Annotated in this window: 50 protein-coding genes, 2 tRNA genes and 1 pseudogene (2 of these 53 running past the window's edge); 32 read left to right on the plus strand and 21 right to left on the minus strand. The window is 48.0% G+C overall.

Annotation, left to right across the window (positions count from 1 at the left end; all coding sequences use genetic code 11):
* The 3 genes from WJT86_RS05420 to WJT86_RS05430 form a co-directional block, all read right to left on the minus strand.
* A protein-coding gene (locus WJT86_RS05420; RefSeq protein WP_346336510.1) for a hypothetical protein crosses the window boundary here: on the minus strand, positions 1-265 show its 5' end (the start). 317 nt of this gene lie to the left of the window's left edge; 265 of the gene's 582 nt are visible here — the first part of the coding sequence; the start codon lies at positions 263-265; its stop codon lies off the left edge, out of view.
* A 391-nt stretch (positions 266-656) separates the two neighbouring features.
* Positions 657-890 carry a hypothetical protein gene (locus tag WJT86_RS05425; protein WP_346336511.1) on the minus strand — a complete coding sequence of 78 codons (234 nt, stop codon included), beginning with the start codon at positions 888-890 and terminating at the stop codon, positions 657-659.
* 414 nt (positions 891-1304) lie between these two features.
* Positions 1305-1380 (minus strand) — tRNA-Phe (locus WJT86_RS05430).
* Between the two features lie 225 nt (positions 1381-1605).
* Between WJT86_RS05430 and WJT86_RS05435 the strand changes: the two genes are divergently transcribed.
* Positions 1606-2577 carry a glucokinase gene (locus WJT86_RS05435; protein ID WP_346336512.1) on the plus strand — a complete coding sequence of 324 codons (972 nt, stop codon included), beginning with the start codon at positions 1606-1608 and terminating at the stop codon, positions 2575-2577.
* A gap of 51 nt (positions 2578-2628) precedes the next feature.
* Here WJT86_RS05435 and WJT86_RS05440 read toward each other — a convergent pair whose 3' ends face one another.
* On the minus strand, positions 2629-3867 hold the full coding sequence (locus tag WJT86_RS05440) for a sugar MFS transporter (protein WP_346336513.1): 1239 nt from the start codon (positions 3865-3867) through the stop codon (positions 2629-2631).
* A 332-nt stretch (positions 3868-4199) separates the two neighbouring features.
* Here WJT86_RS05440 and WJT86_RS05445 point away from each other — a divergent pair, with 332 nt between their 5' ends.
* The 4 genes from WJT86_RS05445 to WJT86_RS05460 all read left to right on the plus strand — a co-directional run bounded on the left by WJT86_RS05445 (position 4200) and on the right by WJT86_RS05460 (position 8279).
* Positions 4200-5465, plus strand: coding sequence for a Glu/Leu/Phe/Val family dehydrogenase (locus WJT86_RS05445; RefSeq protein ID WP_346337051.1), 1266 nt, complete (start codon positions 4200-4202; stop codon positions 5463-5465).
* Between the two features lie 168 nt (positions 5466-5633).
* Positions 5634-6416 carry an LOG family protein gene (locus WJT86_RS05450; protein WP_346336514.1) on the plus strand — a complete coding sequence of 261 codons (783 nt, stop codon included), beginning with the start codon at positions 5634-5636 and terminating at the stop codon, positions 6414-6416.
* Positions 6417-6611: 195 nt separating this feature from the next.
* Positions 6612-7376 (plus strand): endonuclease/exonuclease/phosphatase family protein, encoded by a 765-nt coding sequence (locus WJT86_RS05455; RefSeq protein ID WP_346336515.1) that lies wholly within the window; start codon positions 6612-6614, stop codon positions 7374-7376.
* Positions 7377-7478: 102 nt separating this feature from the next.
* Positions 7479-8279: a glycosyltransferase family 2 protein gene (locus tag WJT86_RS05460; RefSeq protein ID WP_346336516.1), complete on the plus strand. Its 801-nt coding sequence runs from the start codon at positions 7479-7481 to the stop codon at positions 8277-8279.
* Here WJT86_RS05460 and WJT86_RS05465 read toward each other — a convergent pair whose 3' ends face one another.
* From WJT86_RS05465 to WJT86_RS05480, 4 genes are all read right to left on the minus strand, one after another.
* A complete protein-coding gene (locus WJT86_RS05465; protein ID WP_346336517.1) occupies positions 8280-9590 on the minus strand; it encodes an MFS transporter in 1311 nt (436 codons plus the stop codon).
* A 597-nt stretch (positions 9591-10187) separates the two neighbouring features.
* Complete coding sequence (locus WJT86_RS05470; protein ID WP_346336518.1) at positions 10188-10640, minus strand: MaoC family dehydratase; 453 nt, start codon at positions 10638-10640, stop codon at positions 10188-10190.
* A 256-nt stretch (positions 10641-10896) separates the two neighbouring features.
* Positions 10897-10989, minus strand: a tRNA-Ser gene (locus WJT86_RS05475).
* A gap of 227 nt (positions 10990-11216) precedes the next feature.
* On the minus strand, positions 11217-11912 hold the full coding sequence (locus WJT86_RS05480; RefSeq protein ID WP_346336519.1) for a Crp/Fnr family transcriptional regulator: 696 nt from the start codon (positions 11910-11912) through the stop codon (positions 11217-11219).
* A 208-nt stretch (positions 11913-12120) separates the two neighbouring features.
* On the opposite strand from WJT86_RS05480, the gene WJT86_RS05485 reads away from it, so the two are divergent.
* From WJT86_RS05485 to WJT86_RS05495, 3 genes are all read left to right on the plus strand, one after another.
* On the plus strand, positions 12121-13935 hold the full coding sequence (locus tag WJT86_RS05485) for an ATP-binding cassette domain-containing protein (protein WP_346336520.1): 1815 nt from the start codon (positions 12121-12123) through the stop codon (positions 13933-13935).
* Positions 13936-14143: 208 nt separating this feature from the next.
* Entirely contained in the window at positions 14144-15463 is a 1320-nt protein-coding gene (locus WJT86_RS05490) for a porin (RefSeq protein WP_346336521.1), read from the plus strand.
* A 487-nt stretch (positions 15464-15950) separates the two neighbouring features.
* Complete coding sequence (locus WJT86_RS05495) at positions 15951-17330, plus strand: porin (RefSeq protein WP_346336522.1); 1380 nt, start codon at positions 15951-15953, stop codon at positions 17328-17330.
* Positions 17331-17428: 98 nt separating this feature from the next.
* Here WJT86_RS05495 and WJT86_RS05500 read toward each other — a convergent pair whose 3' ends face one another.
* Entirely contained in the window at positions 17429-19567 is a 2139-nt protein-coding gene (locus WJT86_RS05500; RefSeq protein WP_346336523.1) for a transglycosylase SLT domain-containing protein, read from the minus strand.
* A 206-nt stretch (positions 19568-19773) separates the two neighbouring features.
* On the opposite strand from WJT86_RS05500, the gene dapA reads away from it, so the two are divergent.
* A complete protein-coding gene (dapA, locus tag WJT86_RS05505; RefSeq protein ID WP_346336524.1) occupies positions 19774-20655 on the plus strand; it encodes a 4-hydroxy-tetrahydrodipicolinate synthase in 882 nt (293 codons plus the stop codon).
* A 7-nt stretch (positions 20656-20662) separates the two neighbouring features.
* Positions 20663-21136, plus strand: a complete 474-nt coding sequence (smpB, locus tag WJT86_RS05510; RefSeq protein ID WP_346336525.1) for an SsrA-binding protein SmpB — start codon at positions 20663-20665, stop codon at positions 21134-21136.
* 56 nt (positions 21137-21192) lie between these two features.
* Here the strand turns inward: smpB and WJT86_RS05515 are convergent, their stop codons facing one another.
* From WJT86_RS05515 to rpoZ, 3 genes are all read right to left on the minus strand, one after another.
* On the minus strand, positions 21193-21876 hold the full coding sequence (locus WJT86_RS05515) for a LabA-like NYN domain-containing protein (protein ID WP_346336526.1): 684 nt from the start codon (positions 21874-21876) through the stop codon (positions 21193-21195).
* 283 nt (positions 21877-22159) lie between these two features.
* Complete coding sequence (locus WJT86_RS05520; protein WP_346336527.1) at positions 22160-24373, minus strand: RelA/SpoT family protein; 2214 nt, start codon at positions 24371-24373, stop codon at positions 22160-22162.
* A 144-nt stretch (positions 24374-24517) separates the two neighbouring features.
* On the minus strand, positions 24518-24910 hold the full coding sequence (gene rpoZ / locus WJT86_RS05525) for a DNA-directed RNA polymerase subunit omega (protein ID WP_346336528.1): 393 nt from the start codon (positions 24908-24910) through the stop codon (positions 24518-24520).
* Between the two features lie 297 nt (positions 24911-25207).
* Between rpoZ and fabD the strand changes: the two genes are divergently transcribed.
* The 7 genes from fabD (at position 25208) to gmk (ending at position 31860) form a co-directional block, all read left to right on the plus strand.
* Positions 25208-26155, plus strand: a complete 948-nt coding sequence (gene fabD, locus WJT86_RS05530) for an ACP S-malonyltransferase (RefSeq protein WP_346336529.1) — start codon at positions 25208-25210, stop codon at positions 26153-26155.
* A 10-nt stretch (positions 26156-26165) separates the two neighbouring features.
* Positions 26166-26903, plus strand: a complete 738-nt coding sequence (fabG, locus tag WJT86_RS05535) for a 3-oxoacyl-[acyl-carrier-protein] reductase (protein ID WP_346336530.1) — start codon at positions 26166-26168, stop codon at positions 26901-26903.
* A 244-nt stretch (positions 26904-27147) separates the two neighbouring features.
* The gene (locus WJT86_RS05540; protein ID WP_346336531.1) at positions 27148-27384 is read left to right on the plus strand and encodes an acyl carrier protein; all 237 of its coding nucleotides are present in this window, start codon (positions 27148-27150) and stop codon (positions 27382-27384) included.
* An 85-nt stretch (positions 27385-27469) separates the two neighbouring features.
* On the plus strand, positions 27470-28732 hold the full coding sequence (gene fabF / locus WJT86_RS05545) for a beta-ketoacyl-ACP synthase II (RefSeq protein WP_346336532.1): 1263 nt from the start codon (positions 27470-27472) through the stop codon (positions 28730-28732).
* Between the two features lie 162 nt (positions 28733-28894).
* On the plus strand, positions 28895-30241 hold the full coding sequence (gene mltG, locus WJT86_RS05550; RefSeq protein ID WP_346336533.1) for an endolytic transglycosylase MltG: 1347 nt from the start codon (positions 28895-28897) through the stop codon (positions 30239-30241).
* Between the two features lie 98 nt (positions 30242-30339).
* Positions 30340-31224, plus strand: a complete 885-nt coding sequence (locus WJT86_RS05555; protein ID WP_346336534.1) for a YicC/YloC family endoribonuclease — start codon at positions 30340-30342, stop codon at positions 31222-31224.
* 3 nt (positions 31225-31227) lie between these two features.
* Complete coding sequence (gene gmk, locus WJT86_RS05560) at positions 31228-31860, plus strand: guanylate kinase (protein WP_346336535.1); 633 nt, start codon at positions 31228-31230, stop codon at positions 31858-31860.
* Positions 31861-31875: 15 nt separating this feature from the next.
* Here the strand turns inward: gmk and rsmA are convergent, their stop codons facing one another.
* The 5 genes from rsmA to lptF are packed head-to-tail and all read right to left on the minus strand — an operon-like array spanning position 31876 to position 38592.
* Positions 31876-32727: a 16S rRNA (adenine(1518)-N(6)/adenine(1519)-N(6))-dimethyltransferase RsmA gene (rsmA, locus tag WJT86_RS05565; RefSeq protein WP_346336536.1), complete on the minus strand. Its 852-nt coding sequence runs from the start codon at positions 32725-32727 to the stop codon at positions 31876-31878.
* A gap of 10 nt (positions 32728-32737) precedes the next feature.
* Positions 32738-33760, minus strand: a complete 1023-nt coding sequence (gene pdxA, locus WJT86_RS05570; protein ID WP_346336537.1) for a 4-hydroxythreonine-4-phosphate dehydrogenase PdxA — start codon at positions 33758-33760, stop codon at positions 32738-32740.
* A 14-nt stretch (positions 33761-33774) separates the two neighbouring features.
* On the minus strand, positions 33775-36312 hold the full coding sequence (locus WJT86_RS05575) for an LPS-assembly protein LptD (RefSeq protein ID WP_346336538.1): 2538 nt from the start codon (positions 36310-36312) through the stop codon (positions 33775-33777).
* Between the two features lie 31 nt (positions 36313-36343).
* Complete coding sequence (lptG, locus tag WJT86_RS05580) at positions 36344-37429, minus strand: LPS export ABC transporter permease LptG (RefSeq protein ID WP_346336539.1); 1086 nt, start codon at positions 37427-37429, stop codon at positions 36344-36346.
* Positions 37429-38592: an LPS export ABC transporter permease LptF gene (gene lptF / locus WJT86_RS05585; RefSeq protein WP_346336540.1), complete on the minus strand. Its 1164-nt coding sequence runs from the start codon at positions 38590-38592 to the stop codon at positions 37429-37431. Before lptF ends, lptG begins: the two co-directional genes overlap by 1 nt.
* A gap of 251 nt (positions 38593-38843) precedes the next feature.
* On the opposite strand from lptF, the gene WJT86_RS05590 reads away from it, so the two are divergent.
* From WJT86_RS05590 to WJT86_RS05610, 5 genes and pseudogenes are all read left to right on the plus strand, one after another.
* Positions 38844-40340, plus strand: coding sequence for a leucyl aminopeptidase (locus WJT86_RS05590; protein ID WP_346336541.1), 1497 nt, complete (start codon positions 38844-38846; stop codon positions 40338-40340).
* 8 nt (positions 40341-40348) lie between these two features.
* Positions 40349-40801 carry a DNA polymerase III subunit chi gene (locus WJT86_RS05595; protein ID WP_346336542.1) on the plus strand — a complete coding sequence of 151 codons (453 nt, stop codon included), beginning with the start codon at positions 40349-40351 and terminating at the stop codon, positions 40799-40801.
* A 113-nt stretch (positions 40802-40914) separates the two neighbouring features.
* The gene (locus tag WJT86_RS05600) at positions 40915-41295 is read left to right on the plus strand and encodes a hypothetical protein (protein WP_346336543.1); all 381 of its coding nucleotides are present in this window, start codon (positions 40915-40917) and stop codon (positions 41293-41295) included.
* Positions 41296-41692: 397 nt separating this feature from the next.
* Positions 41693-42196, plus strand: a pseudogene (locus WJT86_RS05605) (MFS transporter); the annotation flags it as partial.
* Between the two features lie 35 nt (positions 42197-42231).
* A complete protein-coding gene (locus WJT86_RS05610; RefSeq protein ID WP_346336544.1) occupies positions 42232-42726 on the plus strand; it encodes an MFS transporter in 495 nt (164 codons plus the stop codon).
* Between the two features lie 57 nt (positions 42727-42783).
* On the opposite strand, the gene WJT86_RS05615 is transcribed toward WJT86_RS05610, so the two are convergent.
* On the minus strand, positions 42784-43239 hold the full coding sequence (locus tag WJT86_RS05615; protein ID WP_346336545.1) for a MarR family winged helix-turn-helix transcriptional regulator: 456 nt from the start codon (positions 43237-43239) through the stop codon (positions 42784-42786).
* Between the two features lie 83 nt (positions 43240-43322).
* Between WJT86_RS05615 and WJT86_RS05620 the strand changes: the two genes are divergently transcribed.
* Positions 43323-43928, plus strand: a complete 606-nt coding sequence (locus tag WJT86_RS05620) for a class I SAM-dependent methyltransferase (RefSeq protein ID WP_346336546.1) — start codon at positions 43323-43325, stop codon at positions 43926-43928.
* On the opposite strand, the gene cobB is transcribed toward WJT86_RS05620, so the two are convergent.
* Together cobB and WJT86_RS05630 are read right to left on the minus strand one after the other, a co-directional pair.
* Positions 43895-44749 (minus strand): Sir2 family NAD+-dependent deacetylase, encoded by an 855-nt coding sequence (gene cobB, locus WJT86_RS05625; RefSeq protein WP_346336547.1) that lies wholly within the window; start codon positions 44747-44749, stop codon positions 43895-43897. The two genes, WJT86_RS05620 and cobB, sit on opposite strands and share 34 nt — an antisense overlap.
* Complete coding sequence (locus WJT86_RS05630; protein ID WP_346336548.1) at positions 44634-46508, minus strand: ABC-F family ATP-binding cassette domain-containing protein; 1875 nt, start codon at positions 46506-46508, stop codon at positions 44634-44636. The genes cobB and WJT86_RS05630 overlap by 116 nt, the downstream gene beginning before the upstream one ends.
* A 388-nt stretch (positions 46509-46896) precedes the next feature.
* On the opposite strand from WJT86_RS05630, the gene WJT86_RS05635 reads away from it, so the two are divergent.
* From WJT86_RS05635 to WJT86_RS05655, 5 genes are all read left to right on the plus strand, one after another.
* Positions 46897-48261 (plus strand): nucleotide sugar dehydrogenase, encoded by a 1365-nt coding sequence (locus WJT86_RS05635; RefSeq protein ID WP_346336549.1) that lies wholly within the window; start codon positions 46897-46899, stop codon positions 48259-48261.
* Between the two features lie 154 nt (positions 48262-48415).
* Positions 48416-49102, plus strand: a complete 687-nt coding sequence (locus tag WJT86_RS05640) for a Crp/Fnr family transcriptional regulator (RefSeq protein WP_346336550.1) — start codon at positions 48416-48418, stop codon at positions 49100-49102.
* A 261-nt stretch (positions 49103-49363) separates the two neighbouring features.
* Positions 49364-50530, plus strand: coding sequence for an ABC transporter ATP-binding protein (locus tag WJT86_RS05645; RefSeq protein ID WP_346336551.1), 1167 nt, complete (start codon positions 49364-49366; stop codon positions 50528-50530).
* Positions 50531-50535: 5 nt separating this feature from the next.
* Entirely contained in the window at positions 50536-51444 is a 909-nt protein-coding gene (locus WJT86_RS05650; RefSeq protein WP_346336552.1) for an ABC transporter permease, read from the plus strand.
* Positions 51441-52310 carry an ABC transporter permease gene (locus tag WJT86_RS05655; protein ID WP_346336553.1) on the plus strand — a complete coding sequence of 290 codons (870 nt, stop codon included), beginning with the start codon at positions 51441-51443 and terminating at the stop codon, positions 52308-52310. The genes WJT86_RS05650 and WJT86_RS05655 overlap by 4 nt, the downstream gene beginning before the upstream one ends.
* Positions 52311-52345: 35 nt before the next feature.
* Here the strand turns inward: WJT86_RS05655 and WJT86_RS05660 are convergent, their stop codons facing one another.
* Positions 52346-54094, minus strand: coding sequence for an AsmA family protein (locus WJT86_RS05660; RefSeq protein ID WP_346336554.1), 1749 nt, complete (start codon positions 54092-54094; stop codon positions 52346-52348).
* A 248-nt stretch (positions 54095-54342) separates the two neighbouring features.
* Between WJT86_RS05660 and WJT86_RS05665 the strand changes: the two genes are divergently transcribed.
* The 4 genes from WJT86_RS05665 to WJT86_RS05680 all read left to right on the plus strand — a co-directional run.
* Complete coding sequence (locus tag WJT86_RS05665; protein WP_346336555.1) at positions 54343-55113, plus strand: IclR family transcriptional regulator; 771 nt, start codon at positions 54343-54345, stop codon at positions 55111-55113.
* Between the two features lie 41 nt (positions 55114-55154).
* On the plus strand, positions 55155-55817 hold the full coding sequence (tenA, locus tag WJT86_RS05670; protein ID WP_346336556.1) for a thiaminase II: 663 nt from the start codon (positions 55155-55157) through the stop codon (positions 55815-55817).
* Between the two features lie 353 nt (positions 55818-56170).
* The gene (locus WJT86_RS05675; RefSeq protein WP_346336557.1) at positions 56171-57502 is read left to right on the plus strand and encodes a CitMHS family transporter; all 1332 of its coding nucleotides are present in this window, start codon (positions 56171-56173) and stop codon (positions 57500-57502) included.
* 17 nt (positions 57503-57519) lie between these two features.
* Positions 57520-57671, plus strand: partial view of an acyclic terpene utilization AtuA family protein gene (locus tag WJT86_RS05680; protein ID WP_346336558.1) — the 5' portion only. The gene runs 1186 nt beyond the window's last position; 152 of the gene's 1338 nt are visible here — the first part of the coding sequence; its start codon is at positions 57520-57522; the stop codon falls past the right edge of the window.

Here is a 57671-nt window from a genome sequence, read left to right on the forward strand (position 1 = left end):
ATTTTGTGTGACTTACTAAAATTGAAGCCCTTTCCCCGAACTCTATCTCTAATAATTTATGAACAACATCGTATTCTGTTTTACAGGCAGTGAAGGCTAGCTCAGCTGATAAGTCACGATCATCAGATTTAGAGACATTTATAGCAAACGACCTGCCTACACATTGACCATATTCTTTCATTGCTTTCTTGAGTGGTTCAGGTTCCTGAGCAGATACCGATGAACTCAGTATGAGTATCAAAAACGTTATGGCCCAGCATTTCATTTTTATCTCCAATGAGCATCGGTTCTTAGGAATATGGTTATATTTGAAGCTATTAAATCCTTCTTATTTTTTAATATACATCCACCAGAAATGCTTGATGGTATATATCAGGATTAAAATACCCACGATTATCATCACGGTGTTCGAAAGAGGCTTACGCCAGAAATATGCTGATACATCCCTTAGGATTTGATCTATCTGTCCTGAAGTCATTCTGATTGCCCCTCTTTAATATTTCTAAAAATAATTTTCTATATAGGATATTTTTCCTCTATTGAGCAATGATGTTTTGCGTTCATGAGGCTGCTATAGAGCTCAGATTTAGCAACCTGAAAAAAGAAATCTTATATAAAATACTAGTAAGCTTAAGCTTCGTTTATGTGGGGCCTTTTTATTTCAAATCCCAGCCAACAACTTTATCATCTTCAATTTTTACGCGCGTTTTATATCGATTTTTACCAGTACTATGATACTTAAGAACAAAGGTTTCCTTTGTCTTGTAAACCTTATGATCAAAGTCTTCTGGCTTTCCGATGCTATCTATAAGCATGTCATACGACATTCCTTGCCATATCTGGCGAGCCATTATTAGATCAACAATTTCTGTACTGCCGTATTTTTCCATCAGTTCCCTGCGACGTTTTTTTCGGCCATATAACCAACAATCACAAACCCAATGATCACAAGGAAAATCAAACCAATAATTTGGAGACCGGTCACTCGCATATCCTCCCTAGTTTAGAAGGAATATGATGGAATAAATTTCTGTATGCAAGGTTGGAGTATATGAAGATAATAGAGCTTATTTGTTTACAAAAAACTTCCTGGAAGTAGCAAGGTGAGTGCTCAGTCTCTTCCGACTTCGCGAAATTTCTTCAATGATTGTAGCAAATATCAATCAGAGATTGGCTGCTTAATCATTGCAAAGGAGGCGAAACAATCGGCTACTTGATTGAGGCGGGAGAACAATGTGAAAACAGCCTGCCTAACAACAGGCTAACACATTTTGATTGGAAATCGCTGAAAGTCTTGAGGGGAATGGTGCCCAGAGGCGGGATCGAACCACCGACACTGCGATTTTCAGTCGCATGCTCTACCAACTGAGCTATCTGGGCATCTCTGTTCGGCAGTGCCAAACGTTATAGACCCGCCGTGTATAGTCAGGTTGGTTTGATCTGTCCAGAGCTATTGCTGATTTTTTCCCATGGGTTTTCAAAAAAATATCATAACACTGGAAAAAGTATTTGTTTTCAATGGAAGCAATCTATGAAAAAGTGGCTATACTGCTTCAGATAATAGAGATTGATAAAATAAAAATCTCTTTGGAACGGGAGGAATAGATGTTGTCAGCCGCTCACCGTTTTCCGGCGCTTATTGCCGATATTGGTGGAACAAATGCGCGTTTTGCCTTGCTGACCAGAGCAGGGGGGCAACCCCAGCAATTGAAAACACTGGCGTGCAATGATTATCCGGATATTGTTTCGGCCATAGAGGCCTATCTTTCTACGGTTGAGGCGCAGCGCCCATGGGAAGCTGTTGTGGCAATCGCCAACCCGGTTACGGGTGACCATATAAAAATGACGAACCACGTCTGGAGTTTTTCAATTGAGGAAAGCCGCAAGGCCCTTAATTTGATTAATCTCCATGTCATCAATGATTTTACGGCGCTGGCGTTATCATTACCGTTGCTGCGTCCGAATGAGCAGGTTCAGGTTGGAAGTGGGCGTGCCAGACCTCGTTCTGTCATCGGGTTGATTGGCCCAGGTACAGGGCTTGGTGTGTCTGGCCTTGTGCCCGTCGCGCCTCGTGGCTGGCAGGCACTGGCCGGTGAAGGTGGGCATGCAAGCTTCAGCCCGGTCAATGATGAAGAAGACAGGATTTTGAATTTTGTCAGGCAGAAGCATCAGAATATTTCCACTGAGCGGCTGGTGTCTGGTCCGGGTCTTGTCAGGCTGTATGGTGCGATTGCAGAGCTGGCTGGTGATAAGCCTCAGGAATTTACACCGGCTGATGTCAGTAAACATGCGCTTGCGAAAACAGATGCACATTGTGAGCGGGCGCTGGATCTGTTCTGTGCCATGCTGGGCTCTGCAGCCGGTAATCTGGCTCTGACGCTTGGTGCAGAAGGCGGGGTTTATATTGGGGGCGGTATTGTGCCTGGAATTCTCAGCTACTTCAAAAAATCCCGTTTTCGCCAGCAGTTTGAGGCAAAGGGACGTTTAAGCGATTATCTGGCAAATATTCCAACTTTTGTGATCACTGCATCCAACCCGGCTCTTTTAGGCGCCGCTGCTTTGTTGCAGCAGGAGTGATACGTAAACTTGTATGAAAAAGCCGCCGTTTCCGGCGGCTTTTTTGTGACGTCAATCTCTCGGTTTATGTCCTTTGATACCGTAGAAGAAGATGTAGAAATAGCAGATAACTGGCAAGATAAAGGAAGGAAGCAGGCCAATCTGGTCAGCCAAGGCCCCCTGTATAACCGGAACAATCGCGCCACCCACAATTGCCATACAAAGAATGCCGGAACCCTTACTGGTGAAATGGCCAAGGCCCTTGAGTGCAAGGCTGAAGATTGTCGGGAACATGATGGAGTTGAACAGGCCAATTGCCAGAACCGCATACATGGCCGTTGTGCCCCCAACCATCATCGCAATAACCAGAAGCAGCATATTGATGCAGGCATTGAAAGCCAGCAGTGTTCCGGGGCGGATGTAGGTCATCAAAACAACGCCGACAAAACGACCGACCATAGCTCCGCCCCAATAGAGTGAGAGCAGGCGGCCAGCATCATGTTCAGACAGGCCAGCAACATATGGCTGGGATGCAAAGTTCACGAAGAAGCTGCCGATTGAAACCTCAGCGCCTACATAGGTAAAGATACCGACTGCACCCAGAATAAGATGGCGGTACTGCCAGACAGAAGAATGCTTCTGGTCATTGGTAATGGCAGTTTCCTGTTCTGCAATCTGTGGCAGTGGTATTCTGGAAAAAACAAGTGCAAGCAGGAATAGAGCAATGGCAAGGCCAATATATGGACCCTGAACGCTTTGCGCCTCTGCAACCGCATCCACAGGCTGCCCTGTGACTGCCTGCAAAATGAGCACAGACCCAAAATATGGCCCAATCGTCGTACCGAGCGAGTTAAAAGCCTGTGTCAAATTCAGACGGCGGGATGCTGTTTCCGGGCTACCCAGCTCTGTGACATACGGGTTTGCTGCCACCTGAAGCAGGGTAATGCCGCTTGCCAGAACAAATAAAGCAAACAGGAAGATGCCGTAAACCCGTGCCGCTGCTGCCGGGTAGAAGAGCAGACAGCCAATACCGGCAACGGACAGACCGATAATAATGCCAAGTTTGTATCCCAGCTTCTCAACCAGCCAGCCGGAAGGGTAGGACATGACGAAATAGGCCGTAAAGAAGCAAAACTGGATCAGCATGGCTTCAACGTAGTTCAGTGTGAAGACACCCTTGAGATGTGGAATGAGAATATCATTCAGGGAGGTAATCAGCCCCCACATGAAAAAGAGAGAGGTCAGCACGATCAATGCTGAGGTATAAGAACTTGTACGTGTCGTCTGAGAAGCATTGGAACTGGTTGCCATCGCGTTCTTCCCTGTTGCTGTAACCAAAGAGAGACCTTCGATATTATAGGGCAGTTTTGAAAATACCCTCGTACTGCTATCTAAGGCTTTCGATTATATTTTAGAAAAAAATGCTACATTTTTAATGATCTGTACAGAGAAATATCTGATCTGGTATCTTCATTCTAACGAATGCTTATCAGCGGTTTTATGTACCATATGATTAAATATTGTGCTGAATGCTGAAAATTACTGCAATTAGGCGTCAGAAGTATACCATCGACATATAGAAACTTGTTCTGCTTCTGGTACCCTTAGATCACTAGTTTTGCTTAAGCCAAATGCAGGGGGATATCATGGAAGAGACGATGTTGGACAAGGCCTTGGTTCGTTTGGAAGAGGCCGCCCGCCATCTCAATATTGATAGCGATGTTCTTGAAAAGCTGAAATATCCTCGTGAAACAATCAAAGCCCGTCTGATGATCAGAATGGATGATGGCTCCCGCAAGTCATTCATGGCCTGGCGTTGCCGCTATGATGATACACGTGGCCCAACAAAGGGTGGTATCCGTTTCCATCCTGATGTTACGGCTGAGGAAGTTGAGACGCTTGCCTTCTGGATGACAATCAAATGTGCTGTTACCAATCTGCCGTATGGTGGTGGCAAGGGGGGCGTACGTGTTGATCCTCGGTCTTTGTCACGTAGTGAGATTGAACGTCTTTCCCGCGCCTATGTGCAGGCTTTTGCCCGGGTCATTGGACCGGATCGTGATATCCCGGCTCCAGATGTCTATACCAATGCCATGATCATGGGCTGGATGGCTGATGAATATTCAACCCTGATGGGTGAATCTATGCCAGCCGTTGTTACTGGTAAGCCAATTGCACTTGGTGGGTCGCTAGGTCGTAATGATGCGACGGCTCGTGGTGGCTATTATCTGCTCAATCATCTGCGTGATGAGCTGAAGCTCGAAAAGGGCGGCCGTGTCGTTGTTCAGGGCTTTGGGAATGCCGGCCAATATATTGCTGAGCTGATGGCACAGGACGGCTATCGTGTTGTTGCTGTCTCGGATACAGGTGGAGCAATTCTCAACGATGATGGCTTGAATGTTGCTGAGCTGATCGCCCTCAAGAAGAACGGTAAATCCGTTGTTGATCTCGCAGGTCAGAATGGCACTATTAAAATCTCAACCGATGAACTCCTTGCTGTGCCGAGCGACGTTCTGGTACCTGCAGCAATGGAAGACCTGATCCATAAAGGCAACGCTGCCAGCATCAGGACACGGGTTATCCTTGAGCTTGCCAATGGTCCGATTACGGCGGAAGCAGATACAATCCTGAATGCTGCGGGCGTGATTATTCTGCCGGATATTCTCGCCAATGCCGGTGGTGTGACGGTGTCATATTTTGAATGGGTCCAGAACAAGCAGGGCTTCTACTGGACAGTCGAAGAAATCCATGAGCGTCTGCGCCGGATTATGGAAGCTGAAGGAAAGCTGATATGGGATCTGGCAAAAGAGCAGAACATCCCTGTCCGTACAGCGGCTTATGTGCATGCGCTTGGACGTCTGGCTGAAGCGATTGAAGCGCATGGAACGCAGGCTTTCTTTACGGCCTGATTTCTGAGCTCATTGAAATTAATGATCGCGCCTTCGGGCGCGATTTTTATTTGGAATGAGTAAAGTATTCTCTGTTCGCATTTGATTAAGCTATCTCGACTTATAATTTCCGCAATTGTGGACGTAATACCGGAAACTGAACCGTTATTTGACTGAGAAAGTGACGAGATGACCGATAAGACCAAAGATACTGGCATCACAAACAGTGCACAGATGTTGTCGCATTCTTATGAATTGCCGTCCCTTGATCCGGAGTTCATTCTGAGTGACGAAATGCGTGGCGTTCGTTTTTTGCTTGAGTACTCTAAGGCCGAGTTGACATTACGTCGTTGGGGCATTCGCTCAACCGTTGTAGTATTCGGTAGTGCCCGCACTCACGAAGATGGCCACCAGAAAGCCCGACACTGGTATAATGAGGCCCGTAGTTTCGGCCGGATTGTCTCTGAGCGTGGTGGTGCCTTGCAGTCAAATGGCGGTGTCCGTGACAATGTTATTGCAACGGGTGGTGGTCCGGGTGTTATGGAAGCGGCAAATCGCGGGGCTTCAGAAGCCGGGGCACCAACAATCGGCTTCAATATTACACTCCCGCACGAGCAGGAACCTAACCGTTATTCAACACCAGATCTGACATTCCGTTTCCATTATTTTGGAATGCGTAAAATGCATCTTGCTATGCGTGCGAATGCTCTGGTGGTCTTCCCCGGTGGATTTGGTACTTTTGATGAGCTCTTTGAAATCCTGACACTCTGTCAGACAGGGAAAATGCCAAAGGTACCGATTATTCTGTTTGATCGTGAGTATTGGACCAAGCTGATCAATATGGAATATCTCGTGGAAATGGGAATGATCCATGCGGAAGATCTGACATTGTTCGACTATGCGGAGAGTGCGGAAGAGGCTTGGGAGAAACTCGTGGCTAAAGGAATCCCAAATCCTGGAAAAACAAGCTAAGTCTCCTGTATTTATGGGATACGGCCAAATTGCTTATTTTGTAATTGCCATTTTTCCTGTACAGCCTTTCCTACATAAGCATTAATCAAAGCATCCAGTATAATGACTGGGTGCTTTTTGGTTTGTGGAAGTTGTTTTGGAAGATACGTTAGGGGAAATTGCTAGGCCGGATATCAGCTTTCTAGCAGTGTAAATATGATAAAAGTTCTCACCTATAATGTTCATCGCTGGGTAGGGCTGGACCGCAGGACCAGCCCGGAGCGCGCGGCAGCTGTTATTGCTGCAAGCGGGGCGAGAATTGTTGCTTTGCAGGAAGTTAAAGCTGGAAAAGCCCGCATGGGCTGGCAAAACCGGGCAGAAGCGGTTGCGCGTTCTCTTGGTATGACACTTCATTTCCAGCCAACCGCGCGTATTTTTGGTGAACAGCTTGGCCTTGCTATCATGACCGATCTGCCATCCCGGCGGATCAAAGGTGAGCGACTGCCGAGTGTCTCAGTCGATGGCGGCATTTCAAAACGCAGCGCATTGTGGATTGAGGTCGATTATGAGGGGCTCAAGATACAGGTAATCAATACCCATCTTTCACTGCGCCCCAATGAACGGCTGATGCAGGCCCAGACCTTGCTGGGAGAAGAATGGCTTGGTCATGAAAAATGCGCCAATCCCGTTATCTTCATGGGAGATTTCAATGCTTCCCCGAACTCACGCTCCTATCGGCTGATTACCGAAAGTTTTGGTGATGCGCAGCTGATGTCGCGCAGTGCGCTTGCAAGGCCTACGTTTCATGCCAGAATGCCTTTGGTCAGGCTTGATCATATCTTCCTGCGTGGCGAGATGATGCGGGTCACCAAAGCGCGCCCCGTACATTCTGTCTTAACGCGTTCAGCATCTGATCATCTGCCATTACTGGCTCATATTGCGTTCAATCGCTCCATAAAAGCAGGTAAAAGGGAAGCATGATCCGTTTTTGATGCATACCAAATGGTTTTACATAGCTTATTGGCTTAAAAAACTTGCATCTTTCAAGATGGAACGGTAGCCAGATGTCCAACGAGGCCAGAGATGTTACCAGTTTCAATTTTCTTCATAACCAAAAATGAAGTTGACCGCCTTGGAGATGCTATTCGGGCCGTCAGAGAGCTTTCTGACGACATTATTGTTGTCGATTCAGGCTCAACAGATGGCACTCAGGCTCTGGCAGAAGAACTTGGCGCGCGTGTAATCTATAATCCATGGCCGGGTTTTGGCCCTCAGAAACGTTTTGCTGAGGAGCAGTGCCGTTATGACTGGCTGTTAAATCTTGACGCCGATGAGGTTGTCTCTCCTGCACTTTTAGCAGAAATACGTAAGCTGTTTGCCAATGGTGAACCACCATTGAAAGCTTATGGCCTGCCAATTGTTGAAATATTTCCCGGTGAGATTGAGCCTCATCCCTGGGCGTATTCACTTGCTCCTGTTCGCCTTTATCGGAAGGATGCGGGCCGTTATTCCACGTCAATCGTACATGACCGGGTTGATCTGGCTGAGGGTGTCAAAGCGGGGAAGTTAAAGGGGCGAGTTCATCACCGTTCTGTTCGCTCGCTCGGAGCCCAGTTGGACAAGCTGAACAAATACACTGAACAGCAGGCTGATGATCTGGAAATGCGTGGTGTCTCTATTCCGACGTGGCGTGTGTATTTCGAATTACCAGCTAACTTTTTCAAAGCCTATTTTGGGCGCCGTCATTTTGCGCGCGGTACTTATGGCTTCCTGACTGCAATCAACTATGCCATTGCACGGCATCTGCGTATGGCTAAGCATTACGAGCGTCGTCGTTTTGGTAAGCTGGATAGTGACCAGACCAAAGAAAAAACAAAAGACTGATCAGCTCAGAGATGTATCTTTGGTCTCAATATCAATGAATGCGCCAAGCAGAGCACCAATAACCAACAGGCCTGCAAATAGAGCGAGTGCGCCTGTAAAACTCTGAATAAACAGAAGTGCCATCGCAGACGGGGCTAGTAAACCACCAAAGCGTGCAACGGCCCCCGCTGTACCCATGCCTGTGGCCCGGTATTCAGTTGGGTAGAGCTCTGGCGTAAAGGCGTAAAGCGCCCCCCAGGTCCCTAGAAGCGCAAAGCTCATGATCATAATGGAAATTGCAACCAGAATGGGATTGTTGACAATAACAAACAGGAAGCAGCCAAGGGCACTGAACAGAAGAAATGCAATCAAGGTTGGTCTTCTGCCCCAGGCATCAACGCCGTATGCTGCAAGAGCATATCCCGGTAGTTGGGCTAATGCGACAGCAACCAGAAAACCGTACCCTTTCACAAAGCCAAAACCTTCACCAGCAAGGCGGGCCGGAAGCCACACAAAGACGCCGTAATAGGATAGGGAGGTCAAAAACCAGATACCCATAATCAGCAAAGTCCGTTTTCTGAGCTCTGGAGATAAAAGCCCATACGAGGCAGTCCTCGAAGGGAGGGAAATGGTATCAGTTTCGCCAAGCTGTTGTTGACCATTACGCAGGAGCATCTGATTGAAGACGTTTTTTGCCTCCAGCATTTTACCTGATTTCATCAGGAATAATGGAGATTCTGGTACGCCAAACCGTAAATAAAAACCAATGATTGCCGGAAAGGCTGTCACGGCAAATACCCAGCGCCAGGCATCTTCAGCCCCTGCCGCACTTGCCGCCCATGCGGCAAGGCTGACGATAATTGTGCCAACAGCCCAGAAGCTCTCAAGCCCGACAAGCCATTTGCCCCTTTTCTTCGGCGGCAGAAACTCGGCCATCATGGCATAATCGACAGGGAGGGTTCCACCGACCGCTGCACCGGTCAGAAAACGTAAAGCCAGTAAAGCTCCAAAGCTTGGAGCAAAGACAGACAGAAGCCCAAAGACAGCATCACAGGCAACAGTGATCAGTAATATGTTTCTTCGACCGAATTTATCAGCCAGTTTTCCGAAGCCGTAAGCACCAATCAGCATGCCGAGAAAGAACAGGGTTCCTGTTTGCAATGCTTCTGGGATTGAGAGGCCAAAGGTTGCTGCGATTGAGGTTGCCGTAAAACCAACAGCTAAAACCTGCATGGCATCTGCAGCCCAGACAAGTCCAAAAATACCAAGAAGGTGTTTCTGGAATGGCCCCGTTCCGGCACGGGTCAGTATTGTATCGATTGATAATTCCATATCGGTTTTATAGGTGAGAGCTTAGCATTATGCTTTTCTCATATAGTATGATTGTGGAACAGCATTTCCAGACTATTTTGAAGATATTTCATATATTTCGGATTTGAAGTGCGTATGGTGATGGAGAGTGCTTATCAGGAGGTGAGGGATTTCATCCTTCGCTCAGCAAGCGTAAGCCGCGCCCTGCAGGATATATGTCAAAACGATATCCATGCTCACGTAAATGAAAATAATATCTGTTCTTTTTTTCCTGATATTCGCTCTAGGCTCAAACTGAGAACCGATGAGCAGATATCATATCGCTCTGTATGTCTGTATAGCCATGAAACCGAGCTCGTATGCGCTGAAATCTGGTACAGAGGTGAGCTCTTGTCTGCTCCGATGCTGGATGAACTGGCGAAAACGGATAGACCATTCGGTATTGTGGTCAGTCCATTGGGTGTAACCCGGCGTATATTATCCGTTGCGGAAGAAGATGGGTCATGCATCTTCAGCTGTCAGGCCGTACTTCTGACAGATAATGAAAAACCCCTCGCATTTGTTTGCGAGAGGTTTCTGGATAAAATTTTGTCTGTTGCTGCTAGAGGAAATAACTTCTTATTTCGCAACAATAAGTAGCAGCCACTCAGCAATAAGAGCAGGCTTTTCCTGCCCCTCAATCTCAACTGTTGTCTGATAAGTTAGAAGTTCACCGCCGCTTTTGTTCTCGACTTTTGACAGGGTGAAATGTCCGCGGATTTTTGAACCGGTGCGTACCGGATTTACAAAGCGCACTTTATCAAAGCCATAATTAATCATGACTTCATTCGCTTCGAGTGCTGGCATAACTTCATTGCCAAGCTTGGTCAGCCAGGAGAGTGTCAGAAAACCATGTGCGATGGTTCCGCCAAAAGGCGTCTCGCTGGCAGCACGTGCCGGGTCAATATGGATGAACTGGTGGTCATCAATCACATCAGCAAACTGGTTCACTGTTGTCTGGGACAACTCATTCCAGCCCGATACAAGTTCCTGACCAATAAGAGAGTGATAATCTGCCACGATAAGCTCCATCAATATTTATGATGACTGAATAGCATGACGGCTTAGAGCTATGCAAAAGATTGTTGTAGTAAGATACTGCCCGATCAAGGGTTTAAGGTCGCATGGGTAAAACCTGTTTATCCTGCCAAACAAAACAGTTCTTTGACCAGATATGCTCTGTCATCTTGTTTGATGTTTTTTTGATGCTGTATCAAAGATGCCATGCGCCGTGATAGGCGAGCAAATAAGTTTGATATTTTGGAAGAACTTTCAGACAGCCACAAAGTGGCGGAGACGGGGGGATTCGAACCCCCGATACGGGTTTAAGCCGTATAACGGTTTAGCAAACCGGCGCCTTCAGCCACTCGGCCACGTCTCCACGCGTGCATCCATAGGATTTCTATTTTGTGCGGTCAATGCCATTCCGCATTAGAACCCCATAAATTTAAGCATTCTTCAGAGTTTGAAGATTGTAATTTTGTAGCTAAGTTTTTGATATATATGTATTTTATTTTATTTTTGGAAATCAAGAAATTTTCTGGATTATGGCTATATAAAACAAAAAGTGTAATAAGCTTTTGAAACTTAAAATATTATGGCGACCTTTCAGGTATTTTTCTGCGCAAGGGCTTTTAAGGCTTCCAGATTCGTTATGCTGATTCTTTTACGCCCGCTTTTTACAATGGAGCGGCTTTCCCAATTACTGAGAATACGGCTGACTGTATGAAGCGTATTTCCGGTCATTTCTGCAATATCCTGACGGCTGATCGGAAAAGTAATCTCTGTATTTTCGCCGACCTGCCGACCGGAGTTCTGGCTTAAATCGAGTAAGACGTTTGCAATCCGTTGCTCGGATGATTGTGTTGTCAGTTCAATGATACGGGTATGTGTCTGCTGCAGTTTTCTGCCAAGTATTTTCAGCATCTTGTCTGCGAGTTTTGGAACATCTTTCATTAAAGGATGCCAATTGGAAGAAGGCCAGCATAGAATAATACTATCGATCGCAGCTGTTGCGGTTGCCGGGTATCTATCAATTCCTATGGCTTCTGTAATACCGAAAAACTCTCCCGGGTTAATATAGCGGACACCAATCTGCTTTCCCTCTGGGGTGATTTTTGTGACGCGGATATGACCATGGAGCAAAAAGAAATAGGAGTGAGCCGGGGCGCTCTGCTCAAAAATAATCTCGCCTATAGGGTATCTAAGCGATTTGGCATTATTAAGGACGAGGTTGAGTTCTTGTGTTGAAAAGCTTTCGAAGACCGGAAAATCTGCAATAAGAGTATGATTGATATTACTCATAAGAATCTTTAGGGCCCTTGCTATAGATTTTAGTCGCTTATAGCTCTGGTTTGAAGAGAATAAGAAATCAATATGTAATTTCTGCTACCCTGCGGTTCATATCTGACTTTTGTTAGGATATGTCTTACAAAGAGAAGTTAGATTAAATTCACGCAAATAGATATCCATTGTTTTGGATATTCACTTGGTTTGGGAAATAACGGTAAATATGGCTGTTCCACCACTTTTAACTCTGCAGGGTGTTGCTTTGACCTTCGGCGGAACGCCGCTGATTGAGAATGCTGAACTGTCTGTTTCTCCGGGGGAGCGCGCCTGTCTGGTTGGACGCAATGGTTCAGGTAAATCAACGCTCCTTAAAATTGCAGCGGGCTTGGTACAGCCAGATCAGGGTGAGCGCTTCCTGCAACCGGCAACAACAATCCGCTATCTGGCACAAGAGCCTGATCTGTCGGCTTATGAAACAACATTAGCATTTGTTGAAGCAGGTCTTGGACCGGGTGATGATTTATACCGGGCGCAATACTGTCTTGAGCAGTTGGGAATGACAGGTCAGGAAAATCCTGCCCAGCTTTCAGGAGGGGAGGCGCGTCGTGCAGCCTTGGCACAGGTTCTGGCGCCGATGCCAGATATTCTCCTGCTGGATGAGCCGACCAATCACCTTGATTTGCCAGCCATTGAATGGCTTGAGCAGGAACTGAAATCAAGCAGGTCTGCACTGATCTTAATCAGCCATGACCGTAGGTTTCTCGAAAACCTTTCTCAGTCAACGATGTGGCTGGATCGTGGTAAAACCCATTATATGAGCCGCGGTTTCTCTGCCTTTGAAGAATGGCGGGACGATATTCTCGCCCAGGAAGAGCGGGAACGTCATAAACTGGATCGCAAACTTGTCGCGGAGGCAGACTGGCTTCGTTATGGTGTTACGGCACGGCGTAAACGTAACGTTCGCAGATTAGCCAACCTACATGCCCTTCGTCAGGAGCGGCGTGATCAGCGTCAGGTTGTTGGTAATGTAGCAATGACAATTACTGAGGCTGAAGGTTCAGGCTCAATGGTTGTTGAGGCCGATGCAATTTCCAAAAGCTATGATAGCCGCCCAATTGTTTCAAAGCTCTCACTTCGTGTCATGCGTGGAGACAGGCTTGGTATTGTTGGTGCAAACGGGGCCGGAAAAACAACATTATTAAAACTGCTCACAGGCGAGTTGGAGCCGGACGAGGGCAATATCCGTCTTGGCACTAATCTGGAGATGGTTACACTGGACCAGCAGCGTTCAAGCCTGAAACCAGATTGGACTGTTTCTGAAACCTTGACGGGTGGGCGTGGTGATACCGTTATGGTTGGCGGTCAGCCCAAGCATGTCATCGGTTATATGAAAGACTTTCTCTTTTCTCCGGAACAGGCGCGTACGCCAGTATCGGTTCTGTCGGGTGGTGAGAGAAATCGTCTGATGCTGGCCAGAGCCTTGAGCCGTCCATCAAATCTTCTGATTTTAGACGAACCGACCAATGATCTTGATCTTGAAACTCTTGATCTCCTTGAGGAGATGATTGACGAGTATAAGGGCACAGTTCTTGTCGTCAGCCATGATCGTGATTTTCTTGATCGTACTGTCAGTTCCGTTCTTGTTGCTGAAGGTGAAGGAAAATGGATTGAATACGCAGGTGGCTATACTGATATGCTTTCCCAGCGAGGGCATGGTGTAGAAGCCCGCAGTATTGAAAAGGTCAAGAAGCCAAAACCTGCAAATCCTCAGAATCAACCTAAGCCGGAAAGCAATCGTAGAAAGCTTAATTTCCGTGAGCAGCATGATTTAAAGATTCTGCCAGAAAAGATCGCTGAACTTGAAGAGCTTGCCGCTAAACTCCAGCTGAAACTGGATGATCCAGATTTGTATGCACGGGACTCAAAACTCTTCTCGCAGATCACAGATAAGCTGGGACAGGTGCAAAGTGAGCTGGCTTCCTGTGAAGACCGGTGGCTGGAACTTGAAATGCTCCGGCAGGAAATTGAAGAGACTTAAAAACATATTGGTTTGATTATAGTTTTTCTAAAATGTTGTATTCTGGCGACATCCTCATGAAAAGAAAAATACACCACGATAATTATCTATCTGGATAATTGTCATACGCTTTTTTCCCGTTAATGCTGAGCAACAGATTGAGCAATGAGTCAGGCTTTGACATGCAGTTTGCTCATTCATTGCTCAAGCGACATTGCGGAGAATTTAAATGAAGGTCCTGAATAGAGTTCTGTTGGGTTCTGCTGTTGGTTTCTGTGTTGTGACCTCAGCCAATGCAGCTGATCTACCTTCTGTTAAATCTGCGCCAGTTGAATATGTTCGTGTCTGTTCAGAGGCCGGGCAGGGTTTCTTCTATCTGCCAGGGTCAGATACATGTGTGCAGATTGGCGGACGTGTTCGCGCAGATACGGCATATATTCAGACAAACAGCCGTAACAATGATGCTGTCAATTTTTCAGCTTCCGCACGTATTAATCTCGATGTTCGTACGAATACACCATATGGTCTTGCGCGTGCTTACCTTCGTTATAATCTTGGTCGTGCAGACGGTAACTACGGCGACGGTTTTAATAATGGGACAACGGGCACATCCAATTATGGTGGGCTGGATCTGGCCTATATCCAGTTTGCAGGCCTAACGGCTGGTCGTATTCAGTCATTCTTTGATTTTTATGCGAATAATTACAATTTTGCGACAATCCGTAACTCTGACGTGAATACACAGGTTTTGGCTTATACTGCAAACTTTGGTGGCGGCTGGTCGCTGACGCTTGGTATCGAAGATGGCAGCGAGCGTCGCGTCTATAGTGATAATAGCTATCTTCGCTCCTATGGTATCGCAAGTGCGGGGCAGTCTGTTCCTGATGTTGTAGGAGCATTGCTGGTTGAGCAGGATTGGGGTTCGGCACAATTATCCGCGGCTCTGCACCAGATTAGACCTGTGTATGTTACGGGCGTTGATGGTTATTACCATGATACCAAGTACGGTTTTGCCGTGCATGGTGGTGTTAAATTCAACCTTTCATCACTGGCGCCCGGAAGCGAACTCTGGATTGAAGGAGCTTATGCTGATGGCGCTATCGGCTATCTAGGAGCAGGAAGCTATGGCTTCACGCAAGGTGGTGTCGCTCTTCCCATGACCGATGCATTTATTGATGCGAATGGTCGTATGAAGAAAGCTAAAGGCTGGTCGGCAATGGTTGATCTGCTACACTATTGGACGCCATCAGTTCGTCAGAATATCTTCGCTTCCTATATGCAGCTTGAATATGGCCGTGGTGGATATACGACTTACAGCCTGCCTGAACTGGGAACATTTAATGTCGGATTCGTTGACGCCAATGAATGGCGTATCGGTTCCAACATAATCTGGTCACCAATCAAGAACTTCGATATTGGTGCTGAGGTTCTTTACACGCGTCTTGATCCGAAGAACCGTGTTCTTAGCGATAATGCAAAAGGCGGGTTTAAGGCCATCAGCTCGGATGATTCATGGCAGGGCCGCTTACGCGTACAACGTGACTTCTGATGCTCTGAATTTCTGAAAAAGGCTCCGCATCTGAACGGAGCCTTTTTTATACAATTTCGAATCAAATAAAGTTATTAAGTGCCTCAAAAACGGAAATTAACCGGATTTTAATATTTAATAAAAGGTTAATGAAAAATGCGGTTTCAAAAAATATCTTAATACAAATTAATTCTCCTTAATAATTTTAATTCTTTGAAAATATTAATAAAATAATTATTCGTATTGTGAGTAGGGAAATGGTTAACAGCATGATTGGTAGTGTGTCATTCATGCCACATGGCTGGGAAAAGCCCTATTTCTCCCCACCCTGAGACATATCGTCAGTTGCCTCTGCTGTTTCAATCAGTAATGTGAGCACCACGACAGGGGCATCCCAGTCGGGCTCAGTCATCAATGCTGGTGATTGAGTGGAGGGGAAAAGGGTAACCGCTAATTGAGATATGCGGTTATTTTGCCCCAAGGGTCTCGAAAATTTTGGAGGTTTCACATGAAGCTCGTAAAGAGCCTTCTCCTCGGTTCAGCAGCTGGTATTGTTGCTGTTGCTGGGGCTTCGGCAGCTGATCTGCCATCCCGTAAGTCTGCTCCGGTAGAATACGTCCGTGTCTGCTCTGAGCATGGCAAGGGCTTCTTCTACGTTCCAGGTTCAGATACATGCATCCAGATCGGTGGTCGTGTTCGCGCTGACACCGTCTACCAGCAGTCCTACAACCGTAATGCTGATTCTGTTGGCTTCGGTGCACAGGCTCGTATCAACCTTGACGTTCGTACAAACACACCTTACGGCATGGTTCGTTCCTACCTCCGCTATGCACTTTCCCGTGGCGATGCTGCTTGGAACACATCCGGTGACTATACATCCGGTACAGGCATTAAGACAGGCGCTGCTCTCGACCTCGCTTACATCCAGTTCGCTGGTCTGACAGCTGGTCGCGTACAGTCCTTCTTCGACTTCTATGCTGATAACTACAACTTCGCAGCTATCCGCACATCAGACGTCAAGACACAGGCTCTTGCTTACACAGCTAACTTCGGTAGCGGCTGGTCTGCAACAATCGCCATTGAAGATGGCGCTGAGCGTCGCATGTATAATGGGTTTGAAGGAACTTCTCTTGGCGGAAGATTCGAATACGATATCCCAGGTTACAGATCAGCTGGCCAGACAATGCCTGACGTTGTTGGTAACATCATGGTCAACCAGAGCTGGGGTGCTGCACAGCTTTCCGGTGCTCTGCATCAGGTTCGCCCTGCTTTTGGCTCCTATGGTGTTGTCACAGATACAGCAAATGATGTTGTTTATAGCGCTGGCTACAATGACCGTAAGACAACATACGGTTACGCAGTTAAAGGTGCTGTAAAGGTCAACCTGCCATTCATCGCTCCTGGCGATGAGTTCTGGGCAGAAGTTGCATATGCTGAAGGTGCTTTGAGCTACATTGGCGCTAGCAACTACGGTTTCCATCAGAACACAAACGTTCCGATGACAGACGCAGTTCTGGATGCTAATGGTAAGATCAAGAAGACCCGTGGTTGGTCTGCAATGATCGACTTCCTGCACTACTGGACACCATCCATCCGTCAGAACGTCTTCGCTTCTTACATGAAGATCGATACTAACCGTGCAGGTTATGACACGTACGATAATGTTAACTACGGTCGTTATAACGTCGGTTTCGTTCCTACTCAGGAATGGCGCGTTGGTACAAACCTGATCTGGTCGCCAATCAAGAACTTCGACATCGGTGTTGAAGTACTTTACACACGCACAGATCCTAAGGGCCGTGTCCTTTCTTACAACAACGGTTATGCCAAGACGATCTCTTCAGAAGATCAGTGGCAGGGTCGTCTGCGCATTCAGCGTGACTTCTAATCTGATTGGGTAACCAATTTGGTTAAAAAGAACCCCGGTGGAAACACCGGGGTTTCTTTGTGTTTGTGGCAATAACAGCCTTGTAATTTAACCGGATTTTACTGACTGTTTTTTCCGGATTGGCCAGGCTTCTGACCAAATAATTTGCGATAGATCATCAGGTTTTCTGATATCCGCTGCACGTAATGCCTTGTTTCATAGAATGGAATACGCTCAATCCAGTCTACCTCATCCACATCCTGTAATCGTGGATCACCATGGGCAGTGAGCCATTTTTTGACATTCCCGCTTCCGGCATTATATGCCGCAAAAGTCAAAATAATAGAGCCATCCCAAGCTGTGAGCAGATCTCTCAGATGGGCTGCTCCAATCTCAATATTATAAGCCGGATCAGATAACAGCCGTTCAGGCTCGTAGTCTTTCTTCAGACCAGCTGCTGTCAGCTTGGCGGTTCCGGGCATTAATTGCATTAGCCCCAGAGCTCCAGCTCTGGATTTGGCTGAGACATTAAATGCACTTTCCTGATGTGCTATGGCATAAACCAAAGCCTGCTCAACAGATTTTGGACTATCTGAACGTACTGGCAAACCAAAGTCTGGATAGGAACGTGTCTCAAGACTAAGCCCACGCCGGGCGGCGATTTTGGCAATCGCAAGGGCGGCTTGTGTGTTCTTTGTTTCCTCTGCAAGTTCCGCGAGAGCTTCTACAGAGGCCAGATCAGGTAGAATTGCTGCCTGATCTATGAAAAGTTGGGTTGCAACTTCTGTATTTCTGGTTTCGCTGAAAAGTCTGATTGCCTGTATAGCTGGATTCTTTTCGAATAGAGCTAAAGTTTCCTGAGATGATTGCGATTTTGAGGGTAAGTGTAACAAACCATCATTCAATTTGTCAGAGGCAAGCTGCCCATAATATGTGTTCCAGTAATTTGCGGCTTTCTCATATGCTGCAAGGGCTACAGGTGTTTCTTTATTATGTGCTGCAAGTCTGCCCAGCCAGTAGGCAGCCCGTGCCTTCTGGGAAGATGAGGAGGCATTTGTCGCCAGTCTGTCAAAGTGCTGTTTGGCTTCTATTGGATTGTTAAGGAAGCGAAGCGCAATCCAGCCCGCAAGAAAATCTGCATCATTATGATTACAGCCTAGTTTAGATATTTTGGCTGAAGCTGTCTGGAAAGCTTTTTTGAAGTCTTTCTCATCCATCAACTCTCTAATGATAAAGCGCTGCTGACCTTGCCAGTCTCTGCATTCTGTTTCTGATAGTTGTACGCCTGTGCCAAGAGTGGAAAGCTTTTCAAATATAGAACCGGCCAGATCATATTTGCCCTGTTTCCTATAAAGCAGTAACTGGGAATAGAGAACCAAGGGATCTGCCTTATTATCTTTGAGATAGGCATCTATCTGGGTTTGGGCCGTTTTTGCGTTTTGCTCAGCAGCAATACGGATTTTTACAATTGCCTCAAAGGGTGTGCCATTATCATTGGCGGATCTTAGAGCTGCATCCCATTTCTTTCTTTCCAACAGATATGTCAGGCGCGCACGGTGATCCTCTTTTGTCAGGAGATCTGTATAGGCTGTTCTCAATCTCTGTTCGGTTGTCGGGAGCAGAAGTTCTTTACGCCATATTGGTCTGATAAGATCAGCAGCTTTATCTTTATGGCCTTCATTTAAAAGGATGCTGGCCCAATAGATTTTGCCTGTACTTGTGTCTGGATCATTTCCTCTGAAATAATCCTGCTTCAGTGTTTCTGGTAATTTACTGGTTAGTAAAGCGATCTCCTCCCGTCTTTTCATAAGGGGAGAGAGGGGCCAGTCTGGAAACGCATTCCGAAAATCAACAAAGTTTTGATAGAGCGGTGCCGGGCGTTTTCTCAAAACAAGCCATTGATCAAGGGTGCGTCCAATAGGTGTTTGGAGAAGATTACGTGCAAATGTAATTTCAGGGCTCTCAAACGTGCCTACCTCGTATGCCTGATTTAAAAACTGGAGTGTATCTGCGTCTGAGAGCGGCCGTGGTAATGGAATATCCTGATCCAGAGAGGGGATGGCTTGAGGAGGAGGACTGACTCGGGGCGTCTCTGGTTGTGAAGTTGGCCTCTCTTGAGGAGATTCAACAACTGGGATTTCTTTTTCCTGATTAAATCCAGGGAAACTGCCAGTTTTAGAAATCAGGGCATAGATGCTTACACCGCCAAGCGCGATGAGTGCTGCAACTCCCAGATAAGACTTCTTTTGCCAAGCCATAAACTTATCAAGCCCTTTCAAGTCTGACTTTAAAACTGCTCTGGTAAATTTTACCTCTATGAGGTGTATCTATTGCTGAGAAAAATTGTTCCTGTGACGAAACTGTTCTGGTCTCCCATTGACGAGTAATGTAACTATGTTCATGACACTATTATATGATCAGAATGTCATGAATATGTCTGGTCTTTTGAAGAGAGGATGCAATGATGATGCGTTTGAGAGGCTCTATTACTGCGCTTGTTACGCCGTTTCGTAATGACGTTTTTGATGAAGACGCCTTTCGAAAACTCATCAACTGGCAGATAGAGAATGGAACTCAAGGTTTTGTTCCTGTTGGTACAACGGGCGAGTCGCCGACTGTCAGTCCTAGCGAGCATGAGTATATTGTTGAGGCTTGCGTCAAGGAAACCAATGGTCGGGTTCCTGTAATTGCCGGTGCTGGTTCTAACAGCACTGCGGAGGCGATTGCCTTTTCCAAGCACGCCGAAAAGGTTGGCGCTGATGCTGTCCTGATTGTGACACCTTATTATAACAAGCCAACACAGGAAGGGCTCTATCAGCACTTCAAGGCAATCAATGATGCAATTGGAATTCCGATATTGATCTACAATATCCCCGGACGTTCCATCGTTGATATGTCTGTTGATACAATGGCCCGTTTGTATGAGCTTAAGAATATCGTTGGTGTAAAGGATGCAACGGCAAATCTTGCCCGCGCAAGTTTGCAAAGACAGGTTCTCGGGCACGAGTTTATTCAGCTCTCAGGTGAAGATGCAACAGCGCTTGGCTTCAATGCTCATGGTGGTGTGGGCTGTATTTCTGTGAGCTCGAATGTGGCTCCGCGTTTATGCAGCGACATGCAGAAGGCCAGTCTTGAGGGGGATTTTGCCAAAGCTTTGGAAATTCATGATCGCCTGATGCCTTTGCATACACATCTGTTCGTGGAAACAAGTCCGGCGCCTGTTAAATTTGCTATGGCAGAGCTTGGGTTGATGACTGAGGAGATCCGCTTACCTATGGTGCCGGTATCAGAAGCAACAAGAAAACTTGTTCGCTCTGCAATGGCCCATGCTGGTATTGCGAAATAAGAGCATTATGAAAAAAGAAGATAAAGGCGGGTATAAGGTTGTCGCTGATAACCGGAAAGCCCGCTACAATTATGAAATAATTGAGAGCTTCGAAGCGGGCATTGCCCTGACGGGGACAGAGGTTAAATCTCTGCGTCAGGGTAAAGCTACGATCGGGGAATCTTATGCTGGCCCTTCGGGGAACGATATCTTCTTGTTCAATGCTAATATTCCTGAATATTTACAGGCAAACCGGTTTAATCATGAGCCACGAAGGCCGCGCCGTCTGTTATTGCATCGCCGTCAGATCAATAAACTGATTGGCGCTGTGCAGCGTGACGGTTTTGCTCTTATTCCATTGAAGGTCTACTTCAATGAGAGGGGGAGGGCAAAAGTTGATATTGGCCTTGGTAAAGGCAAGAAGCTGCATGATAAGAGAGAAACGGAAAAAGAGCGCAGCTGGAACCGGGAAAAAGCGCGGCTTATGCGTGATAAGGGATAAATTTCATATAAAAAAGCCTGCAAAAAATGCAGGCTTTTTGTTAGGAGGTATCTCAATCAGAGATCGTATAAATCTTCTTTAACCGAGCTTTCCTGGCGAATACCATAACGGCGTTCAAGATTGGGTGAAGCAGTCTGTTTTGAAGATTTGCCCTTTTCGCTCTTTCCACTGCCAGTAGGCTGATCCTCGACCACACGTGGCATATCATTGCGGTCATTCATATCCCGACCAATTTTATTGAGGAGGTACGTCAGGTCGACGAACTCGTCAGCTTGGCGGCGCAGCTCATCTGCAATCATAGGTGGCTGTGTTGCAACTGTTGACACTACAGTCACCTTAACGCCCCGACGCTGCACGGCTTCGACAAGTGATCTGAAATCACCATCACCAGAGAACAGAACCATGTGGTCAATAAAAGGAGCAAGCTCAAGCGCATCAATCGCGAGCTCAATATCCATATTACCCTTAACCTTACGGCGGCCTGCAGAATCGACAAATTCCTTTGTAGGCTTGGTTACAACACGATAACCATTGTAATCGAGCCAGTCGACCAGAGGACGGATTGATGAATATTCCTGATCTTCAACGAGTGCAGTATAGTAGAATGCTCGCATAAGCATTCCACGTCCCTGAAACTCTTTTAAAAGTTTTCTATAATCAACATCAAAACCAAGAGATTTTGTTGTTGCATAAAGATTTGCCCCATCAATAAAAAGAGCTATACGCTGCTGACCTGCCATGTTTTTTTCTCATCATTATTTGTTTGGGGTCATAATGCTTATTTCTCAACCTATAGAATTGAGATAAAGCAATAGACCAAGCAATATCTTTTAAATTTGAAAAATTTTTAAGATAATCCATATAATATATATATACGATATAATTAAAAAATGCGAGTTCTGAATTTTAGAATTCAATTTTTTAATTTAATTTGTTCATTTTTGTATCAACATTGCAAGCTTTCACAAGAAAAAATTATTCCTGATATTAAATTTATTTATTAAATATAATAGATAAATATAGTTATTTCTGATCTACATAGCCAGTTATTCGCTCTACACGACTAATAATCCGCTTTGCGCGTAGCTCAGAGATGACTGCATTTAAATGCTTGAGATCCCATACGCCAAGGTCAATGGTTACATCTGTGAAGTCATTCGTGCGTCTTTTCATCGCAACGCTGTCAATATTTCCGTCATGATCAGCAATGACCTGTGCAATCTGGGCAAGAGAGCCGGGTTCATTGAGCGACTGAAGCTTTAGACGTGCAGGAAAACGTGCCCGGTTATCTGAGTCTATATCCCAGCGAACATCAATCCAGCGATCTGGCTCATTGTCAAAGGCAGCAAGGGCAGGGGATTGAATAGGGTAGATGATAACGCCTTCACCTGGTGATAAGATGCCAACAATACGATCTCCCGGTATGGCCCCGCCTGGTCCTGCAAATCTGACAGGAATGTCGCGATTGAGGCCACGGATCGGGATGGCACCGGCGCCTGCATCACCATCAAAGGTCGGGATATCAACCTTAACAACATGGTCACTTGCCAGATTGAGCAGGATACTGCCTTTTCCGTCACCATTTGCTTTGTTGCCATCCTTATAATCAGGATAGACAGCCCGCACGACATCGCCAGAGAACATTTCTCCACGACCAACAGCGGTGAGCACATCCGCGATGGAAGAGCGTGCGAGGCGCGGAAGGGCTGCCGTCAGCTTTTCGTCTGAGAAAGCTTTTTCTGCACGTTCAAATGCACGTTCAAGAATTTGTCTGCCAAGCCCTGCATATTGACGCCGTGCGGCAGCACGTGTTGCCCTGCGAATAGCTGCGCGGGCCTTTCCAGTGACGACAAGAGCTTCCCAGGCTGCAGGCGGTGTCTGCCCTTCAGACAGAACAATCTCGACTTCATCACCATTTTGCAGCTCAGTTAGAAGCGGGGCCATGGAGTGATTGACTTTACACCCAACAGCCGTGTTTCCGACATCGGTGTGAACCGCATAGGCAAAATCAATGGGCGTTGCCCCTTTGGGGAGCGCAATAAGGCGTCCTTTTGGGGTAAAGCAGAAAACCTGATCCTGAAAGAGTTCAAGCTTGGTATGTTCGAGGAACTCATCCGGGTTTTCATTCTCGGCCAGAAGATCAATCGTTTTTCGAAGCCAGCGGTAGGATGAGCTTTCAGTTGTCAGATAATCTTTATCATTGACGCCTTCTTTATAGAGGGCGTGTGCTGCGATACCGAATTCAGCGATTTCATCCATCGCTTTGGTTCTGATCTGCAATTCAATACGTTGGCGCCGTGGCCCGATCACAGTTGTATGGATTGAACGGTAATCGTTTTGTTTGGGCGTTGAAATGTAGTCTTTGTAGCGCCCGGGAACCATTGGCCATGTTGTATGCACGATCCCAAGAGCACGATAGCATTCGTCAATCTTCTCAACGATAATTCTAAAGCCATAAATATCTGACAGCTGCTCAAAGGAAACCGAGCGCTGTTCCATCTTGCGCCAGATGGAATAAGGGCGTTTTCTCCGTCCGTAGACCTTGGAATTAATCCCTGTTGCATCAAGCTTCTCAGTGAGCTCCTGAACAATTTGTTCAATCAGGAGTTCATTCTTCATCGTCAGGTCTGCAAGATGCTTATTGATCGTGGAATAGGCTTTTTCGTTAATATGCTGGAATGAAAGCTCTTCCAGCTCTTCTCGCATTTCCTGAATACCCATACGTCCGGCAAGTGGCGCATAAATATCCAGTGTTTCCTGAGCAATCCGGACGCGCTTGTCTGGGCGCATGAATGAAAGCGTCCGCATGTTGTGCAGACGATCTGCCAGTTTGACGAGCAGGACACGAACATCTTCTGCGATAGCCAGCAGAAGCTTACGAAAATTCTCACCCTGCGCGGCCTCCTTGGAGACAAGGTCAAGACGCTTGATTTTTGTCAGGCCGTCAACAAGTGCCCCGATCTGGGGTCCAAAGGATTGGTTAATCTCTTCAAGGGTCGCGTCGGTATCTTCAACCGTATCATGAAGGACGGCGGCAACAATCGTTGCATCATCCAGCTTCATGTCTGTCAGGATGGCGGCAACCTCGAGAGGGTGGGAGAAGAACAGGTCACCGGAAGCGCGCTTCTGGTTGCCATGTTTCATCATGGCATAGACATAGGCGCGATTCAGTAATCCCTCGTCAGTTTTTGGGTTGTATCTTTTTACCCTCTCAACGAGTTCATACTGGCGTATCATTCAGTCAATTCTCCCATATCGGGCAGCAGGTTAACAATGCAATCTTAAAGAAGTCTGAGCATCCTTGCCTTCGACCTTAAGTATATGTCTTTTCACGACATAAAAAAACCCGGCAGAGCCGGGCTTTTTAAAATTCAGATTATATCAGTCGTCGTCATCGCTATGGGATGGCGGAACGAGGCCCTCAAGACCACGGAGGAGGTCTTCCTCGCTCATGCGGTCAAACTGGACTTCAGAATCGTCGGAAGAAGACGGAGCCATAGCTGTATTGCCAATCAATGGAACCGTTTCTGCTTCTGGCTCATCAACCTCAACATATTTCTGCAGAGAGTGGATCAGCTGTTCACGCAGATCTTCAGGCGGAATTGTTTCATCTGCAATTTCGCGAAGAGCGACAACAGGGTTTTTATCGCGGTCGCGATCAACAGTCAGGGGTGAGCCAGATGAGATAAGACGTGCGCGATGGCTGGCAAGTAGTACCAGTTCAAAACGGTTGTCGACCTTATCGATACAATCTTCGACGGTCACACGAGCCATGGAAGGCTGCCTTTCAGTTACCAGAATTCATGATGAAGGTACTCTCTACACTAAAACCGACAATGAAAACAAGGGGGAAGATGAAACTGTGTGAGCAAAATAAAAAATATGGATTATTCCGGTGTTTTGAAGGGCGGTTTTGTGAGAAAACAAGGCTTCAGGCTTGACATTGGACTATCTCTGGTGCGAGTCCGTCTGCTTAAAGAATAGCTGATCTGGTCAAGCTGGCCTGTAAGCTGTGGTTTTCATTTATCCAGAAAGGCAGCTGAGACAGGCTGATTTCGTAAGGGGTTGATTATGACGCGTGCTTTTATTTTTCCCGGTCAGGGCAGCCAGTCAGTCGGTATGGGAAAAGCATTGGCAGAGAATTTTCCTCAGGCACGTGCTGTTTTTGAGGAAGTCGATGATGCTCTCTCTCAAAAGCTTTCGGCTTTGATGTGGGATGGCCCGCTTGATGAGCTGACAATGACTGCCAATACGCAGCCGGCATTGATGGCTGTCAGTCTTGCTGCAATGAAAGTTCTTGAGGCAGAAGCAGGTCTTGATTTGGCTCAGCATGCAAAGTTTGTTGCAGGCCACTCTCTTGGAGAATATTCCGCTCTTGCTGCTGCAGGTTCTCTGACCATCGCAGATACAGCCCGCCTCTTACGTATTCGCGGTAATGCAATGCAGAGTGCCGTTCCTGTCGGGCAGGGGGCTATGGCGGCTCTGCTTGGGCTGGAATACGATGAAGCTGCTAAAGTTGCCGCTGATGCTGCTCAGGGCGAGGTCTGTGATGCCGCTAATGATAATGGCGGTGGGCAGGTTGTTGTTTCAGGAACAAAAGCTGCTGTTGAACGGGCTATCGAGATTGCTCAGGAGCGTGGTGCAAAGCGAGCAATTATGCTGGCTGTTTCTGCTCCATTCCACAGTGCCCTGATGGCGCCAGCGGCAGAAGTCATGCGCGAAGCACTGGCTGGTGCTGCTCTGAATGCACCGGTTGTCCCGGTTATTACGAACGTTGAAGCCAAGCCTGTTTCTGATCCGGAACAGATTCGCGAAGGGCTGGTTCGTCAGGTCACGGGTACGGTTCGCTGGCGCGAAAGTCTTCTTAAAGCAGCAGATGAAGGCGTTGAATCATTTTATGAAGTTGGCTCCGGTAAGGTCCTGACAGGACTCGTAAAACGCATTGCCTCCGGCACGACCGGAACGGCAATCGGAACACCGGAAGATGTTGCTGCATTTGTAGCAGCTTTCAAGGGATAAGGATTTTTCTATGTTCAACCTTAATGGTCGTAAAGCACTGGTGACGGGTGCAACAGGTGGCATTGGCGGTGAAATCGCCAAGGCTCTGCACGCCCAGGGAGCCATCGTTGCCCTTTCGGGGACACGTCGTCCCGCACTTGAAGAGCTGGCAGCGTCACTTGGTGAGCGTGTTCATATTATTGAGGCAAACCTCTCTGATAAGGATTCTGTCGAAGGGCTTGTGCCTGCCGCTGAAAGTGCGATGGAAGGGCTTGATATTCTCGTCAATAATGCCGGCATCACACGCGATGGCCTGTTCATGCGTATGAAGGACGAGGACTGGGAAGATGTTATCAATGTCAATCTGACATCCGCTTTCCGTCTTTCCCGTGCCGCCGTTAAGGGCATGATGAAGCGCCGTTCAGGCCGCATCGTCAATATTGGTTCAATTGTTGGCTCCACAGGTAATCCTGGGCAGGGGAACTATGCTGCTTCCAAGGCGGGATTGATTGGTATGACCAAGGCTCTTGCTGCTGAAGTTGCAAGCCGTGGCATTACGGTCAATTGCGTAGCTCCCGGCTTTATTGCATCGCCAATGACTGATGTTCTGAATGATAAACAGAAAGAATCCATTCTTTCCACAATTCCGATGGGACGTCTGGGAAGTGGTTCCGAGATCGCTTCTGCGGTCGTTTATCTGTCATCTGACGAAGCTGCTTACATGACTGGACAGACCCTGCATGTAAACGGTGGTATGGCAATGTTCTAAATGGGTTAGTTCTGTTTGTAGAATCTGTTGGTGAATGATTATTCACTCTACCAAATGCTTTAGGGCTTGTGTTAAACAGCTGGATAAATTACAGGCAGAATAACCTGATACGAAAATAACAGTTTCTTCTCGACCCTAGTCCGTGTATGTGGTAGCGGGTTTTTGAAACTGTTTGTTAACCCAAGTGCCATTGATGGTGAGAAGCCATTAATGGAAGTTTTGAACGAAATAAGGATTTAGACCGATGAGTGATGTCGCCGAGCGCGTTAAAAAGATCGTTGTCGAGCATCTGAGCGTTGAGGCCGATAAGGTCACCGAAAACGCCAACTTTATTGATGATCTGGGCGCAGACAGCCTGGATATCGTTGAGCTCGTCATGGCTTTCGAAGAAGAATTCAACGTTGAGATTCCAGATGATGCCGCTGAGACGATTGTTACCGTCGGCGATGCCATCAAGTTCCTTGAAAAGAACGCAGCCTAATATTAGGTTTTTACGCCGGATAGCTCTACTATCCGGCGTAATTGTATCTTGAGTCCGGTTGGGACGTATTTGAGCAGGGGTGAACATGCGGCGAGTTGTCGTTACGGGCCTCGGCATGGTGACACCGCTAGGGTGTGGTGTTGAGCCGACCTGGAAAAACATTTTGGATGGTCGCAGTGGCGCCGCCACAATTTCGGCTTTCGATGTTTCTGATCTGGCTTGCAGAATAGCTTGCTCCATTCCTCTGGGAGATGGCAGCAACGCAACATTCAATCCTGATGATTGGATGGAACCAAAAGAACAGCGCAAGGTTGATCCCTTTATTGTTTATGCAATGGCTGCTGCAACGCAGGCCCTGCGTGATTCTGGGTGGGAACCAAAAACCTACGAAGAACAATGCGCAACCGGTGTGATGATCGGCTCTGGTATTGGTGGCATTGGTGGTATTCACGATGCATCCATTACCCTGCATGAGCGTGGCCCCCGCCGCATTTCTCCTTTCTTTATTCCCGGACGTCTGATCAATCTGGCTTCAGGTTACGTTTCGATTGAACATGGCCTCAAAGGCCCGAACCATTCGGTTGTGACGGCCTGCTCTACGGGTACGCATGCAATTGGCGATGCTGCCCGTCTGGTTGCTCTGGGTGATGCTGATGTCATGGTTGCAGGCGGAACAGAATCGCCAATCAACCGGATTTCGCTTGCAGGCTTTGCAGCCTGCCGCGCACTTTCAACAGAATATAACGATGATCCGACGCGGGCTTCCCGTCCATATGACAAGGGTCGTGACGGTTTTGTGATGGGTGAGGGTGCCGGGGTCGTCATCCTCGAAGAATATGAGCATGCAAAAGCACGTGGTGCCAAGATTTATGCTGAAGTCATCGGTTATGGCCTATCGGGTGATGCCTATCACATCACATCGCCATCAGAGGATGGTGATGGTGCCTATCGCTGTATGGCAGCTGCAATCAAGCGTGCAGGTATCTCACCTTCTCAAATTGACTATGTGAATGCCCATGGCACATCCACGCCATTGGGTGATGAGATTGAGCTTCGTGCTGTTGAACGTCTGATGGGCGATGCAGCCAAAGGCTTGTCCATGTCATCAACCAAGTCATCCATTGGCCACCTTCTTGGTGCTGCGGGTGCTGTGGAAGCAATTTTCTCGATTCTTGCTCTTCGTGATCAGATCATTCCACCGACACTCAACCTTGATAATCCATCTGTTGAGACAGAGATTGATCTTGTGCCGCATAAGGCAAAAGAGAAGAAGCTGGATATTGTTGTTTCCAACTCATTCGGCTTTGGAGGTACCAACGCATCGATTGTTATGCGTCGTGCTTCCTGATAGGCATAAATAATTCTGGAAAGGGGGCTGTTCTGGCCCCTTTTCTGCTTTTTGCCACATTTTTTGCTGAAGTAATGTGCAATATGTTTAAGGTGTCTGGTTCTAAGATCAGGCCTGCATACCCGTATTATTTCTGGAAACATGAACCGATAAAGGGGTCGTATGTTTTTTCGTAAAAAGAAGAACGAACAGGTTCAGTCCGAAACGCCAACGGTTGCAGATGTTTCTCAGCCGCGTGTTGATGCTAAATCACCAAGTGAAGCGATAAAACCTGTCATGACACCACTTCCTCCACCGGAGATTGAGGTTCGCAGACATGGTAGTGGCTTTGTTCATCGGCTGAGCTCACTTTTAACGATGCTGATTGTTATCGGTGGTCTGGCCTTTTTCGGGCTTATGGTTGCTGAAAACCGTATTGATGCACCCGGGCCTCTGGAAAATGGCAAGATTGTTGTTATTCCCAAAAATACGGGAATTAGCGAGATTGCAGCTATCCTTGCGCGTGAAGGCGTTATCAGCAGTACAAGCCTGTTTCAGGCGGCAGTCTGGTTTGGAAAGAACAAAGGAACACTGAAAGCCGGTGAATTCCAGTTTAAAGCCAATACCAGCATCTCTGAAGCCATTGACACGCTGATCCAGGGTAAATCCATTCTGCACACGATTACCGTTCCTGAGGGCCTCACAAGCGATCAGATCGTTGCACGTTTGATGGAAAACGATATTCTGACAGGCGAGATTGAAGAACTGCCTCCTGAAGGTAGTCTGCTGCCAGATACCTATAAGTTCTCCCGCAGTGAAACACGTCAGCAAATACTCAACCGTATGCAGGCTGCCCAGAAGCAGGCCCTTGCCCAGATATGGTCTCGTAAATCAGCCGATATTCCGCTCCGTTCACCTAAAGAGCTGGTTATTCTTGCTTCTATCGTTGAGAAAGAAACAGGACGTGCAGATGAGCGTAGTCGTGTTGCTGCTGTTTTCATCAATCGCCTGAACAAGGGCATGAAGCTGCAATCTGACCCGACAATCGTTTACGGCCTTGTTGGTGGTAAAGGGACGCTTGGCAGAGGCATTAAACGTTCTGAAATCGATCGTGCAACGCCTTATAATACCTATGTGATTGAAGGTTTGCCACCTGGACCGATTGCCAATCCGGGCCGTGCGGCCATGGAGGCAGTCGCAAACCCGTCACGCACAAAGGATCTCTTCTTTGTTGCAGACGGAACGGGTGGGCATACATTCTCCGAAACATATGATCAGCATACACGTAGTGTTCAGCGCTGGAGACAGATTGAGAAAGCCAAATCTGCCAAGGAAGAGCAGGAAGATATGGTTGATCGGCTTGATCCGGAAAGTGAAGAGCAGCAAACTCAGCCAGCACAGGGCACCACAACCGCCCCACGTGCCAAGGGATTTGATGCCAGTGAGGGAACAGATAAAGACCCTCTGAAGAACAATACGTACGATTTGAACAGCATACAGGTCGTTCCTGACAATATGAAGTTGCAATAAATCGTTTTGCTTAGGATATAGCTATATAGGAATCTTTTCGGAGACACTGTGAGGTTCTTTGCAGTGTCTCCTGTTTTATTATAGCCGAGGAGGTTAACATGCCCATTACCAGCATGACAGGTTTTGCCCGTGAAGCTGGGGTCAGCGGACCATATCAATGGGCCTGGGAGCTGAAAAGCGTCAACGGCCGAAGCCTTGAAACACGTTTTCGTACACCTCCGGGATATGAAAGTCTGGGAGAAGAGGGACGTAAGACAATCCAGTCTGCGCTTTCCCGCGGGCAGTGCCAGCTCAATCTGTCTTTAAGCCGTACCTCTGCGCCACCCGCCATCAAGATCAATGATGACATTTTACAGTCGCTTTTGGATGCTCTGGGCAAACTGAAGCTGCCAAATGGTGTTGGCCCTGCGACACTTGATGGTCTTTTATCTGTTCGCGGTGTTATTGATTTTGAAGAGCCTCAGGATGAAAATGTTGAAGAAACTCTCCAGCAGGATCTGAAGAATGGTCTGGTTCGGTTGGTTGAGGCGCTGGTTGAAGCCCGTATGGGTGAAGGGGCTGCACTTCTGACAGTCCTGAAAGGGCAGCTCGGTAGCATTGCGGATTTGATCGGGCAGGCGGAAGCGGCACCCGGCCGCCAGCCTCAGGTGATTATGGAGCGTCTCAAGGCACAGATTGATCAGCTTCTCGAAGCACGGAACAATCTGGATGAAAACCGGCTTTATCAAGAAGCATTGATTATGGCCTCAAAGGCCGATGTGCGTGAAGAGCTGGACCGGCTCAAGGCTCATGTTGAGGCCGCCCATACCCTGCTTGATCAAGGCGGTGCGATTGGCCGTAAGCTTGATTTTCTGGCACAGGAATTTGGCCGTGAAGCCAATACATTATGTGCCAAGGCAAATGATATTGCGCTTTCCCGGATTGGTCTTGAATTGAAAGCTGTCGTTGAACAGTTCCGTGAACAAGTACAGAATGTGGAGTAAAAAATGAGTACGGCGTCCTTTAATAGAAGAGGTCTTCTTCTTATCCTGTCCTCACCTTCGGGGGCTGGGAAATCGACGCTGACACAATTGCTTGTGCGGGATGATCCGAAGCTGAAACTGTCAATTTCTGTGACGACACGTGAAAAGCGCGGTTCTGAGGTCAATGGTGTCCATTACCACTTCATCTCAGAAACAGAATTTATTCAGATGCGGAACCGTGATGAGCTGCTTGAATGGGCTCAGGTGCATTCCAATTTTTATGGTACGCCACTGAAACCGGTTGAGGATGTTCTTGCTAGTGGCAATGACATGATGTTCGATATTGATTGGCAGGGATCTCAGCAGATCGTTGAGAAAATACCTGAAGATGTCGTCAGTATCTTCCTTCTGCCGCCCTCTATGGTGGAGCTGAAACAGCGGCTGGAGCGCCGTGCTGAGGATAAGGCGGATGTCATTGCACGCCGCCTTAAGAATGCCCGTGAAGAGATCGCCCACTGGGAAAACTATGATTACGTTCTGGTAAACCGCGATCTGGATGAAACTTATAAGCAGTTACGTACAATCATCCAGGTAGAACGCATGCGCCGTAGCAGGCAGAATGGGCTACCTGCCTTTATTAATGAGCTTTTGAAATAGTCTCTTGGAGACGTATTACTTCTTCAGCCTGTCAAAGGTATTGGCCAGCTCAACATAAGCAGAGACCGGAATGTCTTCTGCGCGGGCCGTTGGTTCAATACCGGCTGCTTCCAGTAATTTCTGCGCATCGCCATAAAAGCTTTTCAGGCTTTGTCTGAGCATTTTGCGCCGCTGGCCAAAAGCAGCACGTGCAACGGCTTCCAGAGACTGTATGGAGCATTCCTGAGGTTTCTGGCGGGGCTTCAGATGAACGATACTTGATGTAACTTTGGGTGGCGGAACGAAAGCTGTGGGGGGCACATCAAAAAGAATATGAGCTTCTGTACGCCAGCCACAAAGAACAGCCAGCCGGCCATAATTGCTTGTGTCACTTTCATCTGCCACGATACGCTCTGCAACTTCCTTCTGGAACATAAGCGTCATGGATTCCCACCATGGCGGCCAGTCAGGATTAGAAACCCAGTTCGTCAGAAGTACGGTGCCGACATTATAGGGTAGGTTGGAAATAATACGTGCAGGCCTTCCGTTCAGAAGTGCTCGGGGATCAATTTCCAAGGCATCGCCTTCAATAATCTCAAGCTTGCCCGGATAGTAATCTGATATCTCCTGCAGAGCGGGCAGGCACCGGCTGTCCCGCTCAATTACAATGAGTTTCTGGACACCAGCAGCAAGTATGGCACGGGTCAAGCCGCCCGGGCCGGGGCCAACCTCGACAACTGTTTTACCTTCAAGCGGGCCTCCAGCCCGGGCAATACGAGATGTGAGATTGAGATCAAACAGAAAGTTCTGACCAAGCGATTTTTTCGCCATCAAGCCATAGGTCTGGACGACTTCACGCAGGGGCGGAAGGTTATCTATCTGGGCCATATTCAATCACTCAATTGATGTTTTCGGTCTTAACCAGCTTGGCGGCAAGACGGATGGCCGAAATCAGATTATAGGCATTGGCCGTTCCCCGGCCAGCAATATCAAAAGCAGTCCCGTGACTTGGTGCAACGCGTACTAAAGGTAAGCCAAGAGTGACGTTAACAGCACTATCAACGGCAAGTGTCCTGATCGGAATCAGGGCCTGGTCATGATACATTGCCAAGGCAGCATCATAGCCACTGCGTGCCCGCTCATGGAACAAGGAATCCGCAGAGTAAGGGCCTCTGGCATCAATGTTACGCCGTCGAAGCAGAGTAATGGCAGGGGCAATTATATCTCTGTCTTCTGTCCCCAGACCACCATTTTCACCTGCATGCGGATTGAGACCGGTAATGGCGAGGCGAGGGCGGTTAATTCCAAAGCGTTTAACGAGATCTTTGGCAACAATGCTTGCCGTGTTCACAATCAGTTCTGATGTCAGGCAAAGGGGGACATCGGTCAGCGGGACGTCTGTTGTAACAGGAACGACAGACAGCAGGTCACTCCACAGCAGCAGAACCGATCTGACAGGTTTGTTCAGGTGCTTTTCAACGAGAGTTGTAATGAACTCATCACTGCCACGATGCTGAAAACCTGCTTCCAGCAAAACGTATTTAGCAACTGGGTTGGTGACAATGCCCGAGATTTTGCCAGCCAATGCCAATGCAACACTTGTTTCGATGGATTCAAGTGTAGAAAGTGCCGTTGCCGGATCAGGATGGCCCGGTCTTGCCCGGACTTTTGAATTAAGTGGAATGACAGGAAGAGCCTGATCAAATGTACTTAATATGGTGTTTTCGGAAACCTCCCGAATAGGGACATCCCATTGGAGGTGCTGTACGAGACTCGCAAGGTGAGAGGGGTCTGCAACCAGAGCAAAAGGAGAAAGAGCAAATTTCTCACGATGTTGCCAGGCTTTTAATGTCAGTTCAAGACCAACACCAGCCGGGTCACCTTGAGTAATAAGCAGAGGTTTCGTTTCTGATCCAGACACAGCCTTCACTTAAATCATGAGCCATCGCTAACGTTTTGCTTCGCAGCAATCGCACCGAGAGATTTCAGTTCGAGGCGAAGCATAATCGTCTGATTACGCTCTGTCAGGCCAGTCGTTGATGATAGATCGCGCGGAGCAACAATGTAGTTCAGCGAAAGATCTGTACATTCATCTGAGTAACCAAAGCCAACAGACAGGGAGTCGAGAGCAATGCGATCCTTCTTGTAGTAGGAGGCTGTCTCAGGACTGATTGCATAATTTGCTTCATAGATGGCCTCAGCACGGGCGCGGCGATCAAGATCAACCACAGCCGAACCCGTGACATACCAGTTTTTGTTCAGGTTATAGCTGACGGACCCCATAATGCCTGTACGGCGGTATCCAAGACCAATTTCTGGTTGCGGAGCATAAGTCGCAAACATAACCGAAGTCTGCAGAGGCAGAACAGGATTGAAGTTTGCCGAGATACCCGTCTCAAAACGTCTCAGGCCAAAACTGTTCTGATCGAACCGGGCACGGGAAATGAAGGTATAGTTCTTATTCGGAGAGAACAGAACGCGACCGACATAATCCGAACTTGATTTATCCAGACCGGAACCGAGACCGGTATTAGCGATATCTGCAATGTCATATGAATTACGACCTGCAACCTGGAAAGACTGTCCGAACAGGATATTGGCGTAGGCACCATTATCGGCTGTGATGGAATACTGGGCGCCCACGTTGGCGCGTGTACCACCTTCAACGCGATCGTAGCCTGAGAACTTGTTCCACTCGAAGATTGTGGTGTCATCAAACAGCAGACTCTGTGCGTCTTCATTTGGAAGGCGCCCGACTTTGCTTTCATTCGGACGAACAACTATCTGGGCGATAGGTTCGAAGACCTGCTTGGCATTTGAGCCGAAGTCAGCGACGAATGGGAAGCGATATTCAAGGCCGGCCCCGGGCATGAAGCGCCCTGAGAAATCATTCTCATCGCTACGCCAGAAGTTATTCTGATAGGCGTTCTGATATCCGGTGTTGTCCGGGCGAACATAGAAGACATCGCCTCGCAGGAATGCGAAAGGAGTCCAGACCTGTCCGATAGGATCAATAAATTCACGGCGCCATGACAGATTGGCTGAGGCGCGTGTTGTCGTACCAGCAATACCGCGAACCAGACACTTGCCACGTTCATAGACTGCACAGGTATCGTAAATTGTCCCTGACAGTTTGGTGACCTGTGTTGGTATCTGCTGATAGGCGGCGGCCTGACGTGTCAGACTTGTCAGGTTGATATCAAGGGACAGTTCACCACCAATGCCAGCTGGATTGAAGCGCTTGTTGTAATCCAGAACAGGGTGGACAACAGGCTGCTGCTTCTGCCAGTCATAACTGGAAAGCCCTTGGAAATAATAACCGCGCAGATCAAAGAACGAACGGTCACCATTTCCGCGCAGATAAACGGTCGAAATAGCTTCGCGGTAGAACAGATCAGTCAGATTGCGGCTACGGACATGATAGTTGTCAAGGAACCACTTATCGGTAACGAGCGTCGCGTTCCAACCCCACTTCCAGTAAGGATTGATGTTGAACTGACCGTTAGACTCGAGAGAGCCGCGGAAATTACGATCTCCAGGACCAAAAGGTGAGATAATAAACTCACCCGGTGACTGCTGGAAAATACCGGCTGCACGGATGTTATATGAACCTGTCTCAAGACGATGACGCCATTCAGCCTCACCAAGGAAACCCTGCTCACTCAAGAAAGTAGGGCGTAATGTCAGGTCATAGTTTGGAGCCAAATTCCAGAAGAATGGAATCTGAACACCTGCACCGAGGCTACTGCCGTAAATATAGCGTGGGGCAAGAAAGCCCGTTTTGCGCTTAACTGTCGGATCCGGAGACCAGAAGTAAGGCATATAGGCGACTGGGATACCTGCGAACTCAAGCGTCGCATTTTCATAGTAGATAGTGCGTTCACTATTATTATGAATAATACGTGCGGCTTTAACCTGCCACAAAGGTGGCCGGGATGGGTCATCTTTACAGGAATCACAGGCTGTATAGATACCGCGGTTAAAGACGGTTGTTTCACCATCAATGCGCTCTGCGCGAGGTGAAGAGAAGTGGCCGGTAATCGGCTTACCATTCTCTACAGACTTCTGCTCAAGATAGAGAGAGTTGATAAATCCGGATTTGAAGTCGTCTGTCAGCTCGAATTCGGAACCTGTCATAATGGTTCCGCTTGCATCGGTCATGCGGGCGTTACCCTTGGCAAAGACACGACCTGTCGTGCGGTCATAGGTAACACGGTCGGCCTGCAGTGTGCGGCCTTGATAATGAAGCTCAACGTTTCCTGATGCAGCAATGGTATTCTTATCGTTGTTGTAGATAAGTTCCTTTGCCTCAACGAAGAGGCGGTCCTGCTGGCCATCTGCTTTCTGACCCTGCGTCTTGGCAGAGATCACGTCATTCAAGGTACCTTGTGCAAAGGCAGAATCGACCGCAGCGGCGCTAACTAGCACCACTGCCATTGCAGTACTGGCGACTATAAAACGAAGCCGACCCATAGTTACTCCCAACACCGGAGGGTAGCGAACATCAGCCATCCTCCTGATACAAAACTGCCAGAATCCCCAGTAAAGTCCCAACTACAGCAGGGAACCACGCTGCAATTATTGGTCGCACGAACCCTGCAGCACCGAGGTCTTCCATTATCTGTTGTAGTACATAAAGCACGAACCCGGCAATAATTCCACCCAGAACCATCTTTGCGACGCCACCAAATCGAAAGAACCTTAACGAAACAGAAGCAGCGACGAAAACCATGGCAATTAGAAGTAAAGGCCGGGCAAGCAAAGACTGGTAGTGTATCTCATATCTGGTGGCATCCAGACCTGCCGTAATTGTTCTGTTGATGACAGAGGGTAACTCCCAGAATGGGACAGAATCTGGAGATGTAAATGACTGGCGGACCTGAGACGCTTCAAGAGTTGAAGCGATAAGATATTCATCATAGGTCTGCGGTTCATCATATGCAGACAGAACGCGCACGTTCTTTAAATCCCAGTAGCCTTCGCGCAATTGGGCCTCATCAGCTTCAATACGCTCTTGGAAACCACCTTTGTCATCAAACGTAAAAATTGAAACACTGGTTAACGTCGTGGTGTTTTCAATAATACCTTCTGCGCGGATGACGGCCTGTCCATCGACACTTTTCTGTCTCAGCCAGAGATCCTTGCCACCTATTAGCAGGGATTTGGCAAAGACACGGGCTTCAATCTCAGACGCTTTCTGCTTCAACATAGCAGAACCCGGATTGTAAACCGTTACTGAAAAAACACCGATGAGAACGGCAATCAATAGGGCTGGCTGCAAGAATTGCCATGCGGACAGACCCGCTGAGCGTGCAATAACCAGTTCAAGTTTACGACTCAGCTGGAGAAGTGTCGCAATGCTTCCAAACAAAACGGCAAAAGGCAGTACGAGCTCTGCAACAGACGGTGTTCTGAAAAGAGCCAGACGTGCCATAACAACCGATGAAGCACCGGGCGTTTCACCGGCGCGGCGCATTAGCTCAACAAAATCCAGCGTGTAGACAAGAATAAAAACTGTCAGAAACACCGCAAGGATGACCTTGAAGAATTTTGCCGCCAGATAGGTTCCGAGTGTGCGACCGATCAGCATCATGGAGCCTTTGGAAAACGAAGAGTCGGTAAAGAAACGTGCTGATCAATCCAGCGGCTGATACGTGCCTTCCAGAATTGGGTCAGCGATCCTTGCAGGAAGAAGAACAATGACAGAATGATTGTCAAAATTGGTGCGCCGTAAAGCGGAATAATTGGCCAGGACGATCTGACAAGAGCGGAAAGGGCGGCAAAGCCGATAATCCGTAATGTACCCATAGCGACAATCGCCACAGCTATTGCCAGCCCACGTCCCTGTCGGGTGGTCTGGGCATCGCCAAGAGCGGCAAGGGCAATCATCATCATTGCCAGTGGATAAATCCAGGCTGAAAGGCGATCATGAAGGGCTGCGCGAAAACGCCCGGAATACATCATATAGATCGGTTCGCTTTTATTCGGCTTGAGAAGAGATGTCGTTGGACGCTCTGCCGGCTTATAGAGAACTTCGCCTGAGTCTTTCGCGAGTGATGAGAGATTAATGGCATAGCTGTCAAAGACCACGATTGAAGAATCGCGGCTGTTCGGCTGCTGGCGCTGAATGGAACCGTTATCAAGAACAAGGAAACTGTCCCCGTCTACGTCAACTGTTTTACCCTTTTCAGCAATATAAACGATTGTCTTCGTCGGATCGCGACGATCCTGCATGAAGATACCGAGCAGTGAATCCCCAGCTTTTTCACGAAAATGGAACATGATACCCGTATCAAGGGTCGTAAACTGACCTTCCTTGACGACGTTGGAGACGAAATCTGCTCGAACCTGAGTAACCAGATTTCTCAAAATCTGAGATGTTACCGGCATTAAATAAAGCGTCATGAAGGCGACAAGGATGCAAACCGCTGTCCCTAAAATAAGAAAGGGTTTCAGCAGGCGGCGTGGCGGGAAGCCAGCAGCCGTCATGATAATCAGTTCCGAGTCGCTGTTAAGTTTATTGAGCGTGTAGAGCGTCGCAATAAACAGGGCGACTGGCGCAATGAGTGTTACAAGCCCGGGCAGCGAGAGACTGGTCGCATACAGGAAGATAAGGATTGTCTGGCCCTTGTTCGTGATGAAGTCGAGCTGGCGCAAGGCAAGCGTCATCCATAGCACACCTGTCAATGCAATCAGGCAGAGCAGAAATGCATTTGTAGCTATTTTCAGGATGTACCGCTCAAGCAGGTGCATATTAATCCTTTTCTAAACAGTCCGCTTGACTAGCGTGCCTAAGCTCTTTCGGCAAGCGTTTAAAACAGTAACATGTCGACAAATGGGTGATAAATCACTTTACGGTTTATGTCGCTGTCGTTTTAACAGTTTTGGTATGTATGGCGTTCATAAATATGTATTGCTCTTGGCGTTTCTGATGTTAGTCATTAACTATAGGCGTGGTTCTGCTACATTTTACGGCAGTCTGTTGAAATATTCTGGAGAAGATAATGTCCCACAGTCCCAAGTTCGAATTTCAGGCTTTTGCTGAGGCAAAGGCAGATACAGCTGTTATTCTGGTTGGGGAGGACCTTAAGCCCTCGGCTCAGGCGATTGCTGTACTTGGTAAAGGGCTGACAGCATTACTTCAGAAAGCCGTAAAGGTTGAAGGCTTTAAAGGCGCGTATCTTTCTTCCATAAGTATTGTTGCTCCATCGGAAATTGGCGCTGGACGTCTCGTGGTTGTTGGTCTGGGCGGCAAGAAAGACGCAGAAAAGCTTGATTGGGCTAATGTTGGGGGCGCTTGTGCTGCAGCGGCAAAGAAGGGTTCTGCTCTGATTATTGCAGATTCTGTTAGCACGGAGATTCTTCCGGAAAACGTTGCTGAAATGGCTTTTGGTGTTCGGTTGCGTGGCTATCGTTTTGATCAGTACAAGAGCAAGAAGAAAGGTGACGATGCAAATAATGATCACCTGACTAAAGTTGTTTTTGCGGTTGCTGATGCCGATGCCACAAAGAAAGCTTTCAAGCATGTTGACCCGGTCGCTGATGGTGTCATTCTGGCACGTACGTTGGTCAATGAGCCTGCCAATATCCTGAATCCGGCTGAGTTTGCCAAGCGCGCGTCTGCTCTTGAAAAGCTTGGCCTTGAGGTTGAAGTTCTTGAAGAAAAAGAGCTTGCCAAACTTGGTATGCGCTCCTTGCTGGCTGTCGGGCAGGGCTCTGCAAACAGCAGCAAAGTTGTTATCATGCGCTGGAATGGCGGTAAGGGTAAGAAAGAGCCTATCGCTTTTGTTGGTAAGGGTGTCTGCTTTGATACCGGTGGTATTTCCATTAAGCCGGCTCAGGGCATGGAAGATATGAAGGGTGATATGGGTGGTGCTGCCTGTGTTACCGGTCTGATGTGTGCATTGGCTGGCCGTAAAGCGAAGGTCAATGCTGTTGGAGTGATCGGGCTTGTTGAGAATATGCCGGATGGTAATGCGCAACGCCCCGGCGATATTGTTACGGCCATGTCGGGCACAACAATTGAAGTCATCAATACCGATGCAGAAGGCCGTATGGTTCTGGCAGATGCGCTCTGGTACACGCAGGAGCGTTTCAAGCCAAAGTTCATGATTGATCTGGCGACACTGACTGGCGCCATCATGATTGCCTTGGGTAATACGCTAACAGGTATGTTCTCCAACAATGACGAACTGGCTGAGCAGTTGCAGAAAGCTGGTACGGTAACGGGTGAGAAAGTCTGGCGGATGCCGCTTGGGCAGGAATTCGATAAAATGATTGAATCCCAGTTCGCTGATATCAAGAATACGGGCGGGCGTCTGGCAGGTGCCAGTACAGCTGCAGCCTTCCTGCAGCGTTTTGTCAATGATGTGCCTTGGGTTCATCTTGATATCGCCGGTACGGCCATGAATTCTCCGAAGAATGAGATCAGCCAGACATGGGCTTCCGGCTGGGGTGTTCGTCTCCTCGATCGCGTTGTCCGTGATAACTATGAAGGCTAAGTGCATTCATGGTTGATGTCTGGTTCTATCATCTCCAGCGCCAGCCGCTGGAAGCAACACTTCCGGTTCTTCTGCTCAAAACGGTTGAGAAGGGCTGGAAGGCTGTTGTTCAGGTTGCAAGCGAAGAAAGATTATCTGCACTTGATGATCATCTCTGGACATTTTCTGAAGAGAGCTTCCTGCCTCACGCACCGGCAAATGAACCATCTGCGGTCTCGCAGCCAATTGTTTTGACTGTAGGTTCCGAGAACCCCAATAATGCAGAAATTCGTTTTCTTGCGGAGGGCTCTGAACTGCCAGAGAATATTACAAGCTATCAACGTATCGCCGTTGTTTTTGACGGTAACGATCCGGACTTGCTGAACCGGGTACGGCAGCAGTGGAAAGACGTAAAAGCCTCAGGATTAGAAGCTTCCTATTGGCAGCAGAATGAGCGTGGCCGCTGGGAGCAAAAAGCTTAAGGTTTTTCGCACATCCATGTAAGGCCTGTTCTGCAAAAGCCTTTTCATTACAATTTGTTTTGCTTTAGTCTGCTAACAACGATTCTCTTGCTGCATAAGCTCAGGAAAACACAATGAAAACTAATTTCGTGAAAGTATCTGTTTATTCTCTGGCTGCTGTTCTGGCTTTGGCTGTCGGGGCCTGTAACTCAAGCGCAAATCGGCCTCAGGTACAGCCGGTACGGCCTGTTCAACCTCAGGTGCAGCCGCAGAATTTTGGGCCGGTACTTTTACAGGACGGGACATGCAGTGAGCAGGCACCAGCTGTTGCCATGACAATTGATGCAGGTATTGGTGAATGCGATCTGGTACGTCTGAAAGGCAAACCACCAACAGATGTTCTGATCGGTGAAAGTGGTCGCGGTGGTCGTGAAACACAGGTTCTCTATGCAGAGCCAACAGGCCGTGAACTCTATTTCTTCATCAATAATAAGCTTGATCGCACCGTGAAGTGATCTGATGTAGCCTCGATCTATATTTTAAGTCTGCGAAAGCTTAGCCTCATTCCCAGTCGGAATGAGGCTAATTTTATGGTTTCACGAAAAATATATAAAATAACATTTACTTACGTGTGCGTTTCCGATTAAGACACAATTGTGTTTATGAGTAATAATATTTCGCAAAGTGTGTAGAAGAAAGCGATCCTGCGCATTTTGTTTCCGCTTTTTTTTGCATCCATTCTTGCCTATCTTGATAGGGTGAACATTGCATTTTGCTGCCAGCAGCATAAATGCAGATCTTAATTTTGATGGCAAAATATATGGGATGGGGGCTGGCATCTTCTTTGCCGGTTATGTGCTGTTCGAAGTTCCAGGTGCGCTCTTGGCGGAAAAGTAGAGCCCGAGCAAATGGATCGCACGCATCATGTTTACATGGGGTGCCGTCTGTGTCGCCATGGCCTTCATGCAAAATGAGTGGCACTTCTTCATTCTGCGTTTCCTGTTGGGTGCCTGTGAGGCCAGCCTCTATCCGGTTATCTATGCCAGTATCATTCCACGCTGGTTTACGGCTGAAAATCGCGCACGTGCCATTTCCATTACCCTGACATCAATGATGGTTTCGGCCATTATCGGCGCTCCTCTTGCGGGCTGGATGGTTGGCCTTAAGCTGTTTGGGCTGAGTGGCTGGCAAAATCTGATGATACTGGAAGGCAGTATCACTGTTCTCTATGGTTTCGTATTTATCTTCTGGATCAAGGATGATCCAGCAAAGGTGTCGTGGCTGACCCAGGAAGAGAAAGATTACCTTATTACCTCCTTGCAGGAAGAGAAAAAGAACAAAGTCAAGATGGAAAAGCTCTCGTTGCTTCAGGTTCTTTTTGACAAAAAAGTTCTTTATCTCTGCGCTATTTACTTCTTCTGGATTACTGGCTTTGGGGCTTCAGCTTCTGGATGCCGCTTGTTGTTGAAGGAGTTACCGGTTGGTCTCCAAAACAGGTTGGCCTATTCGCAACCGTACCAATGGGAATGGCTCTTCTGGCAACAATCTTTATCGGGAACTCAGCTTCAAAGCGCAAAGAATCCCGTTTACATGTCGGCATTCCATTGGTTGCTGCAGCTATTGGCTTCCTGATGTGGGCTTCTGCCTCCAACACAACTGTTGTTATTATTGCCGTTATGCTCGTTGCCATCGGAACCTATGCGCCTATGGGAACATGGTGGACCATTCCAACAACATTCCTCTCAGGTGCGGCGGCGGCTGCTGGCGCAACCGGGTTGATTAACTCTGTTGGCAATATTGGTGGCTGGATTGGCCCATACGCAATTGGCTGGGTCAAAGATGCAAGTGGCGGAGCAGATGGCGCTCTTTATGCGCTGGCAATTTCATTGCTTATCAGTGCCATTATGGTTTTCTGTCTTGGTAAAATACACCCAGATACCAAGTAGCTATTATATTAAGTGAGCGACAAATAAAATGAAAAGACAGGCCTGAGCTTGAGATGTTCAGGCCTGTTCTATTTTGATATTAACGTAACTCAGGGCTGAATCGGCTAACTTTCGCATGAGGATGGTCAGCTGTTCACGGTCACTCTCTGACCAGTGCTCCAGAGCTTTCTCAACGATACCATCATGAATATGGGCGATTGCCCTGACAAGCTTTTGGCCACTATCAGTAATGCAGGCTTCTTTCATACGCTGATCGGCTTGGCCGGATTGGCGCGTGATAAGTCCCAGACTTTCCAGTTTAGCTACTTGTCTGCTGACGGTTGAATGATCTCTGCCAACCTGTTCTGCCAGTTTAACAACACCAATAGGGCCTCTCATACCAATGCGTAAAAGGAGAGGAAACAGGGCACGATCAAGCTCGACACCTGCCTGTTGCATAACCTGATTTTCAATGCGTGGGCTATGCAGTACACCGTTCAGGTCAAGAATAGCTTTATGAAGGTCATTTATCATTTGTGTGTATATTACACATTTATAGTTGCCGATGTCTATCCTTATGATATGTGTATTTTACACATATATAGTGAGGCAAGTTGATGTCATATTCAGACACGGTATCCTTTTTTAAAGAATGGCTTTCGGATCCATTACGTGTTGCATCCATCATTCCTTCCGGAAATGCTCTGGCAAGGCTGATCTCACGGGAAGTCTCATCGGCAACCGGTCATGTACTCGAGCTGGGCTCCGGTACGGGTGTTTTCACTCAGGCACTGCTTATGCAAGGTGTTTCTGAAGAGAATTTGACTTTGATTGAGGCCGGTGAAGAGTTCTGTCAGATGCTGGAAACCCGTTTTCCTGAAGCACGTATTCTTCAAATGGATGCATGTCGTTTGCAGCAGAGTGAGCTGTATAAGGGGAGGCGTGTCGGGGCCGTGATTAGTGGGCTACCATTACTGTCAATGTCAGGTCGAAAAGTTATGGCAACTCTGGCTGGTGCATTTTGTTATATGCAGCCCGATGCAGCATTCTACCAGTTTACTTATGGGCCACGATGCCCGGTTCCGCGGAAAATTCTGGATCGGCTTGGGTTAAAAGCTACACGCGTTGGCGTAACCTATAACAAATTTCCGCCCGCTGCCGTTTACCGGATTACAAAACGCCGACCAGTTCATGTTTCGCTTAACAGTGAATCCACCCATTGAGGGACCTTTTCACTGGCAAGGCCATAAAGGCCATCATTGAAGAGGTGGTTGTTGTTGGCAGGCTCAAGATTAATTTCAATAGTCTTTGCACCCATGGCGCGGGCTTCAGAAACGAATCCGGCAGCCGGATAGACATTGCCTGAAGTTCCGATGGCAACAAACAGATCAACATCGTCCATGGCATCAGAGATCTCTTCAAGGCCAACGGGTATTTCACCAAACCAGACAACATGCGGCCTTAACCAGTTGGCAGGTGTGCAGCATGTGCAACGGCTTTGAGCGGTGACATCACCTTCCCAGTCGTAGATATGGTCAGTCTCGACACAGCGGACTTTCAAGAGCTCTCCATGCATGTGAATGACACCAGTAGAGCCTGCGCGTTCATGAAGGTTATCAATATTCTGAGTAACCAGAGTCACCTTACCCTTATGTTCTCTCTGAAGGCGGGCAAGCGCTTCATGGGCCGCATTCGGCTTGATGTTATCACTGTGAAGGACTGCCCGGCGCTCATTATAAAAGCGCTGAACCAGTTCCGGGTCATGCATGAAGCCCTCAGGGGTTGCCACATCCTGAACCCGATGATTTTCCCATAAGCCATCTGCTGCCCGGAACGTTGGAATGCCAGATTCAGCTGAAATTCCGGCTCCGGTAAGAATGACGATATTATAGGGTTTGATTATCTGTGGGCTCATTGTTGATTGCCTCTTACTGACTGGCTTCTTCAATTTCAGAACTGAGAGTAAGCCATTCTTCTTCTGCTTTTTCCAGAGCACCTGCCGCCTCTGCTCGCATACGGGCAAGCTCAGAAGCCTTGGTGGCATCTTTAAGAAAGGCGGTGCCATCCCCGAGGGCATTATCGACCTTTTCGATAACCTCAGACAGCTTTTTTATCTTTGCTTCAATAGCTTCAAGACGTTTGCGAAGAGGTGCAAGAGCAACGCGCAACTCTGCTGCTGCCCGGCGCTCATCTGTGCGTGATGCTGTTGCTTCTTCTGGCTGCTTGCGTTTGGTATCTTCACTTCCGCCAGAGAGAACAAAGTCCTTATAATCATCCATGTCACCATTAAATGGCTTCACGGCGCCATCGGCAACGAGCCAGAGACGATCAGCGCAGGTTTCAATCAAGAAGCGATCGTGGCTGACGAGAATGACCGCGCCAGTATAATCATTGATCGCTTCCATCAATGCGGTGCGGCTATCTATGTCGAGGTGGTTGGTCGGTTCGTCGAGGATGAGCAGGTCCGGGCTGTCAAATGCTGCCAGTCCCATAAGAAGACGCGCCTTCTCGCCTCCGGAAAGGGAGGAAACAGGTGTATCAGCCCGGGGGCCGGAAAACCCGAACCGGGCAGCGCGGGAGCGTATCTGTGCAACAGGTGCACCGGGAATACGCTCTGCTACATGATCAAACACAGTTGCATTTGGGCGTAGTTCATCAAGCTGGTGCTGAGCAAAATAAGCGACCTTCATCTTCGATGATGCTTGCATCGTGCCCTTTAGCGGCGGTAAACGGCCACCAACCAGCTTACAGAATGTGGATTTACCATTACCGTTGGAACCGAGCAGGGCAATGCGATCATCCGGCAGTACTGTCAGATTGAGATGATCAAGAATGATCTTCTCGTTATAGCCGACAGCTGCCTGCTCAATGGCAATTAATGGTGGTGCAAGAGTACGATCCGGGCCCGGCAGATCAAATTTGAGCGCATCATCTTCTATAAAGACAGAGATAGGCTCAAGCTTCTCAAGGCGTTTGACACGTGATTGGGCCTGACGGGCTTTGGTTGCCTTTGCACGAAACCTGTCAACGAAAGACTGCAGATGTTTACGCTCTGCTTCCTGCTTGGCCTGCATTTTGGCGGCGAGCTCAAGCTTCTCGGCATATTGGCGTGCGAACGAGGAATAGCCGCCACGGAACAGTGTCAGCTTGCCTTGTTGCAGATGGGCAATATGGTCGACAGAGGTGTCCAGCAGTTCGCGGTCGTGGCTGATGATCAGGATGGTATGCGGATATTTCTCAAGATAATTGTAGAGCCACAATGTCCCTTCAATATCCAGATAGTTTGTCGGTTCGTCGAGAAGCAGCAGATCTGGTTCTGAAAAGAGAATGGCCGCAAGGGCAACGCGCATGCGCCAGCCCCCGGAAAAATCCGAACATGGTCTTTGTTGTGCTTCATGATCAAAGCCAAGACCGTGCAAAATAGCGGCTGCGCGGGCAGGTGCTGCATGGGCTCCGATATCTGCCAGGCGGGTTTCAATTTCAGCACGTCGCAGGCCATCAGCTGTTTCGGCTTCTTTCATAAGTGAAAGGCGCTCTGTATCTGCAGCCAAGACAACATCAATCAGTTTCTCTGGACCACTCGGGGCTTCCTGAGCAACGGCGCCAATGCGGGTATTACGTGGCAGGCTGATAGAACCAGACTCAGAAGAGAGTTCGCCCTGAATGATCTTGAACAGGGTTGTTTTACCTGTTCCATTGCGGCCAACAAGCCCGACACGCGCTCCCGTTGGGATGGCAAGGGAAGCGTGATCAAATAAAAGGCGTTCACCAATACGGTAGGTAATATCAGATAAATGCAACATAATGATTTGGTTTTGGCTCTTTCGGTCCTTTTTAGCAAGGCCTTTGCAGCAAGTGCCTTAAAATAGCGGGGATGACACTGTTTCGCCCTTATTCAGCCATGGTCAACACTGAGAATGTTCAAACTAACGTATTGATTCGGAAATTATTTTCCCGTTGGCTGATATGTATTATAATTTAAGAACCAGATTTTTTTCATGGACGGCAAACAGGGTTGTTATTGCTTCCCTCCTGCTGGCGCTGACACTTTCGTCCTACAGCCTTCTTGTACTTCCTGCCTGAGTTGTGAAAACACAGGTTTTTCATGATGTTGGAAAAGACTAGTGGTTGACTTTATGTGGCTGCGGCAGCACTACAAATATGGCCTCATATTTGCAGATGGTTTCCTGTATGTCTTCATCCCGCCTCGATAGTGCACCTAAGCCAGCTCTGGCAGACCAGCTTGTCACCTCTATTGAGGAGCGTAAGTTTACCATTGGCGTGATTGGCCTTGGCTATGTTGGGTTGCCTTTATCACTTGCTGGCGTAAGCGCAGGCTTCAAGGTTATTGGTTTTGATATCAATGAAGAGCGCGTTGCCGGGTTAAATCGTGGTGAGCCCATGATCCGCCATTTGCCGGAAGGTGCTGTTGCACGTGCAGTTGCGAACGGGCTGTTTCGTGCAACCAGTTCGTTTAATGCTCTTGCTGAAGTTGATGCCATCATTATTTGTGTTCCGACACCTCTGACAAAGCACGGAACACCTGATTTATCCTATATCCGTAATACGACAGAAGAGATTGCCAGACATCTTAAAGCTGGACAGCTGATTGTTCTTGAGTCGACAACCTATCCGGGGACGACGACAGAAGTCGTCAAACCTATTCTTGAACATACCGGGCTTAAGTGCGGGCAGGATTTTCTGCTGGCTTTTTCACCTGAGCGCGAAGACCCGGGCAATATTGATTTCTCGACAACACGTATTCCTAAAGTTGTTGGAGGTGAGGGACCAGATGCCCTACGGGTTGCCAATGCACTTTATGGTGCTCTGATTGATAAGACGGTTCCGGTATCATCAACGGCAACAGCAGAGGCTGTTAAGCTGACAGAGAATATTTTCCGCGCGGTCAACATTGCGCTCGTGAATGAGCTCAAGGGTGTCTATGACGCTATGGGAATTGATATCTGGGAAGTAATTGAGGCAGCGAAAACAAAGCCATTCGGGTTTATGCCTTTCTATCCCGGGCCGGGGCTTGGCGGGCACTGTATTCCGATTGATCCTTTTTACCTGAGCTGGAAAGCCAAGGAATATGATACGCCAGCGCGTTTCATTGAGCTTGCCGGCGAGATCAATACCCGGATGCCTTATAAGGTTGTTGAGCGCCTTGCAGAGAGCCTTGATCGCCGGTTTGGCGAAGGTCTGAAAGACGCTCGTATTCTGCTCGTTGGCCTGGCCTATAAGAAGAATGTTGATGATATCCGTGAAAGCCCGGCCCTCAAGCTGATGGAGCTTCTGGAAGAGCGGGGAGCACGGGTTGATTTTTACGATCCCTATGTGTCTGAAATTCCTGCAACGCGGGAGTACGGACACTTCAAGAATCGGAAAAGCGTTGCTTTAAGTGAGGCTGCACTTGGCAGCTACAGTGCGGTGCTGATTGTGACGGATCACGATATTATAAATTACGCACAGATAGCTGATAATTCACGACTGATTATTGATACACGTAATGCATGCCATAAAGCGGGCATTATTTCCGATAAAGTCGTTAAGGCGTAATGAGTTAGAATATTTTTCGGTAGTTAGATTTTCTTGAGTTGATATTTTTTGACCCATCAGTTCAATAAAACGTCATAAGAAATTGATAATTGCCTCTTGAATAAACGGTTGGTCTGAATGCATCATTCGGACTCGTAAAAGTTGAGAATGGGATATGATGCGATTAGCGGATTTTGCTCTTTTAAAGGACGCTGGAATTGATTTTGCGACCGTCGAAAGCCGCTGTCGCTGGAAGAAATTTGATCCTAATGAAATCCTGATGGATTTTGATGATCCTTCAACCGATGTCTATTTTCTGATTTCCGGTGATGTGCGTATTCTGATGCGTACGGCTGCCGGTAAGGAAGTCATCCTTAACGAAATGCGTGGCGGTGAGCTTTTTGGCGAGCTGGCGGCTGTTGACGGTGTAAAACGCTCTGCCAACGTTACGGCTCTGACACGCGGTGAAGTCTGCATTATGCCAGCCGCTGTTTTCCGTGAAGTTGTCTATAATACGCCAATCGTTGCTGAGCGTATGTTCCGTATTTTGACAAACCGCATTCGTGAACTGAATGCCCGTATTGTTGAGCATACGGTTCTGGACTTGCGGCACAGATTATATGCGGAGTTACTCCGTATGTCTGTTCAGCGTCATGGGCATGAGGGGCAGCGTGTTGTGACACCGCCTCCATATCATCACGTTCTCGCAGGCCGCATTGGTTGCCGCCGTGAGCAGGTAACACGTGAGTTTTCAACCATGACTCAGGAAGGGTTGATTGAGAGAACGCGCGGTGCGCTGGTTCTCATGAAGCCTGAGGTCATGCAGACGCGTGTTTCCGAGGCCTTGCGCGAAGACGGTTAAGCTGGTCTTTCCACAGGTGTACATGCACCGGAAAGTCAGAAAAATGATTATTTGAAGCCAAAAATACCCCTGATTTTCTGGTTGAGAATATTATTGTCCATAATGACTGAAATTCATGGTTGTTTTTCTAGTCTTTGGCGAGTAGTACGACCCTTCGCGCCGTATAAAGGTCAGGCTGGTTTTCTTTAGCTGGCAAGGCAGAGGACGGCATGTTGATGTGACCCTTTGGGCAGAGCGCCCCCAATAGGAGTTTCCGGTTAATTGGCCTTGCAATCACAACGTGTTCGTCTGGGTGCCGTGCGCAGCAATTTTGCTCCGTGGAATGACCCTGCAGCCAAACCTCTGATCCGCTTTGAGTCTGTAACAAAGCAGTTCAGTGATACTGTTGCCGTGACAGATCTCTCTCTCAATATTTATGAGGGCGAGTTCTTCTGTCTGCTCGGCCCGTCTGGCTGTGGTAAAACGACACTGATGCGCATGCTTGCTGGCTTTGAACAGCCGACCTCCGGAAAAGTCATTCTGGGTGGGCAGGATTTGTCTGGCGTGCCGCCATACAATCGTCCGGTCAATATGATGTTCCAGTCATATGCTCTGTTCCCGCATATGAATGTCTCCAAGAATATTGCGTTTGGTCTGAAGCAGGATGGAATGGCTGCGAAGGAAATTGATCAGCGCGTTCAGGAAATGCTGAAGCTTGTGCAGTTGGAGCGTTTGGCCAATCGTTACCCATCACAGCTTTCAGGAGGACAGCGCCAGCGTGTTGCACTTGCGCGCGCCCTTGCCAAAAGACCAAAAGTTCTGCTTCTCGATGAGCCGCTTGGTGCTCTTGATAAGAAACTGCGTGAAGAAACACAGTTTGAATTGATGGATCTTCAGAATGATCTTGGCACAACCTTCGTGGTTGTGACCCACGATCAGGAAGAGGCCATGACAATGGCTGATCGTATTGCCGTTATGAACAAGGGGCATATCGAGCAGGTTGGTACACCGGGTGAAATTTATGAGCAGCCGAATACCCGCTTCATTGCCGAGTTCGTTGGCGATGTAAACGTGATTGAAGGTAAGGTTGCCGGGCGTAATGAAGTTGGCCACTGGCATATCGCAACTGCTGCTTCTGAAGATTTTATGACCATTGATGATGCTGATGAAGTTCTTGATGACGGGCAGGAAATTGCAATCGCTATTCGCCCTGAAAAGATGATCATCGGTCGTAAGCTGCCAGAAAACTCACCAAACCTGATGAAGGGTGAGGTGTGGGATATCGGTTATCTCGGTGACTGGACAGTCTATCGTATTAAGCTTGATTGTGGTGCGCTTGTCAGGGTTTCGCGTGCAAACGTAAACCGTTATGTCGACAATCCAATCAGTTGGGATGAACGCGTCGAACTTTCCTTCGTGCCGAATGCGGCCGTCATCCTGTCACGGTGACCGTGATGGCAGAACGTGACGGCAAAAAAATCGGACTGAGAACACTTGTACCAGCCATACCATTTCTATGGCTGGGCATGTTTTTCCTGTTACCTTTCCTGATTGTTTTCAAAATCAGCCTGTCGCAATATGCGACGGCCCAGCCACCTTATGAGCCGGTCTGGAACTGGAGTGATATCAGCGGGTATTTTTCAGCGCTGAGCTTTGAAAACTTCAAGATGCTGGTTGGTGACAGTCTGTATATTGATGCGTTTGTCTCGTCGATCCGCATTGCTTTCATCTCAACCTTACTGCTTCTCCTGGTTGGTTTTCCGATCGCCAATGCAATGGCGCGGGCTCCTAAAAGCTGGCGTCCAATGCTGCTTGCACTGATTATTCTTCCATTCTGGACAAGCTTTCTCATTCGTATTTATGCGTGGATTGCCATTCTGAAGCCGGAAGGACTTCTGAACCAGATGCTGATGTCCATTGGCCTGATTTCTGAGCCTCTTAATATTATGGGCACAGAAGTCGCGGTGTTTATTGGTATCGTGTATGCCTACCTGCCATTCATGGTTCTGCCACTTTATGCAACCCTTGAGAAGATGGATGAGAGCCTGATTGAAGCGGCACAGGATTTGGGCTGCCCACCATGGCGTGCGTTCTGGACAATTACAGTACCACTGGCAAAACCGGGTATCATCGCAGGTTCTCTGCTATGCTTCATTCCGGCTGTCGGTGAGTTTGTTATTCCTGATCTGCTGGGCGGCTCTGAGACGCTGATGATCGGTAAAACACTGTGGAGTGAGTTCTTCTCCAATAGAGATTGGCCACTTGCTTCTGCTGTTGCGATTGTCCTGCTCTGCTTCCTTGTTATTCCGATTGTTCTTTATCAGAATGCTGAAACCCGTCGGGCAGAGGAGGGCAAGCCATGAAGCGTTCGCTTGGACCTTTTAATGCAACCGTTCTGGCATTCGGGTTTGCGTTTCTGTACCTGCCAATCTTGCTACTGGTTGTCTACTCCTTCAACGCGTCACGTCTGGTGACTGTGTGGGGAGGTTTCTCAACCCAGTGGTATGTGGCGCTCTGGAACAACCAGCCATTGCTTGATGCAGCGTGGATTACACTGCGTCTTGCTTTCACCTCAGCAACCCTGGCAACTGTGCTTGGTACATTAGCGGCCATTGCTCTTGTGCGGTATGGCCGCTTCCGGGGCAGGACCATCTTTACCGGGATGGTCTATGCGCCGATGGTTATGCCAGAGGTTATTACGGGCCTGTCACTTTTGCTGCTGTTTGTTGCTATTGATTTTGATCGCGGCTTCTGGACGGTGATGTTGGCACATGTAACACTGACAATGTGCTTTGTGACTGTTGTTGTGCAATCCCGACTGCTGACCTTTGATCGCTCTCTGGAAGAAGCCGCTATGGATTTAGGTGCAACACCGCTCCAGACCTTCATGAAGGTGACATTGCCGATTATCTTCCCAGCAATCGGTGCGGGCTTCCTGCTGGCTTTTACGCTGTCACTGGATGATCTGGTGATTGCAAGCTTTACCTCGGGGCCGGGGGCTACAACACTCCCGATGCGTATCTACAGCCAGGTTCGTCTTGGTGTAACGCCTGAGATCAATGCTGCATCAACCATTCTGATTGGTATTGTTGCAATCGGCGTGATTAGCGCAGGTCTGCTGACAAAGCGCAAGATCGCTGAAGAGGCCGAAGCTGAAAAGAAAGCTGCGCAGGCCGAAGCTGCCGAGATCAAGGCGGCTATGGCCGACAACGAAGTACCTGCCAATTAAGACTGATTTTCTTATATGAAGATTGCAAGAGCAGCCTATTCGGTAGGCTGCTCTTTTTCTTTCTCATGAGGTCTGAGTGCCATGGCTGGCTTTTCCCATGGCCCGTGGGCTGTAATCGAGACATCATGCGCAGGGGCATTGAGAGCGCTCGCGATCAGGGCGTTTAAGGCGACCATGCGGTCTGCCAGTGAGACGCTGCCTGTAATGATTGCGCGCGCATCTGACATCTGAATGGTGCCATCCGAGAGCGTACCGATGCCGGTATCGAAGTGCAGGCCGAAGCTTGCAAGCTTAAAAGGGGTTGTACCTGAAACCGGGGCAGGCAGCTCTTTTGTTGGTTGTTCAGCCAGCTTGACCGTTGCAGGAATATCCAGCTTTTCCAAGACGCCATTATTGATAAAGAAGGTTGCCTTGCCATGGCTCATCTGAAGGGTTTCATTTAACGTATGACCTTGGCCTTCAAGCGAGAGGCTACCAGAAAGTGCTCCGCTGATAATCGGGTCTACGCCGAGGCCTTTATTGACCTTGGCAAGATTAAGATCATTGACCGTTGTCTGAAGTTTCAGTTCTCGGATATCCGATGAGCCGGTCAGCAGAAAGCGACCTTTGACCGAACCATTATCAAGTGAGGCTCTGCCCAGAGAAACCTCCAGCCGGTCGGGTTTAATAATCAACCCCAGCGCCATATCAGACAGCTCAAGCTTGCGGATGCGAACTGCTGAGGCAGAAAGGCGGACATCCAGATCAGAGCGATTAAGCTGTTTGAAGGAAATATCAGTTGGCTGTTGCGCATATAAAGCCTGAGCGGCCTCCACATAGGCTGTCACATCAAGGTTGTCAGAAGCGAGTGTTCCTGACACAGAATGCGCTTTTGAGCCAAACCGGAAAGAAAGCGAGCCTTCGAGCTTATTGTCGCCAAGCAGGATTTTAACAGTCGGCCATGACAGCAGGTTTTTATCGGTCGTAAAGGCTCCGTCTATGGCAAAACTTTCAATGAGAGGTGAGGCAGGTATTGGGAAATCAGACCAGGCAGCAAATCTACGCATTGATTTTGTCGTGAATGTACTTTTCCCAGACAGTGAGACATTCCATTGACGATCAAGACGGATATCGCCTGCAAGTGACAGAGCACTGTCAGATGTAGCCATTTCAAGAGTATAAGGGCTGCTTTTACCTGTCAGGAGATTTCCGGGAACGAAAGATGATCTCTGAAGAGTTATTATCTCTCCGTTCCACTCTGCCTGTCCGGATAAGCGTAAAGGGGATGAGCTGCCCTGCCAGTAGGCCTCACCATCAATGGTACTGAGGATAATATCTGGGTGGCTGCTTCTCAAAATACGTAGGTTGTTACCAATGACCTTTACGGCTGGTATTGGTGCATTGACTGAGCGCAGTTGAAGCCATGCACCCAGTCGTATCCAGAAAGACTCATCTGTCTCGCGAAGATCAATAACTGTTTGGGCATTACTGATTGAAAGATCAGAGAGTTCAAGTTGATCGCGTAACAGGCTTAGTAGGCTGATATTGCCACGTAAGGTTGCGCCCTTAATTGAAAGACGATTGTTAAGCCCGGTAATTTCAGCGTGCTCAATCTTGATACGGGGCATCGGCAGAATGGCGAGCGTCGTTTCACCTTTAACTGTAAAATCAATACCATAAATCTTGCGAAGCTGTTGCTCAAGCAGGTGCTCCGGCCCCTTTGAGGTCAAACCCCAAGGAAAGGCGGCAACAGCTGCTATAACTGCAAAACAGAGAACAAGGATAAGAATGAGACGGCGGGACATATTTTTCCGATTAAGCTTCCATCCGCGCATACTAGCGCATCTTGCTCTATTTGGCATGGTAAAAAACACTATCTCCACTAAAGAAATAGCCTTTATTTTTCAATTTGTTGGTTAGTTTTATAGATTCACTTTCTCTATTGTGTCGAAATGCTGCATCTATTTATAGTCAGCCATAATTGAGAGGCATAAATCAGAATGATATACAGTTTGCCAATTCATAGTTGTCAGACTGACTAGCAGAGATACTTATGAGCATACCGGCGCCCGCCCTGAAAAAGGGATTTGATATTCTGGATCTCGTATCCCGGCAGCCAGGTATTGGTTTTACTGAAATCAGAAATACACTTTCTCTGCCTAAAAGCAGTGCCCATGTGTTGTTGCGCTCCCTCAGTGAGATTGGGGCTTTGGCCCAGCAGCCAGATGGCGGTTATGTATTGGGGCTGCGTCTGTTTGAGCTTGGTTCAATCGCCGCTGCCCAGAGGAATATTTCAGATGTTGCGGTGCCTTATTTACGGCAGTTGGCACATGAAGTGCAGTTAACTTGTCACCTCGGTGTTCGGGAAGGCGATGAGGCCGTCTATCTGGCAAAACTCGAATGTCAGCAACCAATCCGCATCAGTTCGTGGGCAGGGAAACGCGTTTCATTACACAGCTCATCACTTGGAAAAGCCTTGCTGGCATGGATGCCTGAATATGAGCTTGATGAGATACTTTCACGGTTTGAATGGGTGCAAAAGCTGCCAAAAACAATTCAAGATATCTCGGCTTACAAACAATGTTTAGCAAAGGTTCGGGAGCAGGGATGGGCGATTGATGATGAGGAAGATGTCAGAAACCTCCGCTGTCTGGGTGCGCCCATTCGCGATATGAATGGAAATATAGTTGCAGCAATCAGCGCTGCAGGTACAACATTTCAGATCGATGACAACAGAATAGCCAGTCTGGCAAGCCGACTGCTTGAAGTTGCGCATGAGATATCCGGTGCGCTTGGGTTTTCGGGATATCATCCAGACCGGTAAAAACAGATCAATAACAGGGGGCTGAATACAGGAGTATTCTTGTGACAGCTTTGTTTAATCGTTTAAAGGAAACGAACGCCAAAGAATGGGCCAGTTATGTCGATCATGAATTCATTCGGCAACTGGCGGCTGGTACATTGCCAAAAAAGGCATTCCAGACGTATCTTATTCAGGATTATCTCTTTTTAATACAGTTTGCGCGTGCCAAAGCTCTGGCCGTTTACAAAAGTCAGAACCTGAAAGATATGCATGCTGCTGAGCAGGGACTTGCCGGCATTCTGTCTGAGATGGAGCTGCATGTTCGATTATGTGGCGAGTGGGGGCTTTCCGAGGCTGAGCTTGAGGCAACGCCTGAGCATCCTACAACAATAGCTTATACACGTTATGTTCTTGACTGCGGTGTTTCAGGTGATTTGATTGATCTGCTCGTTGCCTTGTCTCCCTGTGTGATCGGATATGCGGAGATTGCGCGCCGTATCAGGCCAGAGGTTGAAAGCATATCTGGGCACCCATATGCGGAATGGGTCAGTGAATATGCAGGGGATGCCTATCAGACGATTGCCAGAGACACAGAAAACCACCTTGATGAGTTGGCCAAAAAGTATGTAACCGAACAGCGCTTTGCTGATCTTGGCAGAATTTTTGCCACGGCCGCCCGACTGGAGGCTGATTTCTGGCAAATTGGGTTGCGTGCAAGCCAATAATTCAGCTTATTTTTCGTTGAAATCGCGCCTGCGACATTATGTCAATATTCATGGACTAAAGTCGCAATCTGTGGGCTGAACGACCTTAATTCATTGATGTATTTGTAGCGCTGTTATTTTAGCTGTAGATATTTTTTGCAAAATGTCTGAAATGACATAACTTATTGAATAATAATATAATAACTCGTTTCATCTTTGATTGATTTGAAAATCGGATTAATTGATCAGGAAACTCAATTTCTGCAAGCTCTGCTTAGTTCGTACAGTCCGCGTTAATACCTGCGGGCAATCTCACGAGCGCGCACAGGTAGAACCCAAAATTAGTGAAATAGTGAAAATGTGCTGGAGGGCTCATGGTTGCGCTAGTTGGACTGCTTACTATTCTGGCTGTCTTTATAGCTATCTTTAGTAAGAAGGTATCACCAATGGTTGCACTGATTGCAGTGCCGATCATTGCTGCTTTGATACTTGGTGTTTCCCCACCTGTTATTGCTAAATATGCCGTCGGGGGTATTCGAGAAATTGCTCCGACCATTGGTATGTTTGTATTTGCCATCATCTTCTTCGGTGTCATGACTGACGCTGGTATGATGGACCCAATCATCGAGCGCATTCTGCGCACGGTTGGCATGAAGCCAGCGAGAATTACAATGGGTGCAACCCTTCTCGCACTGCTCATCCACCTTGATGGTTCGGGGGCTGTTACATTCCTGATTGCTATTCCGGCCATGCTGCCGCTCTTTGAGCGTCTGCAGATGGATAAGCGTATTTTGGCTCTGGTTGTCTCGCTGGCAGCTGGTGTCAACTTCCTGCCATGGACGGGGCCTGTTCTGCGCTCTGCATCATCCATCAGTAAAGTTGCAGGCCATGAAGTGACGACAATCGATATCTTCACACCACTGATTGCTGTTCAGCTGGTTGGTATCGTCTTCATGTTCGCGGTTGCTTATATCCTCGGTAAGAAGGAAGAGCGCCGCCTCGGTCTCACAGATGCTGGCTTTGAAGCGAGCATTGAAGCATCTGCCAAGATGCGTGAGCTTTCCGAAGCTGAACAGAAAATCCGTCGTCCAAAGCTCTTCTGGGTCAATATCGCCATTACACTGATCGTTCTTGGTACGATGATCTCTGGCTATATCTCACCGACAATCATGTTCATGGTTGGCTGTGTTGTTGCCCTTGTCATCAACTACCCGAACGAGAAGGATCAGAAGGGCCGCGTTGATGCGCATGCCAAGGCTGCGCTGATGATGGCTTCCATCCTGTTTGCTGCCGGTGTCTTCACAGGCATCATGGGCTCAACAAAAATGCTTGCTGAAATGGCTGCCTATGCCGCTAACCATATTCCGGACCACATGGCCCAGCATATGCCGTTCGCTGTTGGTATCGTTTCCATGCCGCTCAGCCTGCTGTTCGACCCGGATTCCTACTACTACGGTGTGATGCCGGTCGTTGCTGAAGTTTACAAGAGCTTCGGTGGTAACCCGATCGAAATCGCTCAGGCTTCTATCCTTGGTCAGATGACAACCGGTTTCCCTGTCAGCCCGCTGACACCGGCAACCTTCCTTGTCGTTGGTCTCACAGGTGTCAGCCTTGCTGATCACCAGAAGTACGCCATTCCGTATCTCTTCGGTGCAACAGTTATCATGACGATTGCTGCTGCTCTTATCGGGATATTCCCCTTCTAAAAACGGGAGAAAGTAACATGAAAACCATTCGTATTGGTTCAGCTGCCGGCTATTCCGGTGACCGTATCGAACCAGCTGTTGAGCTGGCAGAGAAGGGCAATGTACAGTATCTCGTTTTCGAGTGCCTTGCAGAGCGTACTATCGCTATTGCCCAGCAGGCCAAGCTGAA

This window comes from Hohaiivirga grylli, from assembly GCF_039655745.1.
Lineage (GTDB): Bacteria > Pseudomonadota > Alphaproteobacteria > Rhizobiales > Beijerinckiaceae > Hohaiivirga > Hohaiivirga grylli.

What these genes read in the sequence shown, in the direction of transcription:
- WJT86_RS05425 (WP_346336511.1), bottom strand. Translation starts at nt 890, where the DNA reads ATGGAAAAATACGGCAGTACAGAAATTGTTGATCTAATAATGGCTCGC.
- WJT86_RS05435 (WP_346336512.1), top strand. Translation starts at nt 1,606, where the DNA reads ATGTTGTCAGCCGCTCACCGTTTTCCGGCGCTTATTGCCGATATTGGT.
- WJT86_RS05440 (WP_346336513.1), bottom strand. Translation starts at nt 3,867, where the DNA reads ATGGCAACCAGTTCCAATGCTTCTCAGACGACACGTACAAGTTCTTAT.
- WJT86_RS05450 (WP_346336514.1), top strand. Translation starts at nt 5,634, where the DNA reads ATGACCGATAAGACCAAAGATACTGGCATCACAAACAGTGCACAGATG.
- WJT86_RS05455 (WP_346336515.1), top strand. Translation starts at nt 6,612, where the DNA reads ATGATAAAAGTTCTCACCTATAATGTTCATCGCTGGGTAGGGCTGGAC.
- WJT86_RS05460 (WP_346336516.1), top strand. Translation starts at nt 7,479, where the DNA reads ATGTTACCAGTTTCAATTTTCTTCATAACCAAAAATGAAGTTGACCGC.
- WJT86_RS05465 (WP_346336517.1), bottom strand. Translation starts at nt 9,590, where the DNA reads ATGGAATTATCAATCGATACAATACTGACCCGTGCCGGAACGGGGCCA.
- WJT86_RS05470 (WP_346336518.1), bottom strand. Translation starts at nt 10,640, where the DNA reads ATGGAGCTTATCGTGGCAGATTATCACTCTCTTATTGGTCAGGAACTT.
- WJT86_RS05480 (WP_346336519.1), bottom strand. Translation starts at nt 11,912, where the DNA reads ATGAGTAATATCAATCATACTCTTATTGCAGATTTTCCGGTCTTCGAA.
- WJT86_RS05485 (WP_346336520.1), top strand. Translation starts at nt 12,121, where the DNA reads ATGGCTGTTCCACCACTTTTAACTCTGCAGGGTGTTGCTTTGACCTTC.
- WJT86_RS05490 (WP_346336521.1), top strand. Translation starts at nt 14,144, where the DNA reads ATGAAGGTCCTGAATAGAGTTCTGTTGGGTTCTGCTGTTGGTTTCTGT.
- WJT86_RS05495 (WP_346336522.1), top strand. Translation starts at nt 15,951, where the DNA reads ATGAAGCTCGTAAAGAGCCTTCTCCTCGGTTCAGCAGCTGGTATTGTT.
- WJT86_RS05500 (WP_346336523.1), bottom strand. Translation starts at nt 19,567, where the DNA reads ATGGCTTGGCAAAAGAAGTCTTATCTGGGAGTTGCAGCACTCATCGCG.
- dapA (WP_346336524.1), top strand. Translation starts at nt 19,774, where the DNA reads ATGATGCGTTTGAGAGGCTCTATTACTGCGCTTGTTACGCCGTTTCGT.
- smpB (WP_346336525.1), top strand. Translation starts at nt 20,663, where the DNA reads ATGAAAAAAGAAGATAAAGGCGGGTATAAGGTTGTCGCTGATAACCGG.
- WJT86_RS05515 (WP_346336526.1), bottom strand. Translation starts at nt 21,876, where the DNA reads ATGGCAGGTCAGCAGCGTATAGCTCTTTTTATTGATGGGGCAAATCTT.
- WJT86_RS05520 (WP_346336527.1), bottom strand. Translation starts at nt 24,373, where the DNA reads ATGATACGCCAGTATGAACTCGTTGAGAGGGTAAAAAGATACAACCCA.
- rpoZ (WP_346336528.1), bottom strand. Translation starts at nt 24,910, where the DNA reads ATGGCTCGTGTGACCGTCGAAGATTGTATCGATAAGGTCGACAACCGT.
- fabD (WP_346336529.1), top strand. Translation starts at nt 25,208, where the DNA reads ATGACGCGTGCTTTTATTTTTCCCGGTCAGGGCAGCCAGTCAGTCGGT.
- fabG (WP_346336530.1), top strand. Translation starts at nt 26,166, where the DNA reads ATGTTCAACCTTAATGGTCGTAAAGCACTGGTGACGGGTGCAACAGGT.
- WJT86_RS05540 (WP_346336531.1), top strand. Translation starts at nt 27,148, where the DNA reads ATGAGTGATGTCGCCGAGCGCGTTAAAAAGATCGTTGTCGAGCATCTG.
- fabF (WP_346336532.1), top strand. Translation starts at nt 27,470, where the DNA reads ATGCGGCGAGTTGTCGTTACGGGCCTCGGCATGGTGACACCGCTAGGG.
- mltG (WP_346336533.1), top strand. Translation starts at nt 28,895, where the DNA reads ATGTTTTTTCGTAAAAAGAAGAACGAACAGGTTCAGTCCGAAACGCCA.
- WJT86_RS05555 (WP_346336534.1), top strand. Translation starts at nt 30,340, where the DNA reads ATGCCCATTACCAGCATGACAGGTTTTGCCCGTGAAGCTGGGGTCAGC.
- gmk (WP_346336535.1), top strand. Translation starts at nt 31,228, where the DNA reads ATGAGTACGGCGTCCTTTAATAGAAGAGGTCTTCTTCTTATCCTGTCC.
- rsmA (WP_346336536.1), bottom strand. Translation starts at nt 32,727, where the DNA reads ATGGCCCAGATAGATAACCTTCCGCCCCTGCGTGAAGTCGTCCAGACC.
- WJT86_RS05575 (WP_346336538.1), bottom strand. Translation starts at nt 36,312, where the DNA reads ATGGGTCGGCTTCGTTTTATAGTCGCCAGTACTGCAATGGCAGTGGTG.
- lptG (WP_346336539.1), bottom strand. Translation starts at nt 37,429, where the DNA reads ATGCTGATCGGTCGCACACTCGGAACCTATCTGGCGGCAAAATTCTTC.
- lptF (WP_346336540.1), bottom strand. Translation starts at nt 38,592, where the DNA reads ATGCACCTGCTTGAGCGGTACATCCTGAAAATAGCTACAAATGCATTT.
- WJT86_RS05590 (WP_346336541.1), top strand. Translation starts at nt 38,844, where the DNA reads ATGTCCCACAGTCCCAAGTTCGAATTTCAGGCTTTTGCTGAGGCAAAG.
- WJT86_RS05595 (WP_346336542.1), top strand. Translation starts at nt 40,349, where the DNA reads ATGGTTGATGTCTGGTTCTATCATCTCCAGCGCCAGCCGCTGGAAGCA.
- WJT86_RS05600 (WP_346336543.1), top strand. Translation starts at nt 40,915, where the DNA reads ATGAAAACTAATTTCGTGAAAGTATCTGTTTATTCTCTGGCTGCTGTT.
- WJT86_RS05610 (WP_346336544.1), top strand. Translation starts at nt 42,232, where the DNA reads ATGCCGCTTGTTGTTGAAGGAGTTACCGGTTGGTCTCCAAAACAGGTT.
- WJT86_RS05615 (WP_346336545.1), bottom strand. Translation starts at nt 43,239, where the DNA reads ATGATAAATGACCTTCATAAAGCTATTCTTGACCTGAACGGTGTACTG.
- WJT86_RS05620 (WP_346336546.1), top strand. Translation starts at nt 43,323, where the DNA reads ATGTCATATTCAGACACGGTATCCTTTTTTAAAGAATGGCTTTCGGAT.
- cobB (WP_346336547.1), bottom strand. Translation starts at nt 44,749, where the DNA reads ATGCCACCAAGGCTTCTGAGCTTGCCCGTATGCGAGCAGAGGCGGCAG.
- WJT86_RS05630 (WP_346336548.1), bottom strand. Translation starts at nt 46,508, where the DNA reads ATGTTGCATTTATCTGATATTACCTACCGTATTGGTGAACGCCTTTTA.
- WJT86_RS05635 (WP_346336549.1), top strand. Translation starts at nt 46,897, where the DNA reads ATGTCTTCATCCCGCCTCGATAGTGCACCTAAGCCAGCTCTGGCAGAC.
- WJT86_RS05640 (WP_346336550.1), top strand. Translation starts at nt 48,416, where the DNA reads ATGATGCGATTAGCGGATTTTGCTCTTTTAAAGGACGCTGGAATTGAT.
- WJT86_RS05650 (WP_346336552.1), top strand. Translation starts at nt 50,536, where the DNA reads ATGGCAGAACGTGACGGCAAAAAAATCGGACTGAGAACACTTGTACCA.
- WJT86_RS05655 (WP_346336553.1), top strand. Translation starts at nt 51,441, where the DNA reads ATGAAGCGTTCGCTTGGACCTTTTAATGCAACCGTTCTGGCATTCGGG.
- WJT86_RS05660 (WP_346336554.1), bottom strand. Translation starts at nt 54,094, where the DNA reads ATGTCCCGCCGTCTCATTCTTATCCTTGTTCTCTGTTTTGCAGTTATA.
- WJT86_RS05665 (WP_346336555.1), top strand. Translation starts at nt 54,343, where the DNA reads ATGAGCATACCGGCGCCCGCCCTGAAAAAGGGATTTGATATTCTGGAT.
- WJT86_RS05675 (WP_346336557.1), top strand. Translation starts at nt 56,171, where the DNA reads ATGGTTGCGCTAGTTGGACTGCTTACTATTCTGGCTGTCTTTATAGCT.